43 protein-coding genes and 1 tRNA gene (2 of these 44 cut by a window edge) are annotated in these 57,671 nt (G+C 43.7%); 23 read left to right on the forward strand and 21 right to left on the reverse strand.

Features of this window, described 5'->3' with window-relative positions:
• The 4 genes in view from DWW10_RS19920 to DWW10_RS19935 are tightly spaced (at most 58 nt apart) and all read left to right on the forward strand, a layout consistent with a single transcriptional unit that may run on beyond the window.
• Positions 1-149, forward strand: the end of a protein-coding gene (locus DWW10_RS19920) for a C45 family autoproteolytic acyltransferase/hydrolase (protein WP_022392740.1). 1,519 nt of this gene lie to the left of the window's left edge; 149 of the gene's 1,668 nt are visible here — the last part of the coding sequence; its start codon lies off the left edge, out of view; its stop codon occupies positions 147-149.
• Position 150: 1 nt separating this feature from the next.
• Positions 151-1,446: a flexirubin biosynthesis putative acyl-CoA ligase FlxY gene (gene flxY, locus DWW10_RS19925; RefSeq protein WP_022392741.1), complete on the forward strand. Its 1,296-nt coding sequence runs from the start codon at positions 151-153 to the stop codon at positions 1,444-1,446.
• Between the two features lie 58 nt (positions 1,447-1,504).
• Positions 1,505-2,074 (forward strand): hypothetical protein, encoded by a 570-nt coding sequence (locus DWW10_RS19930; protein ID WP_022392742.1) that lies wholly within the window; start codon positions 1,505-1,507, stop codon positions 2,072-2,074.
• Between the two features lie 28 nt (positions 2,075-2,102).
• A complete protein-coding gene (locus DWW10_RS19935; protein WP_022392743.1) occupies positions 2,103-2,810 on the forward strand; it encodes a hypothetical protein in 708 nt (235 codons plus the stop codon).
• An 82-nt stretch (positions 2,811-2,892) separates the two neighbouring features.
• Here DWW10_RS19935 and DWW10_RS19940 read toward each other — a convergent pair whose 3' ends face one another.
• Positions 2,893-3,270, reverse strand: coding sequence for a MerR family transcriptional regulator (locus DWW10_RS19940; RefSeq protein WP_022392744.1), 378 nt, complete (start codon positions 3,268-3,270; stop codon positions 2,893-2,895).
• Positions 3,271-3,275: 5 nt separating this feature from the next.
• The gene (locus tag DWW10_RS19945) at positions 3,276-4,244 is read right to left on the reverse strand and encodes a M23 family metallopeptidase (protein ID WP_022392745.1); all 969 of its coding nucleotides are present in this window, start codon (positions 4,242-4,244) and stop codon (positions 3,276-3,278) included.
• Between the two features lie 152 nt (positions 4,245-4,396).
• Between DWW10_RS19945 and alaS the strand changes: the two genes are divergently transcribed.
• Positions 4,397-7,015, forward strand: a complete 2,619-nt coding sequence (alaS, locus tag DWW10_RS19950) for an alanine--tRNA ligase (protein WP_022392746.1) — start codon at positions 4,397-4,399, stop codon at positions 7,013-7,015.
• A gap of 413 nt (positions 7,016-7,428) precedes the next feature.
• Here the strand turns inward: alaS and DWW10_RS19955 are convergent, their stop codons facing one another.
• Positions 7,429-8,256 (reverse strand): hypothetical protein, encoded by an 828-nt coding sequence (locus DWW10_RS19955; RefSeq protein ID WP_022392747.1) that lies wholly within the window; start codon positions 8,254-8,256, stop codon positions 7,429-7,431.
• A gap of 92 nt (positions 8,257-8,348) precedes the next feature.
• On the reverse strand, positions 8,349-9,767 hold the full coding sequence (locus DWW10_RS19960; protein ID WP_022392748.1) for an ATP-dependent DNA helicase: 1,419 nt from the start codon (positions 9,765-9,767) through the stop codon (positions 8,349-8,351).
• A gap of 95 nt (positions 9,768-9,862) precedes the next feature.
• Here DWW10_RS19960 and DWW10_RS19965 point away from each other — a divergent pair, with 95 nt between their 5' ends.
• The 3 genes from DWW10_RS19965 to DWW10_RS19975 are packed head-to-tail and all read left to right on the forward strand — an operon-like array spanning position 9,863 to position 11,890.
• Positions 9,863-10,549, forward strand: coding sequence for a hypothetical protein (locus tag DWW10_RS19965; RefSeq protein ID WP_022392749.1), 687 nt, complete (start codon positions 9,863-9,865; stop codon positions 10,547-10,549).
• A 19-nt stretch (positions 10,550-10,568) separates the two neighbouring features.
• Positions 10,569-11,348 carry a DUF3822 family protein gene (locus tag DWW10_RS19970; RefSeq protein ID WP_022392750.1) on the forward strand — a complete coding sequence of 260 codons (780 nt, stop codon included), beginning with the start codon at positions 10,569-10,571 and terminating at the stop codon, positions 11,346-11,348.
• Complete coding sequence (locus tag DWW10_RS19975) at positions 11,339-11,890, forward strand: RsmD family RNA methyltransferase (protein ID WP_022392751.1); 552 nt, start codon at positions 11,339-11,341, stop codon at positions 11,888-11,890. Before DWW10_RS19970 ends, DWW10_RS19975 begins: the two co-directional genes overlap by 10 nt.
• On the opposite strand, the gene cls is transcribed toward DWW10_RS19975, so the two are convergent.
• The 3 genes from cls to DWW10_RS19990 all read right to left on the reverse strand — a co-directional run bounded on the left by cls (position 11,885) and on the right by DWW10_RS19990 (position 16,887).
• On the reverse strand, positions 11,885-13,324 hold the full coding sequence (gene cls, locus DWW10_RS19980; protein WP_022392752.1) for a cardiolipin synthase: 1,440 nt from the start codon (positions 13,322-13,324) through the stop codon (positions 11,885-11,887). The two genes, DWW10_RS19975 and cls, sit on opposite strands and share 6 nt — an antisense overlap.
• A gap of 131 nt (positions 13,325-13,455) precedes the next feature.
• Positions 13,456-16,374, reverse strand: a complete 2,919-nt coding sequence (locus DWW10_RS19985) for a TonB-dependent receptor (RefSeq protein WP_022392753.1) — start codon at positions 16,372-16,374, stop codon at positions 13,456-13,458.
• 99 nt (positions 16,375-16,473) lie between these two features.
• Positions 16,474-16,887 carry a hypothetical protein gene (locus DWW10_RS19990; protein ID WP_022392754.1) on the reverse strand — a complete coding sequence of 138 codons (414 nt, stop codon included), beginning with the start codon at positions 16,885-16,887 and terminating at the stop codon, positions 16,474-16,476.
• Between the two features lie 202 nt (positions 16,888-17,089).
• On the opposite strand from DWW10_RS19990, the gene aroB reads away from it, so the two are divergent.
• The 3 genes from aroB (at position 17,090) to DWW10_RS20005 (ending at position 19,435) form a co-directional block, all read left to right on the forward strand.
• Entirely contained in the window at positions 17,090-18,151 is a 1,062-nt protein-coding gene (gene aroB / locus DWW10_RS19995) for a 3-dehydroquinate synthase (protein ID WP_022392755.1), read from the forward strand.
• A gap of 498 nt (positions 18,152-18,649) precedes the next feature.
• Positions 18,650-19,117 (forward strand): hypothetical protein, encoded by a 468-nt coding sequence (locus DWW10_RS20000; RefSeq protein ID WP_022392756.1) that lies wholly within the window; start codon positions 18,650-18,652, stop codon positions 19,115-19,117.
• A gap of 244 nt (positions 19,118-19,361) precedes the next feature.
• Positions 19,362-19,435 (forward strand) — tRNA-Pro (locus DWW10_RS20005).
• Positions 19,436-19,616: 181 nt separating this feature from the next.
• Here DWW10_RS20005 and DWW10_RS20010 read toward each other — a convergent pair.
• The gene (locus DWW10_RS20010) at positions 19,617-20,015 is read right to left on the reverse strand and encodes a hypothetical protein (protein WP_022392757.1); all 399 of its coding nucleotides are present in this window, start codon (positions 20,013-20,015) and stop codon (positions 19,617-19,619) included.
• A 55-nt stretch (positions 20,016-20,070) separates the two neighbouring features.
• Positions 20,071-20,232, reverse strand: coding sequence for a type II toxin-antitoxin system HicA family toxin (locus DWW10_RS20015; protein ID WP_022392758.1), 162 nt, complete (start codon positions 20,230-20,232; stop codon positions 20,071-20,073).
• Positions 20,233-20,526: 294 nt separating this feature from the next.
• Between DWW10_RS20015 and DWW10_RS20020 the strand changes: the two genes are divergently transcribed.
• Both DWW10_RS20020 and DWW10_RS20025 read left to right on the forward strand, forming a co-directional pair.
• Complete coding sequence (locus tag DWW10_RS20020; RefSeq protein WP_022392759.1) at positions 20,527-23,727, forward strand: S41 family peptidase; 3,201 nt, start codon at positions 20,527-20,529, stop codon at positions 23,725-23,727.
• 81 nt (positions 23,728-23,808) lie between these two features.
• Positions 23,809-25,404 carry an aspartate:alanine exchanger family transporter gene (locus tag DWW10_RS20025; RefSeq protein WP_022392760.1) on the forward strand — a complete coding sequence of 532 codons (1,596 nt, stop codon included), beginning with the start codon at positions 23,809-23,811 and terminating at the stop codon, positions 25,402-25,404.
• A 391-nt stretch (positions 25,405-25,795) separates the two neighbouring features.
• On the opposite strand, the gene DWW10_RS20030 is transcribed toward DWW10_RS20025, so the two are convergent.
• The gene (locus tag DWW10_RS20030) at positions 25,796-27,220 is read right to left on the reverse strand and encodes an LruC domain-containing protein (RefSeq protein WP_022392761.1); all 1,425 of its coding nucleotides are present in this window, start codon (positions 27,218-27,220) and stop codon (positions 25,796-25,798) included.
• A 281-nt stretch (positions 27,221-27,501) separates the two neighbouring features.
• Between DWW10_RS20030 and DWW10_RS20035 the strand changes: the two genes are divergently transcribed.
• Positions 27,502-28,743, forward strand: a complete 1,242-nt coding sequence (locus DWW10_RS20035) for a nitroreductase family protein (protein WP_022392762.1) — start codon at positions 27,502-27,504, stop codon at positions 28,741-28,743.
• 10 nt (positions 28,744-28,753) lie between these two features.
• Here DWW10_RS20035 and DWW10_RS20040 read toward each other — a convergent pair whose 3' ends face one another.
• From DWW10_RS20040 to DWW10_RS20060, 5 genes are all read right to left on the reverse strand, one after another.
• Entirely contained in the window at positions 28,754-29,143 is a 390-nt protein-coding gene (locus DWW10_RS20040) for a DUF2721 domain-containing protein (protein WP_022392763.1), read from the reverse strand.
• Between the two features lie 109 nt (positions 29,144-29,252).
• Positions 29,253-33,575, reverse strand: coding sequence for a hybrid sensor histidine kinase/response regulator transcription factor (locus tag DWW10_RS20045; protein ID WP_022392764.1), 4,323 nt, complete (start codon positions 33,573-33,575; stop codon positions 29,253-29,255).
• 171 nt (positions 33,576-33,746) lie between these two features.
• A complete protein-coding gene (locus tag DWW10_RS20050; protein WP_118421933.1) occupies positions 33,747-36,596 on the reverse strand; it encodes a glycoside hydrolase family 2 protein in 2,850 nt (949 codons plus the stop codon).
• A 1-nt stretch (position 36,597) separates the two neighbouring features.
• Positions 36,598-39,138 (reverse strand): glycosyl hydrolase 115 family protein, encoded by a 2,541-nt coding sequence (locus DWW10_RS20055; protein WP_022392767.1) that lies wholly within the window; start codon positions 39,136-39,138, stop codon positions 36,598-36,600.
• 220 nt (positions 39,139-39,358) lie between these two features.
• Positions 39,359-39,796 carry a cupin domain-containing protein gene (locus tag DWW10_RS20060; protein ID WP_022392768.1) on the reverse strand — a complete coding sequence of 146 codons (438 nt, stop codon included), beginning with the start codon at positions 39,794-39,796 and terminating at the stop codon, positions 39,359-39,361.
• Between the two features lie 233 nt (positions 39,797-40,029).
• Here DWW10_RS20060 and DWW10_RS20065 point away from each other — a divergent pair, with 233 nt between their 5' ends.
• The gene (locus DWW10_RS20065) at positions 40,030-40,422 is read left to right on the forward strand and encodes an A1S_2505 family phage non-structural protein (RefSeq protein WP_118223470.1); all 393 of its coding nucleotides are present in this window, start codon (positions 40,030-40,032) and stop codon (positions 40,420-40,422) included.
• Here DWW10_RS20065 and DWW10_RS20070 read toward each other — a convergent pair.
• From DWW10_RS20070 to DWW10_RS20085, 4 genes are all read right to left on the reverse strand, one after another.
• The gene (locus tag DWW10_RS20070; protein WP_022392770.1) at positions 40,389-41,594 is read right to left on the reverse strand and encodes a multidrug effflux MFS transporter; all 1,206 of its coding nucleotides are present in this window, start codon (positions 41,592-41,594) and stop codon (positions 40,389-40,391) included. The genes DWW10_RS20065 and DWW10_RS20070 overlap by 34 nt on opposite strands.
• A 129-nt stretch (positions 41,595-41,723) precedes the next feature.
• On the reverse strand, positions 41,724-43,319 hold the full coding sequence (locus DWW10_RS20075) for a hypothetical protein (protein ID WP_022392771.1): 1,596 nt from the start codon (positions 43,317-43,319) through the stop codon (positions 41,724-41,726).
• Positions 43,320-43,323: 4 nt separating this feature from the next.
• Entirely contained in the window at positions 43,324-44,358 is a 1,035-nt protein-coding gene (locus DWW10_RS20080; protein ID WP_022392772.1) for an HlyD family secretion protein, read from the reverse strand.
• A gap of 47 nt (positions 44,359-44,405) precedes the next feature.
• Positions 44,406-45,716 carry a TolC family protein gene (locus DWW10_RS20085; protein ID WP_022392773.1) on the reverse strand — a complete coding sequence of 437 codons (1,311 nt, stop codon included), beginning with the start codon at positions 45,714-45,716 and terminating at the stop codon, positions 44,406-44,408.
• Positions 45,717-45,863: 147 nt separating this feature from the next.
• Between DWW10_RS20085 and DWW10_RS20090 the strand changes: the two genes are divergently transcribed.
• The 8 genes from DWW10_RS20090 (at position 45,864) to DWW10_RS20125 (ending at position 55,094) form a co-directional block, all read left to right on the forward strand.
• Complete coding sequence (locus DWW10_RS20090) at positions 45,864-46,784, forward strand: helix-turn-helix domain-containing protein (protein ID WP_118421934.1); 921 nt, start codon at positions 45,864-45,866, stop codon at positions 46,782-46,784.
• 513 nt (positions 46,785-47,297) lie between these two features.
• Positions 47,298-48,548, forward strand: coding sequence for a 3-phosphoshikimate 1-carboxyvinyltransferase (locus tag DWW10_RS20095; RefSeq protein WP_022391948.1), 1,251 nt, complete (start codon positions 47,298-47,300; stop codon positions 48,546-48,548).
• A 3-nt stretch (positions 48,549-48,551) separates the two neighbouring features.
• Positions 48,552-48,968, forward strand: a complete 417-nt coding sequence (locus tag DWW10_RS20100; protein WP_022391949.1) for a hypothetical protein — start codon at positions 48,552-48,554, stop codon at positions 48,966-48,968.
• 1 nt (position 48,969) lies between these two features.
• Positions 48,970-49,797 (forward strand): metal ABC transporter permease, encoded by an 828-nt coding sequence (locus DWW10_RS20105; RefSeq protein ID WP_118421935.1) that lies wholly within the window; start codon positions 48,970-48,972, stop codon positions 49,795-49,797.
• A 15-nt stretch (positions 49,798-49,812) separates the two neighbouring features.
• Positions 49,813-52,845: a type IX secretion system periplasmic lipoprotein PorW/SprE gene (gene porW / locus DWW10_RS20110; RefSeq protein WP_022391950.1), complete on the forward strand. Its 3,033-nt coding sequence runs from the start codon at positions 49,813-49,815 to the stop codon at positions 52,843-52,845.
• 16 nt (positions 52,846-52,861) lie between these two features.
• Entirely contained in the window at positions 52,862-54,421 is a 1,560-nt protein-coding gene (gene porX / locus DWW10_RS20115) for a T9SS response regulator signal transducer PorX (protein ID WP_022391951.1), read from the forward strand.
• Between the two features lie 25 nt (positions 54,422-54,446).
• Positions 54,447-54,872 (forward strand): tRNA (adenosine(37)-N6)-threonylcarbamoyltransferase complex ATPase subunit type 1 TsaE, encoded by a 426-nt coding sequence (tsaE, locus tag DWW10_RS20120; protein WP_021967083.1) that lies wholly within the window; start codon positions 54,447-54,449, stop codon positions 54,870-54,872.
• Positions 54,873-54,878: 6 nt separating this feature from the next.
• Positions 54,879-55,094, forward strand: a complete 216-nt coding sequence (locus DWW10_RS20125) for an immunity 17 family protein (RefSeq protein ID WP_022391952.1) — start codon at positions 54,879-54,881, stop codon at positions 55,092-55,094.
• A 58-nt stretch (positions 55,095-55,152) separates the two neighbouring features.
• Here DWW10_RS20125 and DWW10_RS20130 read toward each other — a convergent pair whose 3' ends face one another.
• Both DWW10_RS20130 and DWW10_RS20135 read right to left on the reverse strand, forming a co-directional pair.
• On the reverse strand, positions 55,153-56,529 hold the full coding sequence (locus DWW10_RS20130; RefSeq protein ID WP_022391953.1) for an efflux transporter outer membrane subunit: 1,377 nt from the start codon (positions 56,527-56,529) through the stop codon (positions 55,153-55,155).
• A 3-nt stretch (positions 56,530-56,532) separates the two neighbouring features.
• Positions 56,533-57,671, reverse strand: partial view of an efflux RND transporter permease subunit gene (locus tag DWW10_RS20135; protein ID WP_022391954.1) — the end only. It continues 1,993 nt past the right edge of the window; the window shows 1,139 of its 3,132 coding nt (coding positions 1,994-3,132); its start codon lies beyond the right edge, outside the window — the gene reads right to left on this strand; the stop codon is at positions 56,533-56,535.

Here is a 57,671-nt window from a genome sequence, read left to right on the forward strand (position 1 = left end):
ATTACGTTTACGAAGTATTGGGAAATTATTATGCTGCAGTACAACAAACTGGTACAGCCATAACCTATTGGCAGAAAGCACTAACAATGCCCATACCCAAACAAGCAGAAAAAGTACGAATCCAACAAAAAATCAATAAAAACCAATAATATGGAAAAGAATCCAGACATACAGTTTCGTTCTCCTGAAGAGATTAAATTGTATCAGGAAGCCAGACTCACCGAAACCTTGGCTTACTTGCAGGCACATTCCCGCTTCTATCAGCAAATGTTCAAAGAACATTCCATAGACATCACCCGAATCAAGAAGATAGAAGACCTCCAACAAATTCCCGTTACCACCAAAACGGACCTGCAACTACATAACAGTGAATTCATCTGTGTAGACCCGGATGATATTATCGACTATGTCACCACTTCCGGAACTTTAGGAGATCCGGTTACTTTTGTACTGACCTCCAAAGACCTGGACCGTCTGGCATACAACGAATATTTGTCTTTCAATACTGCCGGATGCAGCCGACACGATATACTGCAACTGATGACTACCATAGACCGCCGCTTCATGGCAGGGTTGGCCTACTACCTGGGAGCCAGAGAGCTCGGTATGGGAGTAGCCCGTGTAGGCAACGGTATACCGGAACTGCAATGGGATACCATTCATCGTATTCACCCTACCTGCGGCATGGTCGTTCCTTCATTCCTGATTAAATTGATAGAGTTTGCCGAGAAAAATCAGATTGATCATAACACCTGTTCTATGAAGAAGTGTGTATGTATCGGCGAAGCACTGCGTAACCCCGACTTTACATTGAACACCCTTGGACAGCGTATCAGCGAAAAGTGGCCGTCACTCCAACTCTATTCCACTTATGCCTCTACGGAAATGCAATCGTCCTTCACCGAATGTTCTGAATTTCATGGCGGACACCTGCAACCCGAGCTTATCATTGTAGAGTTTCTGGATGACAAGAACCTTCCGGTGAAAGAAGGGGAACCGGGAGAAGTAACCATTACCACCTTAGGGGTGGAAGGTATGCCTTTACTTCGTTTTAAAACCGGAGACATCTGTTACCAATATACGGAACCTTGTGCATGTGGCAGAAATACCATCCGGTTAAGTTCTGTGCTGGGACGAAAAGGCCAAATGATAAAATATAAAGGAACAACCTTGTACCCACCTGCATTATTCGACATATTGGATGATATTCCACGGGTAAAAAACTATGTTGTTGAAGTGTATACCAATAAGTTAGGTACAGACGAGATCTTGATCCGGATTGGCAGTGACGAGAACAGCGAAAGCTTTGCCAAAGAAATTAAAGATTTATTCCGTTCTAAAATACGGGTAGCACCTACTATCCGGTTTGAACCGGCAGAGTATATTGCCCAGATACAAATGCCTCCGATGAGTAGAAAAAGCATTAAATTCTTTGATTTACGATAACTATTATCTAATTTTGACAAATTTATAAACTGAGTACTGATTCTAAATTATTAATTGTATGAAAAAGCTATTCACCCTTCTGTTCCTTGCAACAAGCATGATTTGCTTCGGACAAAACAAGAACTTCCTTAAAGAAGCTGAAAGTATCAATTTCTATGGAGTGGATTATTCGGCGGCCAAAGTATTTGGTGCAGCAGAATCCCCGGCACAATTTAAAGTGGCATTTAATGAAATTAACCAATTATTTATCACCGAAGCCAAAAAATATGATGTTAGCAAGAAGTTAAAAGTAAGAGTCAGTGAAATCTCACTTGACGCAGTCAATCAGGTAAATGGAGCAATCAATCCACAAGAATTGATGACGACTGATACAAGCTATACGTTGAGTGAAGAGCAGATTAAACAAATAGTGAAAGCACTTCCCACGCAAAACAAGCCAGGTATTGGACTGGTTATCATTGCTAAATTATTGAACAAAGCAGAGGCATACGGCTCTTATCAGGTAGTATTCTTCAATACGGATACGAAAGAAATAATACAAGATTGGGCTACAGGTGGTAAAGCAAGAGGTTTTGGATTACGCAATTATTGGGCTGGTTCTATTTATAAAGTTATAAACAATCTATAAAAAAAGAATATACTAAAAACAAAAGACGATGAAAAAATTACTATTATTATTTACCTTATTAGTAGGTATCAGCCTTCACTGTGCAGCACAAAATTACACTGAAGTTGTTTATCTGAAAAACGGAAGTATCATCCGTGGTATTATCATTGAGCAAATACCCAACAGTTCGCTGAAAATACAAACTGCTGATGGAAGTATCTTTGCCTATCCAATGAATGAAGTTGAGAAAATTACGAAAGAAGTAGGTGCATCTAAGAATAGACACCAGGATTTCGGGAAAAAGAGCAGTACCTTGAGAGGTTATAAGGGTTTTGTTGAAACCGGTTATATCTTCGACCTAAGCGATTATGATGCTAACAGATTTACTTTATCAACCACACACGGTTATCAGTTTAATAATTATCTGTTTGTCGGAGGTGGTTTGGGATTGAATTGTTATACAGATGCTGATTTATATTCTGTTCCCATATTTGCCAGCTTCAGAGCCAATTTCACCAAAAACAAGATTACGCCATTTGCTGATATTAAAAGTGGTTACGCCGCTGGTGATGTAGAAGGGGCTTTTGTTACATTTGGTATAGGTGTACGCTTCGCTCTTGCTAAAAAGATGGCACTGAATCTTAAACTGGAATACGCATATCAAGAATATGATTACGAATACTATTATGGCAGCCATTATTACTATGATAATGAGTCTATAAATGGTATCGGAATCAAATTTGGTTTCGAATTCTAAGTAAAGCAGTCTCTATACTAAAAAGCGGATTGAATTCTATGCCATGTAGTTTTCAATCCGCTTTTCATTTATTATGTTTCTTCTATCCCTGCTGAATATCTTTTTTCAGTTCATCCACCTGTTCATAAGTAAATCCGTCAAGGGCTTTCTTCATACTGATCAACTCCTCACGAATCGCTTTCAGGCGATCTACAATTTCAAAGTTACGGAGAGTGGTTTCTTTATTGTCTTTCATTCTCTGGCGGGCACCGGGTAATGTCATTCCCCGTTCCTTCACCAGATGATAGATCAGCTTCACAGTTTCAATATCCTCTTTGCGGTATTGTCGCACCCCACGACTTCCCTTCTTCGGAGAAAGTTGTGGAAACTCTTTCTCCCAGAAACGAAGCAAAGACTCGTTCACATCGAACATCTGAGCTACCTCACTGATGGAATAATATAATTTCAGATCTTTATCCATAGCTGTTAATCAAGAACCTTACCGTGGTTGGCAGCAATTTGTATCATTCGGTCGTAATCCTCAGCACTCAAGTCCATAAAGTAATAGTTGACAGGGTTGACTACCTGACCTTTTACATGAACTTCATAATGCAAGTGAGGCCCTGTACTCTTTCCCGTACTGCCTACCCCGCCAATAACTTCACCGCGTACCACCTTCTTTCCGACCTTAGTACGGAAATCACGCAAATGCGCGTATACGGTCTGATAGCCAAATCCATGATCTACCACAATCCGGTTACCATATCCGGTTTGCCACCCCATCTGTATCACCGTACCATCTCCTGTGGCATAAACATCCGTACCCAAAGGCGCCGAGAAGTCCATACCCGCATGGAATTTGGTAGTTCCGTAGATAGGATCGATACGCGTTCCGTAACCGGAAGCTGTTTTACGAAGGTCTTTATTGGAAACAGGCTGGATAGCGGGGATACAACGCAACATTTCGTCATGACTCTTACACATATCCACCACATCATCGAAAGAACGAGACTGGATATAGAGTTGCTTGCTGAGCATATCCATCTTCTGAGTTGTATTCACTACCAGATCGGAGTTTGCCATATCCATCAGGTGTTCATAACGGTTAGTACCACCATACCCTGCCTGGCGGATAGCCGAAGGTATGGGGTCAGCTGCAAATATAACCCGATACAGGTTATCATCACGCTGCTGCACATCTTGCAACACCCCCATTGCCTCATCCAGACGACGGGAAAGCACATTATACTGCGCTAAAAGTTGGCTATTTTCCTTCCTCAACTCTTTCTCTGAAGGTGAACCGAAGATAATCAGCAGAATTATAAAACTACCTGCCCCTAAGCCCATGCCGATAAACAAACGGCGCAAGAGACTCACCATCCGTTGCCGGACAGTAGGGTAAATACGGTCATAAGTCTGCGTCTGTGGATTATAAATGTAGTAAACTTTGCGCATCTTTTGGAAATATTTCGCTCATTAATACGGCAAAAGTAATAAAAACAAGCTATCTTTGCGCTGTTTTTTCAAGAATATTAATACTAAGTAGCAAGTAGTTAGTAGATAATATCGAATAGAAGATAGTAACAGATTAAGATAAATAGAAGAGTATGTTGACTGCAAATGAAATCCGGAACTCATTCAAGAGTTTCTTCGAGAGCAAAGGCCACCAGATAGTGCCCTCGGCTCCGATGGTAATTAAAGATGACCCGACACTGATGTTTACTAATGCGGGGATGAATCAGTTTAAAGATATTATTTTGGGCAACCACCCTGCGAAATATAAAAGAGTCGCGGACTCGCAGAAATGTCTGCGCGTTAGCGGAAAACATAATGACCTGGAAGAAGTAGGACACGACACGTACCACCACACCATGTTCGAGATGTTGGGTAACTGGTCGTTCGGTGACTATTTTAAGAAAGAGGCTATCGACTGGGCATGGGAATATCTGGTAGATGTTCTGAAGATAGATCCGAAGAACCTTTATGCCACCGTATTCGAAGGCAGCCCTGAAGAAGGATTGGAACGTGACAATGAAGCTGCTTCCTTTTGGGAACAGCACCTTCCGAAAGATCATATCCTCAACGGTAACAAGCATGATAACTTCTGGGAGATGGGCGATACAGGTCCGTGTGGTCCGTGTTCCGAGATACATATAGACTCACGTTCGGAAGAAGAGAAAGCCAAAGTTCCAGGTAGCCAATTGGTGAACAAGGATCATCCGCAGGTTATTGAAATCTGGAATCTTGTATTCATGCAATTCAACCGTAAAGCTGATGGAAGCCTTGAAGGACTTCCCGCCAAAGTGATCGATACAGGTATGGGCTTTGAACGCTTGGTACGCACACTGCAGGGCAAGACTTCAAACTATGATACGGACGTATTCCAGCCGATATTGAAAGCCATCGCTCACATGGCAGACACCACCTATGGCAAAGACAACCAACAGGACATCGCCATGCGTGTGATTGCCGACCACATTCGTACAATCGCTTTCTCTATTACAGACGGTCAGTTGCCTTCGAATGCAAAGGCAGGTTATGTAATCCGCCGTATCCTGCGTCGTGCAGTTCGTTACGGTTATACATTCCTGGGACAGAGACAGGCATTCATGTATAAATTGCTCCCGGTTCTGATTGAGAATATGGGTGGAGCTTATCCTGAACTGGAAGCACAAAAAGAACTGATCAGCAAGGTTATTAAAGAAGAAGAAGACTCCTTCCTCCGCACACTGGAAACCGGTATCCGCTTGCTGGATAAGACGATGACTGACGCCAAAGCTGCCGGAAAGACAGAAATCAGTGGTAAGGATGCCTTTACCTTATATGATACTTTCGGTTTCCCACTCGACCTGACGGAACTGATTCTCCGTGAAAACGGTATGACTGCCGACATCAAGGAGTTCGACGCCGAGATGCAACAGCAGAAGCAACGTGCCCGCAATGCCGCTGCCATAGAAACCGGTGACTGGATTACACTGAAAGAAGGAACTACTGAATTTGTAGGTTACGACTATACGGAATATGAAACAAGTATCCTTCGTTACCGCCAAGTAAAACAGAAAAACCAGACATTGTATCAGATTGTACTGGACTATACCCCGTTCTATGCCGAAAGTGGTGGCCAGGTAGGTGATACAGGTGTATTGGTCAGCGAATTCGAAACGATTGAGGTAGTTGACACAAAGAAGGAAAATAACCTTCCGATACATATCACCAAGAAATTGCCCGCACATCCGGAAGCTCCGATGATGGCTTGCATAGATACCGACAAACGTGCTGCCTGTGCAGCCAATCACTCGGCTACCCACTTGCTGGACTCCGCACTCCGCGAAGTACTGGGCGAGCATGTAGAGCAAAAGGGTTCTTTGGTAACCCCCGACTCACTACGTTTCGACTTCTCTCACTTCCAGAAAGTGACGGACGAAGAAATCCGCCAGGTAGAACATCTGGTGAATGCTAAAATCCGTGCCAACATACCTTTAAAGGAATATCGCAATATTCCTATTGAAGATGCCAAAGAATTGGGTGCTATCGCCTTGTTCGGTGAAAAGTACGGCGACCATGTGCGTGTGATTCAGTTCGGTTCATCCGTTGAGTTCTGTGGGGGTATACACGTTGCCGCTACCGGAAACATCGGTATGATAAAGATCGTATCTGAAAGTTCCGTTGCTGCCGGCGTACGCCGTATCGAAGCTTACACCGGTGCACGCGTAGAGGAATTGATGGACACCATCGAAGATACTCTGAAAGATCTGAAAGCACTCTTCAACAATGCACCCGACTTGGCCGGAACCATCCGCAAATACATTGAAGAGAATGCCGGATTGAAGAAGCAGATGGAAGACTTCATGAGGGAGAAAGAGGCACAGATAAAGGAAAGATTGCTGAAAAACATGCAGGAAATCCACGGCATAAAGGTAATTAAGATTTGTGCTCCGATACCTGCAGAAAGCATTAAGAATATTGCATTCCAACTGCGTGGCGAGATTACAGAAAACCTGTGTTTCGTTGCCGGAACGATCAATGAAGGAAAACCGATGCTGACGGTAATGTTGAGCGACAACCTCGTAGCCGGCGGATTGAAAGCCGGAAACCTGGTGAAAGAAGCTGCCAAACTGATTCAAGGCGGTGGCGGCGGCCAACCTCACTTTGCAACAGCAGGTGGAAAGAACATTGACGGACTGAATGCAGCAATAGAAAAGGTACTGGAACTGGCCGGAATTTAATAATTGACTTGTGAAGGCAGGCGGATTATTATTCGCCTGTGCAAGTAAATAACTGGCAAAAGACTTGACTTTGACATCCAGATGTCGTATCTTTGTCAATGTAATCCTGATTTAGTTTCGGGAAGATATATAGTAGAGAGGAGAAGCGAATGTTTCTCCTCTTTTTTTGTATCTATAAAAGTGAAATGAGTTAAGATAGTATGTTTTACAGGATAACATACCATGTAATGAAGTAAAACAAACGATGTAATCACCCCAAACAAACCATCTGTTTGGGTAAAACACATCATCCGTTTAAGGGTAACACACCATCTGTTTGCAGAAAATAGAAACGGGAAAGCCGAAGCCCTCCCGTCCCGTTAAACAAACATAAATTCTCTCTTGACAAAAAAGGTTAGATTAGTATATCTTTTTCAATTATTCACCACTCCCTCATATGGCTTCAAGCGTTCCACATGATAAACTTTACATCCCGCCGGGACTTCTACCGGACAGATCTCGGTAACATTTTCCCAAAAGTCCATATATTCCATTACAGACGTTCTGGTCAGATCAGGACCATTGAAAGTATAAAGATGCTTTTCGCCATTATACTCAAATAGCAGACCTAAGCGTTCCTTTTCATCTTCAACAACCGGAACTCTTTCATATCGTCCTATAAAAGGAGCAATAGCAGAATCATCCGGACGAACACGCAAGGTTCCTTTTTCCAACATTTCAGATTCATTGTCCGGTATCATCTCATAACGTCCTCCCACCTTTACGGTAAAAAAGTCAGTGAATGCATCCGCTATATTCTTCTGTTGTTCTTCTGTAGCTCCGGGAACCACGATACCATCCTTCACTTTATACCAAACCAATTTCAGGCATTCATCTACCTTCACTCTCAGTAAAGCTGAAGAACCACTACCATCTCTTACCGTAATTCCCGTCTCACCTTCGGCTTTAGGAATAATCTGTATACGTTGGTACCCACTTTCACTTTTTACAAAAGCAGCAGTTACTATCGCATCGTCACCGTTCACTATGGAATAGTTACCGTCTCCACCATCCACACCAACAATAATACCTTCCGGTTTATTCAAATAGAGATTCGCGGAACTAATCAGATTAGAACAAGTCCCAATCTGGTAAATAGGCGCCTCTCCCGTAAAAAACACCATATCACGATAATCATCCTCGCATGCAGTACCTACAAACAAGAGTGAAATCAACATTAAAATAGAATAGATGTGTCTCATTGTTTTAGCTTTTATATCGGATTCGTATAATGAAAATGCAGTAAATAGTTAATTACTGCATGAGAACAGATATTTTTTTTAGCTTCAGCGATTTATAGTATTTGTTCTTTCGGATAATTCACCAGATACAAAGTACCTGTAGCACGGGTAAAAGCCGTATATAGCCAGCGGAAATAATCCGGTGCCAGATACTCATCCGTCATATACCCCTGATCGAGAAATACATTCTTCCATTGCCCGCCCTGCGCTTTGTGGCAAGTAACGGCATAAGCATACTTCACTTGTAAGGCATTATAATGCGGGTCTGCCTTCATCTTTTTCATCCGTTCACGTTTCATGGAAATATCGGCGTAATCTTCGAGTACTGCATAGAAAAGCCGGTCATTGTCTGCCTTTGGCAAAGCTGGCGCATCAGTATGCAAGGTATCCAGCAACAGATTAACTTCCAGTTCAAAGTCCCCGTAATCAGGAAAAGCGAGCAAAACCTCCGCAAAACGGAAACCATATAACTCACGTGTACGGCGTAGGCGGCGAAGAACAGCTATTTCACCATTGGCAATGAAATCCATTTCTTTACTTTTTTCCGTCCAGTAGTAATTATTCTTTGCTACCATCAGCAAGTCACCTGTATTCAATTCATCCTCCCGCCAAAGGATTTGCGCACGTATACCATTATTGTAGATATTCGCCCGCTTATTGGAACGGCATACGACAATGGTCTCATCCATCCCGTCACGGTCGTAACAAGTACTCAGCGTATCTATCAGTTCGTCACCCGGAACTACTTTTATATCAGCAAATCCCGACACCTTTATCTTTGGTAAACTTTCACAGGCATCTTCGGCTATAAGTTGGCGCAACTGGGTAGCATTCCACAAAATACCGGAGTCCTGCACCTGACGTACTACCTGCGTCAAATCTACCTCTATCACTTCCAGTCCATATCCTTTCAGAGCTTCAGCAAATAAGGCAGGGCTCTGCTCCTCACCCACCGGAGGAAGCTGTGCTGTATCGCCCATCAACACCAGGCGGCATCCTGTACCGGAGTAAACAAACTGTATCAGATCGTCCAGCAAACGTCCTGTACCGAACACAGCACCGGATAAGCCCTCGTTCGAAATCATCGAAGCCTCATCCACTATATATAAGGTATGTGTAGTCAAATTATCATTCACCGAGAAGTTACTCACCTCGTTGGAGAAAGATTGCTGACGGTAAATCTTTTTGTGAATAGTAAACGCCGGATGCCCCGCATAAGCAGAAAAGACTTTCGCCGCCCGCCCTGTAGGAGCCAGCAAAATTGACTTCTGTTGCAACTTATCCAATGTCCGTACCAATGCTCCAACCAGCGAAGTTTTTCCCGTACCAGCGTATCCGCGCAGTACAAAAACCGCATCGTTACGGGGAGATAGCAAGAAGGTAGCCAATGATTTTAGTACTATTTCTTGCTCAAAAGTTGGTTCATAAGGAAAATTTTCCTTAATTTGCGTTTCTAAATAGTTATTTATCATTTTTGTAATAGAAAAAAGTTACAGGAACTATCGCCATTAGAATTATTTATTTTATTTTTGCGGTACGAATATAACAACTAAAAAACATATTTATCATGAAAACAGTATTTAATGTCATTTTAGGCTTGTGTGCAGTGGTACTGATCTACATCTGCTATACCAGCATTATGGGTCCTATTAATTTCGAAAAGGCAAGAAAGCACAGAGAGAAGGCAGTTATTGCCCGTTTAATGGACATCCGTAAAGCACAGCAGGAGTACCGTAACTTGAATCACCAACAGTACACAGCAAGTTTCGACACTTTGATCAACTTTGTTAAAAACCAGAAGTTGCCTTTCATCTACAAAGAAGGTGAATTGAATGATAAGCAGTTGGAAGACGGTATGACAGAAAAGAAAGCTATTGCTATTATCAACAAAGCAAAGAAAACAGGAAAATACGATGAAGTAAAGAAGGCAGGTCTTGAAAACTTCAAACGTGATACTTTGTGGGTTGCCGTACTGGATACAGTATTCCCTAAAGGTTTCAATGCTGACTCTATGAGATATGTTCCTTACGGTGGTGGTGCACAGTTCGAAATGGCTATCAGAAATGATACTGCTAAATCAGGTGCTCCTTTCTGTCTGCTCGAAGTTAAGACTCCGTACGAAACTTACCTGAACGGTCTGGACAAGCAAGAAATTGCTAACATGAAAGACGTACAAACCAAATTGGGTAAATATTGCGGTCTGATGATCGGTAGCTTGGAAACAGCTAACAATAACGCAGGTAACTGGGAATAATTCCTATCCTCAACTCTGTATGATAGAAACGATTGACTTTAGTAAATCGGAACAATATACGTTATCCATCCGCCTCAGTGCGGATGGATTTTCTTTTTCTGTATTCAACCCTCTCAATGAAGGTGAACTCTTTTTCCTTGACCGTAAAGTCGAAGAATCACTCTCCCTCACAGCCAACCTGAAACAGACTTTCCGCGAAGTAGAATGGTTAAAACATCCTTACCGCCGGGTAAATATACTCATGGCAGGTAAACGCTTTACCCTTGTACCGTTGGAGTTTTTCGAGGACGAGCAAACGGAAATGCTCTTTTACCATAACCATCCTAAACGGGAAAATGAAGTTATACAATACAACATTCTGCGGAAGAATAATACCGTAGTACTGTTCAGCATGGACAAAAGTGCCCGTTCGTTTCTTTGCGAACAATATCCTGATGTGAGGTTTTATTCACAAGCAAGTTCATTCATTGAACACTTCTCCAGTAAAAGCCGCTTGGGAAACAGTAGGAAAATGTATGTGCACCTGCGGAAAGATGCTGCCGAACTATATTGCTACGACCGCAATCACCTGCTCCTTGCCAACTCTTTTGAGTGCAAACAGACAGCAGACCGTATCTATTACCTATTATATATATGGAAACAGCTTGGTTTCGAACAAGAACGCGACGAACTACATCTTACCGGTGAGTTGTCCGACAAAGAAACTTTGCTCAGTGAACTACGAAAATTCATCCGGCAGGTATTCGTAATGAACCCTGCCACTAACCTCGACCTACAAGCCATAACCCTATGCGAGTAATCAGCGGAATATATAAAAGAAGAAGATTTGACGTACCTCGTACCTTCAAGGCGCGTCCCACAACAGACTTTGCCAAAGAGAATCTGTTTAATGTACTTGCCAACTATCTGGATTTTGAAGATGGTGTATCTGCCCTCGACCTCTTTGCAGGCACAGGCAGCATCAGTATAGAACTGGTATCACGCGGTTGCGATCGTGTAATCAGCGTTGAAAAAGACCGGGATCATCACGCTTTCATTTGCAAAATCATGCAGGAAGTGAAGGATGATACTTGTATCCCCATCCGTGGCGATGTATTCAAGTTCATCAAAGGGGGACGCGAACAGTTCGATTTCATTTTTGCCGATCCTCCGTATGAATTACAAGGGCTGGAAACCCTTCCTAATCTTATCTTTGAAAATAACCTGCTGAAAGAAGGAGGCCTGTTTGTACTGGAACACGGCAAGAAAGACAACTTTGAGAATCATCCGAACTTTGTAGAACGGCGGGTATATGGAAGTGTAAACTTCTCATTCTTCAAACAGCAAGCTTCAGATTTATAACAGTGGTGCCATCAAGCGCACCACGCTCTCGGCAGCTTTCCGCCACCAGGGACGCTTCACCCAGTTTTTAAGGAAGACTTGTACGCAGTCGCGCTGATCCTGAAGGAAAATCTCCCGCATTTGCAATGCCGTTTCCGTATCATAGATAAAGGCATTCACCTCGAAATTATGCTCAAAGCTACGGAAGTCCACATTGGTAGAGCCAACAGTGGAAAGCTCATCATCCGATACCATCAGCTTGGAATGCAAGAAGCCTTTCTTGTAGAAATAGACTTTTACACCTGCCTGCAATACATCCGCCAGATACGAACAGGAACCTAAATGCGTCAGACGGTTATCCGCACGCAGAGGCAACATCAGACGCACATCCACTCCTGCCAATGCTGCAGTTTGCATAGCGGCCAGAATCTGTTCCGTAGGCAGAAAATAAGGAGTCTGTATATAGAAGTATTTCTTTGCACCGGAAATTGCCATACTCAATCCTTGCATAATCTCTTTCCAGGGGCCGATGGGGTCGCTCGTTACAATCTGCACCAAAGAAGTACCGACCGCTTCCATCTTCGGAAAGTAACGGGAAGCACTGATCAAAGTACGGTCAACAAAATACCAGTCGAGCAGAAAAGCAGTCTGCAGACCATGCACCGCTTTACCTTCCAGTAAAAGATGGGTATCGCGCCAGATGCCCCATGAGAAACCACGCATATATCGTTCTGCCAGATTCATTCCACCTACAAATCCCACACGCCCGTCAATCACCACAATCTTACGGTGATTACGGTAGTTCACCTTACTGGTGAACAGCGGAAAACGTACTTTCAGGAAACTACGCACTTCAATGCCTGCCGAGAGCATCTCATCATAGAACCGATTGGGCACATGCCAACACCCTACATCGTCATAGATAAGACGCACTTCAACGCCTGCCCGCGCTTTCTCCACCAATACATCGCGTACCATACGCCCGATAGCATCGTCTTCAAAGATATAAAATTCAATATGAATATGTTGCCGCGCATTCTGCAGCTCCTTCAACAAGGATTGCAGCATGGAGCCGCCATTGGTATAGATTTCGATACGGTTACCGTCGAAAGGGAATGCCTGGGTCGTGTTGCGGAACAGGGAAATAAGCCGACTGTAAGCCATCGGCAAAGTAGTGGCATCCTGCGCCAGATATTCCACCATCGGTTTATTCAGCAGACGATTATAAATCTTCTGCCCTATGATGCGCTCCCGCCTGCGGCTTCGTCCAAAAAAGAAATAGAAGACTAACCCCACAACAGGCAGGAACATCAATACCAGTATCCATGCAAGCGTCTTCACCGGATTACGATTGTCGAGGATAATGACAACAATTGTTCCGATGATAGCGCCAAAGTAAATAATATCAAAGGCGACGGTAGCTACTTGGTTGAGTATATAGTTCCAGTCAATCACAAAAGCAAATATAGAGAAAATAAAAGAATTCCTGTTTATTTAAAAGGAAAATCAAAAAAAGTCCCCTTCCATTTCTTCAACAGAGTAGCAAATGGAAGGGGAAACTTATAACAAAAACTGGTTAGGAAACTTTAGAAATGACGTCCACCGCCAAAGCCACCGGGACGACCACCAGGTCCGCCGGGACCTCCATGACCTCCAAATCCGCCTCTACCCTGCATCTTTTCACGGGCAGCCTTGCTACCGAAGATATTCAGACGATAGATGAAGTGTACCATGCAATAACTGTTGATACCGTTATATTCGGAAACCGAACGGCCATCTGCTGTCAATGAACGGCTGATGTTACTTTGCTGTTTCAAAATGTCATAGAGTTCAAGGCTGACAGTAGCCGCACCTTTCAGGAAGGTTTGCGAAAGCTGTGCATTCCAGATCAATTCATTACGGTTCATACTTGCATCCGTATAACCACGACGGCTCTGATTAGCAATATTGGTAGTGAAAGTCATGTTCCAGGGAGCCATCAACTGAGTATTGGCACCATAAGAGAATGTATAAGGTTCCTGATTATTCTCCGGACGCAGTTTGCTACGCTCAGCAGTATAAGAGATAGAACCATTCAAGCCGAATTCAAACCAATCGTTACGGTAAGCACCATTCAAACGCTCACTCAACGTCAACCCTGTTGTCTTATTCTTATCATCCACTTTGGTATCCTGATTATATAAGAACGCTACATTATTCTGGTAATTGACATTAGTGAATGAGTTGATAGTGTACTTCTTATTCTTCAATGCCGTATTGAAACCAAACATACCGAAAGCACTCCAGTTACCATTGATATTCTTCGGTGTAGTAGTACGCGCACCGGTCTGATCATCATATTCGGTACTGTTACTGATGCTGTTCTGCGTAGCCGAGAAGCTGGCATGAGTCATGATACCCCGCTGGAGTTCTGCATTATACGTATTGTAGAACAAACGCATAGAGTGCGTGAACGAAGGTTTCAAACCCGGATTACCGACACGGATATTCAGCGGATTAGAGTTGTCCACAATCGGCAACAAGTTCTCCATGCTGGGCTGACCGGTACGTCCGCGATAGTTGAAGCGCAATTGGCTTACTTTCGAGAAACGGTAACGGAAATCAATATTCGGAGCAAAGTTGAATACCGAACGCGTCGTATCAATCATATAGTCGCCTTTCTTATAAGACAGTTTGGAGTTCTGCGGTTGGAAAGAAACACCGGCACTCAACTGGTACTTCTCACGGATGAAACGCAAGGATACAGAAGCATCGTGGTTGTAGTATCTGTACTCGGCATACTTACCTAAACTATCTACCGCATGATTCTGATACCCCACTGGCAACGGGTCGCCAATTCCCCACTCCGGATTGATCTTATATAAGTCGAAAGTCGTCTTGTCACTCTCACTGTACTTATACTGGAACTGATAACTGAATTGCAGGAAAGTGGCCCGCGCAATCGGTTCGCTATACGTGATCTGTGCACTATAACTATAATCATTCGTCGGCGTAGTGATATACTGGTTACGGATCAACGTAGAGTCCGGGTTCGTAGGAATCTGGTAATAACGTGTCATCGACTCCGTATACTGGTTATTGTCATTATCTCCATAGCCGAAGCGTCCGCGGAATGTAACATTACGTCCCTTATCATTCAGTTTGCGGTTGATCTGCAAAGTAGCATCCGTTGAAACGCTCTTGCTATCAGAAAGCGAACCCGTGTTTGTAGCATTCACACGAATATCTTTCAACGGGTCTTCGTTATTTATCACATCAAAATCAAGATAGTCATTCGGGTTAGTAACCAGATTGTAAGGATCTGCATTGAAGGTCCCCGACAAGGAACTGGAAGAATTATCCGTCTTTCCATAAGAGAAGTTCGGACGGAAGATGATATTCGTCATTGAATCCGGCTTCCACTCCAAACGGAAATCAGCATTAAATGTCGAATTCTTGTTCCTGTTGAGAGAGTTTGAATTGGAATATGAATTGCCATTCTGTAAGAAACGCTCGGATGAGTTGACATTGGCAATGTCAGCATCATTGTAGTTGTAACGGGCACTACCGCCTAACTCCAATTTGGCAGTTTCGGTAGCAAAGTTAAGTCCCAGTTCCTTGGGAGCATTCAAACCATTGTTACGACGCCAACGCGGCCCACCGCCACCACCGGAAAAGCCCTGATTATTCACATTGTTGGCAGAGGCAATAAAAGAAACTTGTGTCTTATCTACGAAGCGGTTCAACATCAAACGTCCTGCATAGCGATCTTCAGTACCTACGGCAGCATCGGCATTACCGAACCAACCCTGATTCATACCTTTCTTAACGGTCAGGTCGAGCACGGTTTCTTCTTCACCGTCATCAATACCTGTGATACGTGCCAGGTCCGATTTCTTATCATAAGTTTTCAACCGGTCAATCATGTCCACCGGCAAGTTCTTCAAACCCGTCTTCACGTCTCCGCCGAAGAATTCCTTTCCGTCTACCATGATCTTCTTCAGATCCTTACCATTGATTTTCACGTTACCATCGTCATCAATCTCGGCACCGGGAAGTTTCTTCACCAACTCTTCCAGCATGGCACCTTCGGGTGTACGATAAGCAGATGAATTATACACTAATGTATCTTCCACTACCTGTACTTGCGGAGCTTCCGCGGTGATCACCGCTTCTGCCAGCATCACGGCATCCGTCTTCAGAGCCAGTGTACCTACATTCTTATTTGGGGTTTGAGCCGACAGTTGCAAAGGAAGCACTGTGGGCTGGAAACCGATATAGGAAACTTTCAATACATACTTCCCAGCCTTTACTTTGGGCAGGGTAAAATACCCCTGTGCAGTAGTGGCGATACCCGCCGCAAATGCGCTGTCAGGTAACGAAAGCAACTGTACTGTGGCTTGTACTGCGGGCTCTTTCGTGTCATCCTCGATGACACGCCCCGCTACGGTAATGTTCTTAGTTTGTGAGAAAGCGGAAAGTGCGGTTGTCAGCAATAACACTATTCCGATGATTACTTTTTTCATGCGCCTGTTTTTTATGAAACAAAATGTCTGTTTTTACACTGTTTCATTTGACAAGCTTTCAATGGAAAAGTTTAATGAGGTTTAAATAAAATATTCTAATTATCGACGATCTCGCTTAAACAACCGATCAACCGTCGCTTTTTTTATACCAAATTCCAAGCAAAGAACATTCAATATAAGGAAGATCAAAAAGGAGGAAGTATCCACACTCATGATGTCACCTTTCCATACCCGATAGAGCATACCGCCAAAGATAAACAACACCGTCAGGAATATGGCATTACGGGTAGCCTGATTGCGTATCTGTTCGGTTTCCTTGCTTTCATTCTTTGTAAAAGCAAACAGAATCATCAGCGCACCGAGCATCATCAATAATTTGGAGCACTCTTTATAAAACAAAAGGTTACCATCCGTCATTTTCCCTACCATCAACATCAGGAAGGGGAGAAACAATGCCAATGCTATCACAGAATATCCTAACGGGCGGCAATATACCGGTAATAATGCTTTCATTTTTTATAAATTATAAGTTATGAAGTCTAAAATATCTATCCGAGTGATGTAAGTTTTATGATTTGCAAAGATACTCCTTTCGCAGAGAAATCCCATCTTTAAAGAAGATAAGCTGCATCTCAGCATAACTTTTTCATGTCGGTATGGAAGTTCTGCACTCGATTTGCATTATCTTTGCAGAGCAAAAAAAGACAAATACATCATGAGTAAACAAGAAGTAATCCTCTGCGAAGAACTGGAAAGCAGCTTAACAACTGCCATTGGGAACTGCCCCCATGACAAGCTCTTTATCCTGACTGACGAGCATACACACCGCCTTTGCTTGCCACAACTCAACAACATTCCGGCATTGAAAGAAGCAACGGAAATCATTATCGGTGCCGAAGATGTACACAAGAACCTCGAAACCTTGGCTTCCGTCTGGCAAGCCCTGAGTGAAAAGGGAGCTACGCGCCATTCATTGCTTATCAATCTGGGAGGTGGCATGGTGACCGACCTGGGTGGCTTCGCCGCCTCTACATTTAAGCGGGGCATTGCTTATATCAATATCCCTACTACCCTGCTGGCTATGGTAGATGCTTCCGTAGGAGGCAAGACAGGTATCAACTTCAACGGGTTGAAGAATGAAATCGGCGTCTTCGCCCCTGCCGCCAGCGTACTCCTTGAAACTGAATTCTTGCGCAGCCTCGACGCCCATAACTTCTTCTCCGGCTATGCCGAAATGTTGAAGCACGGACTAATCAGCACTCCGGAACATCTGGCGGAATTATTGGCTTTTGACACGGACAAAATAGATTATGCAGTCCTGAAGTCAATGGTAGGTCGCTCCGTACAAGTAAAAGAAGACATCGTGGAACAAGATCCGCTGGAACATGGCATCCGCAAGGCCCTGAACCTGGGACATACCGTAGGACATGCTTTCGAAAGCCTTGCCCTTGCCGAAGGACACCCTGTGCTGCACGGCTATGCCGTTGCCTGGGGAATTGTTTGCGAACTATATCTTTCTTATATAAAAGTAGGTTTTCCGAAAGACAAAATGCGCCAGACCATTCAGTTTGTGAAAGAGAACTATGGTGGTTTTGCCTTTAACTGTAAGCAGTACGACCAGCTTTATGAACTGATGAAGCACGATAAGAAGAATACCGCCGGTGTCATAAACTTTACGTTATTGAAAGAGGTCGGAGACATTTGTCTGAACCAGACGGCTGATAAAGATACGATATTCGAAATGTTCGATTTCTATAGAGAGTGCATGGGGGTATAACGCCTTCTACTGTATCCCCTCTCCTTACGGAAATTCATTTTGCAGTTCCAGCATTAAGATGCCGGTTTTTGCCAGTTAATTGGCAACGCTGTGCCACCGTGCTGGCAAATGTTTGCCACCGCGATGGCACAGTTTTGCCAGCAGGGTGGCAAGATTCAGGCTACATACGAAACTTAAATTAGATAATAGTAAATCAGACGACAAGTATATTTTTCTTCTCATTTTAGACTGCCTCTTCATTTTTTATCGTACTTTTGCGGTGTCGAACCATTATTAACTCACAGCAGGGAAACCTGCCAAGAAATCGTGGCGGGCATTTTATGCCCGTTCACGCCACTCCTATATGGCGGTCCCTGTACCCCCATGGGGAGTGTTAATGCACCTCCAAATACTAGCTGTGGGTTTAGTGTTCGACAATGGGACAGGCAGGGATTGCTCTTTTAGTTTCTTTACCTCTCCCATGAATCGAATTATTCACCTTTTAAAACTTAATGATTTATGGAAAACAACACTCAGTCGGTAACCGCTCAGGAATTACCCAACACAGCAATGTTCCCACGCGCACACTTCCCATCAGAGGAAGCCATGAAAGCGTACTATTTACAATTGATTGACATCATGAATATAGCGTATATGGCAGAGCCTTCGGAATATATAAGCCTCCAATGCCTGCACCGTAAATTAAAACAATATGTCCATGTTTTACGACTGATAGGCACGCACGAATGGGGAAAAGGTATCGCCGAATTACAAGATGCCAGCGGGATCTATATGTTAAAAAGTACCCTCCCACACAATACTCTCCTACAAGCTAATCGGGAAATAGGCCGGCATTTGCAATTCATTACACAACTGGCAAGCAACGTAGGTTTTCTGAAACAGCTGGAAGGCATCTTATGTTACCATCTTCAAAACGTAGAAGGATTATTGAAGAAGTTGAAAGAAGAATCGATAACTGCTCTGTAGAATGATAATAGGACGAGGGGTAAAATTGGAATTTTACTCCTCGTCCTATTATTTATAGAAACAAGAATTACAAGCAAATAACAGGCTACAGCATTACTTATACTAATTCTAAAATAGAGCAAACTTTATACCATAACAAATTAAGAATAAGAAAGATGTATTATTCAGTCGGATTATAGTGACATAAAAATCAATAGAAATGTTTGCTATTTAAAAATAAAGCACTACTTTTGCATCCGCAATTCGGGATGTAGCTCAGCCCGGTAGAGTACGCGTCTGGGGGGCGTGTGGTCGCAAGTTCGAATCTTGTCATCCCGACTACCGATAAAGCATTGATAATCGCAAGGTTATTGATGCTTTTTGCTTTTTTACGAATTTCCACCTAATGGTGGTTGACGCTAAAAGTTCTCGTACACATTCACTTTTAAACACATAAAAAGAGGTCTCCACAATGGAAGACCTCTGAAAAAAACTCCAAAAGGTGGTGTCAAACAACAAATCAGAGTGTTACCGATAATAATTCTTTCGCAAATGAATGAAGTCCGCTGCAAATGCGTTCCGCCTGCTGTCTACGAGGTATAGAACGACGATTCAAGTAATTGGAAAGCTGCTTTTGATTGATACCTGTAATCTTCTCCATACCAGCTAAAGAAAGGAACTTTGAATAATATTCCAAGAAACTCGCTACGTCCAACTTAAATTCAATTTCGTACTCGCCTTTGATTTGTTCCGGCCATTGTTCTACAGGTAAATTCTTCTTAATCAATCTAATTGCCTCATGAATATCATCCTTTACAGCCTGTATGCTATCACCCGCGCCATAGATACCGTCACAATTGTCCGAATATCCGTCGTAAAAATCCTTGCTTTTCTCAATCACTACAATAATTTTTTCCATAATCCTACCCTTTCTTTTTTAGAAAGTACGGGAATCAAAGCCCATACTTCTTGATTCATTTATTAGCCAACCCCTTACCCATTTCTTTAGCCCCATGATAAGGAACAGGCTCCGTTAATTCACCTTTTTCATTCTTATAAAAGTAATGGCTTCCTTCTGCATGGTCGAACTTCCATCCTTTCTTAATGAACATCCGGTGTAATTCTGTACTTTTCATAATCTTATGATTTGTTGTTTGACTTCACAAAGATAGCAGAATTACCACTATCCGCAAGCAAAACAATAGCAATATTACCATCATTTAACCCCTTCGGTAGAGTTTCCAGATGCTCAAGCATTCGCTCTTTCATAGCATAAATGGTTGGTATATCGTGAGGATTCAAAGGATAAAGATCGACTAGCCATACCTGCAAATATACCAGCAGTAAAAATAAATCAAAATTTCAGACTATCCTTTTTCGTTTTTACGGACTAATACCTATATTTGCATAAAAACACATTTAATATACTTATGAAGAAACTTATTGCTTACATTGCCCTTAGTTTCGCGGCAATAACCAGCTATGCAACCACTCCCCTCTGGATGCGTGACGTACAGATCTCACCTGACGGAACAGAAATCGTATTTTGTTATAAGGGAGACATCTACAAAGTGCCTGCCAAAGGCGGAACAGCTACACAACTCACTACGCAAGACTCTTACGAATGTACTCCGATATGGTCACCGGATGGCAAACAGATAGCCTTTGCAAGCGACAGGAACGGGAATTTCGATATCTTCATCATGCCGGCAAATGGGGGAACAGCCCAGCGACTGACTACTCATTCAGCTACTGAACTACCCTCCGCTTTTACCCCGGACGGCAAATATATTTTATTCTCAGCATCTATTCAGGACCCGGCAAGCAGCGCCCTCTTTCCTTCAGCCGCCATGACTGAACTCTACAAAGTTCCTTCAGTCGGCGGACGCACCGAACAAGTACTGGGCACTCCTGCCGAAGCGGTATGTTTCGATAAGTCCGGTAACCGCTTTTTCTATCAGGACCGCAAGGGAGGTGAAAACGAATGGAGAAAGCACCATACTTCTTCCATCACCCGCGATGTATGGATGTACGATACCAAAACAGGTTCACACACCAACCTTACCCAGCACGCAGGTGAAGACCGCAATCCGATAGTATCACCGGATGGACAAACCGTCTACTTCCTGAGCGAACGTAATGGCAGCTCATTCAACGTATATTCTTTCCCGGTTTCGCAACCCCAATCGATAAAAACAATTACCAGCTTTAAAACCCATCCCGTACGTTTCCTTTCAATGAGTAACAACGGCACCTTGTGCTATGGATATGATGGTGAGATTTATACCCAGCAGGAAGGCTCGAATCCCCGGAAGATAAATGTAGAAATCATTCGTGACGACCAGCCACAAATAGCTTATCTGAAATATCCGGATAGAGCAACCTCCGCCACAGTTTCACCGGACGGCAAGCAGATTGCTTTCACTGTACGCGGTGAAGTATTCGTAACATCGACAGACTATACCACCACCAAACAGATTACACATACGGCAGCAGAGGAAGATGGTCTCTCGTTTGCCCCGGACAACCGGACGCTGGCCTATGCCAGTGAACGCAGTGGTAACTGGCAAATTTATCTGGCTAAAATAGTTCGAGAAGAAGATCCGAATTTTCCGAATGCAACTTTAATAAAGGAAGAGGTATTATTGCCTTCTACCACCGTAGAACGTTCGCACCCGCAATTCTCACCCGATGGTAAGGAACTGGCCTTCATTGAAGACCGCAACCGCCTGATGGTACTCAACCTGGAAACCAAGAAAGTACGCCGGATCACCGACGGTTCTACCTGGTACAGCACAGGCGGAGGGTTCGACTATGCATGGTCTCCGGACAGCAAGTGGTTCACATTGGAATTTATCGGAAACAAGCATGATCCATATTCGGATATAGGTCTGGTCAGTGCACAAGGCAATGGCGAGATCATCAACCTGACCAATAGCGGATACAGCAGCGGTTCACCCAGTTTTGCGCTCGATGGCAATGCCATTCTTTTCACTACCGAACGCTACGGTATGCGTGCACATGCTTCATGGGGTTCGCTGGACGATGCTATGTTAGTATTCCTGAATCAGGATGCATACGACAAATTCAGCCTGAGCAAAGAAGACTACGAACTATATAAAGAAGCAAACTCCGACCGGAAAAAGGTTGCCGCAAAGGACAGTAGTAAGGTAAAGGATGTCGTGGTGGAATTGAAAAACATAGAAGACCGCATCGTGCGCCTGACACCAAACTCATCGAATATGGGAAGTACTCTCATCTCCAAAGACGGAAAAACTCTCTATTATCTGGCCAGTACCGAAAGCGGTCGTAACTTATGGAAGATGGATCTGAACAAAAAAGAGACCAAGTTGCTCCATAAAGTAGATGCCGGCTGGACCTCTCTGGAAATGGATAAAGAAGGAAAGACTCTCTTCATTCTGAACGGTAAGAATATGCAGAAAATGAACATGGCTTCCAATGACCTGAAACCCATTAAATATCTTGCCCAAGTAAAACTGGATCTGGCCGCCGAACGCGAATACATGTTCGACCATGTATACAAGCAACAGCAGAAGCGTTTCTATAATACCAACATGCACGGGGTCAATTGGGACGCCATGACGGCTGCTTATCGCAAGTTCCTGCCACACATTGATAATAACTATGACTTCGCCGAACTATTGAGTGAATGGCTGGGCGAATTGAACGTCTCCCATACCGGAGGCCGTTTCTATCCGGACGGACAAAGTGAACCGACAGCCAGTCTGGGACTACTTTTTGACTGGAATTACCAGGATAAAGGAATGCTCATCGCTGAAGTGATAGAAAAGGGGCCGTTCGACAAGGCCACTACAAAGGTGAAAGCCGGTGTCGTTATTGAAAAGATCGACGGTAAAGAGATCACTCCCGAAGCCGATTATTATGTGCTTCTCAATGACAAGGTAAAAAAGAAAACACTTGTTTCATTGTACGATCCCAAAACGAAAGAACGTTGGGAAGAGGTAGTAATCCCTATCAGAGACAGTGAACTCAGTACATTACTTTACGAACGCTGGGTTAAGCAACGTGCAGCAGACGTTGAGAAATGGTCGAACGGTAAACTGGGATACGTGCACATCAAATCAATGGGTGATGACAGCTTCCGTTCCATCTACTCGGACATTTTAGGAAAATACAACAACTGTGAAGGTATTGTCATCGACACCCGTTTCAACGGAGGTGGTCGTCTGCATGAAGATATAGAGATACTGTTCAGTGGCAAGAAATACTTCACACAGGTGGTTCGCGGCCGTGAAGCCTGCGATATGCCGAGCCGCCGCTGGAACAAGCCTTCCATCATGCTGACGTGCGAGGCCAACTATTCCAATGCACACGGTACACCGTGGGTATACAGCCATCAGCAACTGGGCAAGCTGGTAGGTATGCCTGTGCCGGGCACTATGACCAGCGTATCATGGGAGCGCTTGCAAGATCCGACACTGGTATTCGGCATTCCTGTGATTGGTTACCGCCTGCCCGATGGCAGTTATCTGGAGAATACGCAGTTGGAACCGGATGTAAAAGTAGCCAATTCGCCCGAAACAATCGTGAAAGGTGAAGATACACAATTGAAAGTAGCAGTAGAAGAATTATTGAAAGAACTGCAATAGATAGGGATTATTAAGGAGCCAGACTATGAATTTGGCTCCTTTTTCCGTACCTTTGCGGCAAAATCAACAAATTCTAAATTCATGTTTGCTGACTTACTCAATTCCTCCTATTTCGCCCTCTTCCTCATCGTCGCATTGGGCTTCATGCTGGGAAAAATCAAAATCAAAGGTTTATCGCTGGATGTTTCCGCAGTTATTTTCATTGCTCTTCTCTTTGGACACTTCGGTGTAGTTATTCCTAAAGAATTAGGAAACTTCGGATTGGTACTTTTCATCTTTACTATCGGTATTCAAGCCGGTCCCGGTTTCTTCGACTCGTTCCGAAGTAAAGGTAAGACCCTAATCATAATCACCATGCTGATTATTTGCTCGGCTTCCCTTACTGCTGTTGGGCTTAAATACCTTTTCGACATCGATACCCCCAGTGTAGTAGGCTTAATAGCCGGAGCACTGACCAGTACACCAGGGCTTGCCGTAGCCATCGACAGTACAAATTCTCCGTTGGCATCCATTTCCTACGGTATCGCTTATCCGTTTGGAGTTATCGGTGTGATCCTGTTTGTAAAGTTGCTTCCCCGTATTATGCGCATTGACTTGGATAAGGAAGCACGCCGACTGGAAAAAGAACGTCGCGGACAGTTTCCCGAATTGACAACCTGTATTTATCGCGTCACAAACCCTGCCGTATTCAACCGTAGCCTGATGCAAATCAATGCACGTGCCATGACAGGGGCTGTTATTTCACGTCATAAACACGATGATGTTATTTCCATCCCTACAGCTCAGACGGTGTTACATGAAGACGATTACATACAGGCAGTAGGTAGTGAAGAAGCTCTGAACCAACTTTCGGTCTTAGTTGGAGAACGCGAAGAAGGTGAATTGCCTTTGGTAGATACTCAGGAAATAGAATCCTTATTACTGACCAAAAAGGATATGATTAATAAACAGTTGGGGGATTTGAACCTGATGAAAAACTTCGGATGTACGGTAACACGTGTCCGTCGAAGCGGTATCGACCTGTCTCCGTCACCGGATTTAACTCTGAAATTCGGCGATAAACTGATGGTGGTAGGAGAAAAAGAAGGGCTTAAAGGATTGGCCCGCTTACTGGGAAACAATGCTAAAAAGCTATCTGATACAGACTTCTTCCCTATTGCAATGGGTATTGTTTTGGGAGTACTGTTCGGCAAACTGAATATTACTTTCCCCGGTGGTTTATCTTTCTCTCCGGGATTAACGGGCGGTATTTTGATTGTAGCTCTGTTCTTAAGTGCAATTGGTAAGACAGGACCTATTCTGTGGTCTATGTCCGGACCTGCTAACCAATTATTGCGTCAGTTGGGATTGTTGCTTTTCCTTGCCGAAGTCGGCACCTCGGCTGGTACCAATCTTGTAGCAACTTTCCAGGAAAGCGGCTGGCTGCTATTTGGAGTAGGTGCTGCTATTACGCTGGTACCTATGTTAGTAGCTGTGTTTGTTGGGGTGTTTGTCTTCAAAATCAGTATACTCGACTTATTGGGAACCATCACCGGTGGTATGACCAGTACTCCGGGACTTGCAGCGGCAGACTCTATGACTGACAGTAACATTCCGAGTGTAGCTTATGCCACGGTTTATCCTATTGCAATGGTATTCCTTATACTGTTTATCCAGATTATTGCAACTATGGTTTAAGTCCAACAAATATAGACTTGATTAAATGATTTCATTTCAATATAAAAGGTGAAATCATTTTTTATTTTTATACCGATTGTTTGTCTTGATTTATCAACGTCAAAAGAGGTTTTTGTAACTAATTGGTTATCAGCAACCTTATAATAACCTTATCTCAGTATAGGACTGAGGTACCCTAAGTATGATACTGAGATACCCTAAGTATACGACTGAAGTACCCTCAATATACGACTATGCCTCGAATATTAAATTATTGTAAGGAATTAGTATTATATCAAGCATTTATATACTAAAACTACGATTCGAGTTGGATGCACAAAAAATAGGTTTCTGCCATTCATCAAGTCCGGACAGAAACCTATTTACTTCAACTAAAGGAACTTTTTCTATTTTACTCCATGTAGACCATATCGTCCTTTCTCTCACCTTTATACCAATCAGTATATGATTTGCATCCACTATCAGCCCACTTCGTATACATAGGATAAGCCTCATCAATCCGGATATTCTCCAAGCACCATTTGAAATCAACTGATGGAATTTCAAGTACATTCGGGAAATCAGCACTATGTACATTATAAGAATTAAGATCAAAAGTAGCCTTTCCGTTATTCAGCATCGGAATGTATTCACTAGCTTTCGGTAAGGTTATCTGAATGACCTCAGTTTCCACCCTTGAAGAACCTTTACGCACATTCATATAACCAGTCAGATTTTCAACATAGATCTTACCATTGATTCCAAAACTATTATTGAAATTTGCTCCTGTTGCCATAACCTGAATATAGGCCAACACCTCATTCTTAATATTGGCGGACTCCTCAATACGGAACCTCACTACAACATCGTTAAAGTCATAGTCTCCCTGGCTGGGATAGTTGTCCTCAAACAACCACATTCCTTGCCATACAATCTTAGACGGATCCAGTTCCGGAACCGGAATTTCAATTTCAGGTTTCAAAGTCGGAGTCGATTCGATCAGACACAGCAGGTCGTTGTAATCCTGATCAAACCATCCACTTGGAATTTGATCTTCCATACCCAATGTCTGATACTCCTTACCACCAAACACCAGTGTTCTGATAACTCCTGACGTCAGCAATATATCGTTATGCCCCAGATTAAATCTCGGAGTTGAATACCGATAAAGACCTGACGAATACGAGCAGGCAAAGCCTATCTTGCAATTGGTAAATTTACCAAGCGCTATCTTTGAACCAATCGTTTGGGTTCCATCAAATACAAGTTTCATATCCAGATCTCGATAGTCATTGACCTCATCTGTATAGGTATAATAGTACAAACTGTTATTGAGATGAGCACCACCATTACCCACATAAGTAATCCAGACTTCAGTCTCCTCACTTCCAACTATCAAATCGGAACACTCAGTATAGCAATCACTTGGCGTATTCCTAATCCCTTCCGGATAAAAATTATTGATAGCTGTAATCAACGCATCACTCAGCTCGCTCTCAGCTCTCGTAACACCTTTATTTACAACAATATCCCCCTTCGAATAGGTGGACATCTGACCATTCATCAACAGATATAACTTATCTGTAGCTTTAGGAATTCTGACAGTTTCCGTAAACGGAGCATAGCCAATCAAAATTGGTTCTCCTACCAGATGACCATCCACATAAGGATCACCGACATAGAGCAGGCAGCGAGTATTTTCCGTAGTATTAACACTCACGCTAATTTCATCAACCAAAGAGAAGTCTTTGCCAGCCTCCGGTTCCTGATAAGAATTCTTCACTTCGCATGACAGCAACGCAAAAATACCTACAAATAACAATAATAACTTCTTCATACTTTATTTATAAAACGAACATATTTAGCACATTATTCCTACGCAAACATACAGTATTTACAACTAATAAACAAATTAAAGACTAATAAAATCAAATAAATGAAATCATCCTAAAAGCACATCATATAATGCAAAGCTCACACAAAACAGAAATATATCAACATTAACTATCTATTACTTTTATGATAAATAAAGCAAAACCACCCACTACTTTTAGCAAGTACTTGCTATTTTCAACAAAATTCCCCTAAATTTGCATACGATATAAATACCAACTAAATATGAAAACATTGAAAGTCCAAACCATCATAAGCCTGACAACTTGCTTTTTCCTGATTCTGGCAGTTACTATTTGTAAGGGAAACAAGTTCGGGAGCATTCTCTCCGATGAGAAAAATGCAACAGAAAACTCTACAGGAGCTTCCGATATATTACGGCATACGGATGAAGGAGTACAGATAATATCTACCCGGCAAATAACGAAAGATATCAACGGATATGGAGGAAATGTCCCTCTTGAAATCTATATGCAGGATAACCGCATTACAAAAGTGGTGGCATTGGAAAACTCTGAAACACCCAGCTACTTTGCCAAGGTACGAAACAGTGACCTGCTGCAACAATGGAATAATCTATCACCGGAAGAAGCAATCAATAAAGAAGTAGACGGAATATCCGGAGCTACAGAGTCTTCGGTAGCTATTATCCAATCCATCCACAGGGCAATGGAATATGCAAAGGAACATTCGGCCGACAAGCCTGCAACTGCTTTCAGTTTTGACTGGATACTTTTCCTGGGTTTACTGGCAGGTATTGCACTGTGCACCCTGATTATTGTATATTTCTCCAGAAAGCCTAAAGGACAAATGACACAATATGTACTGAACACTTTCAGTCTTGCCTTGGTTATAGTAGTAACTGCATTATCTATTCAACCGAGACCAAATCAACCTAATAAGATGGAGGAACCTATTATGAAACAAGATGATAAACTTTCCGTTCTTGAAGCCATACATGCAAGAACCAGTATCCGCTCTTATCAACCACAAGAAGTAGAGGATGAAAAAATAGAGCAGCTGTTAAGAGCTGCCATGGCTGCTCCCACAGCAACCAATAAACAACCTTGGGCTTTCATTGTCATCAGGGATAAAGAGATTCTAAACGAATTGAGTTCTACCCTTCCTTATACCAAAATGGCAAAGGATGCTCCACTGGCCATCGTAGTATGTGGAGATTTAAATAAAGCTATCAGTGGTGCAGGTATGGAGTACTGGGTACAAGATGCTTCGGCTGCAACAGAAAACTTACTGCTGGCTGCACAAGGTTTAGGATTAGGGGCCGTATGGTCAGGAGTTTACCCTATGGAAGAACGGGTAAAAGAAGTACAGAAAATACTCCTATTACCTAAAGATATCATTCCTCTGAACGTAATTCCAATCGGTTATCCGACCGAGAATCCACTTCCGAAAGATAAATGGAAACCGGAAAATATTCATTATAACCGCTGGACAGAGAGCAAATAAAAAGAAGCAATTATTCATCCATATCATCCAGATGTATTTCCAAAGCCTTCACCGAAATATAAATCTCGTATACAGAAATAGCCAGAGAAATAATCAATAGCACCATTGCCAATCCAAAAATATAGATGGATACAAGATAGAGCTGTATATAAATAAAGAACATACTTACAACACACAGCAACAAACTGCCTGTTCCCGTCACCTGCATGGCACGTGTCAGATACAGGCGTTTACGAAGATTTGCGATCTGTGCGGCGGTTACTGACGAATGATTTCCCCGATACTGTTCCTTCAATGTACGTACCAATTGGGCATACGACATGAACCGATTGGTATAAGCCAGCATAATCAATGAAATTGCCGAAAACAGCAAAGCGGGAGTCGTTAAATCTATTTCCATATTTTCTATTTCCTTAAAAGAGTTCAGTTGAAAGCAAAACTACAAAAAAACTTTGTTTTTCTATCCTTATAGAATAGAAAAGGATAGAATTCACTAAAACTTACTTTTACTACTCCTTTCCATCATCTCCCGACTTCTCACCTGAAAGGAGGTCATCTTCAGCCGAAGTATTTTTATTAATGCCCCGTTGATAAAAAGAAGGCGCTATCCCGAACTGTGCCTTGAAACATTTGCTGAAATAAAAAGGATCATTAATTCCTACCTGATAGGCAACTTCTGCCACAGTCAGATTGTCAGGGGAAAGCAACAGTTCTGCAGCTTTTTTCATTCGAAGCATTCGCAAATACTCATTGGGTGGATAGCCTGTCAGACCACGCAATTTTCGATAAAGCATACTCCGCCCTAATTTCATTAATGATGCAAATTCATCCACAGTAAACTCCGGACGAGAAAGATTTTGTTCTAAGATAGCAGATACGCGGTCGACAAACTCTTTATCCCGATCAGTAGTGTAAACCTCCGGACGAATAATTCCAGGTTCACTGGAATACTTTTCACGCAACTTATCACGTTGTTCTATTAACTTACAGACCTGCGCCAACAACAGTTTGATGCTGAAAGGTTTAACAATATAAGCATCGGCTCCGGACTCAACCCCTTCCAGATGTTTCTCCGGAGAATTAAGAGCTGTCAACAAGATTATAGGGGTGTGACTGGTACTAAAGTCTGACTTCAATTCTTTTGTCACTTCAAAACCTGTCATTCCCGGCATCAGCACATCGCATATTATCAGATCGGCATCATACGAACAAGCTTTCTTGAAACCTTCTTTTCCATCCGAAGCTACTTCCACCTCAAAATAGGCACCGACTTCCTCTTTCAGAAACTGACGGATATCATCATCATCTTCAATAATCAGAATCTTTCGTTTATTCTCTACCTGAATAGAAGAAGTGTCTGCAACCGATTCTTCACTCATTTCATCCAGATGGGAGGCATATTTCCTGCTTTCATTCAGCAATTCCCCCGGTATCAGAAAGTCCTTCTCATCGTAAACATTCTGGTCTATGGGAAGATAAACTGTAAATACAGAACCACCACCCGTATTCTCCGTATATTCTATACTTCCTTTGTGTACCAACACTAACTCGTGCGTCAGGTGCAAACCTACTCCAATACTATTGCCGGAGAAACTACTTTGCATGAAGCGCTTAAACAGTTCTTCTTTCTTTTCCTTTGGAATCCCCACACCTGTATCTGAAACTTGAATCTGCAAGCGTTTTTTTTCTTCATCCACCACGATGGAAAACAAAACACACCCTCCCGAAGGAGTATACTTAAATGCATTAGATAACAAATTATAAGTTACCTTATCCAGATTTCCCTTATCTATAAACATTTTATATACAGGCACTGAAGGAAGGAAGCGGAAATCCATCTTCTTTTGGTCGGCCACATCACCAAAGCTAAGGAATATCTCGTACAAGAAGGCTATCACATCTGTCTCTTCCAGTGATAATGCCAATTTATCATTCTGCATCTTCCGGAATTCCAGTAATTGATTGATAAGCCTTAACATCCGGTTCGTACTTTTCTCCATCGTCCGCAGAGGATGCACCAATTCCTGAGGCATACCGGCAAAACGCTGCATCTTTTCCAATGCACCCTGAATCAAAGTAAGCGGAGTACGAAACTCATGTGAGATATTAGTGAAAAAGACTAATTTATACTCAGCCAGTTGTTTTTCCACATGAATACGATTACGTAAGTTGTTTATATTACGAATTATGCGAAAAGTGAAATAAAGAGCAAACAGAATGAGCAATACATAACAGAAGAAAGCCCAATTAGTCTTCCAAAAAGGTGGCAGCACCGTAATCTTCAGCAAAGCTTCTTCAGTATTCCAGACTCCTGTTTCATTACGCGACTTCACATGAAGCACATAATCACCAGGTTCCAGATATTTATAAGATGCAACATTCATGGATGAAGGTGTACTCCATTCCTTATCATAATTTTCAAGCCAATACATGTACTGCGTTTGCCCACTATCCGAATAGTCGAAAGTGGAGAAGTGTATAAGGAATGAACTTTGAAAATATTTCAGTAAAATCTCCTCCGAATAAGCCAGAGATTGTTGCAAGGGAGAATCTTTTCCTCCGGGGACAGCCTGAATTCCATTGATGTATAAATCGGTAAAAGCCACCTGCGATAAAGGTGTACTACCATGTACCTTCTGTGGGTCTATGATAGTCAAACCATAATTGGTTCCGAATATCAAGTCTCCATCTTCTCTTATATAAGCACAATTCTCACTGTACACATTGCTTAGGGGATGAGAAGAAAAATAATAATTCTCAAAAGAGTATGTATCCGGAGTAAACCGGGACATTCCATACTCAGTAGCTACCCACAATTTACCACTCTTATCTTCGAGGATAGACTGCACGGAATTGTTCACAAGTCCTTCTATGGTTCCATAGTGGGTATAATCTAAACGAGCATATCCATCTCCCGGCTGACACAAGACCAATCCCATACCCGACGTCCCGGCCCACATTCGTCCTTTACTATCATGAAAAAAACATTTGATGTCATTACTGCAAAAATTCCCATGGGCATGGCTGAAAAGATGATAACGATCGGGGGCAGTAAGCAATGAATCAGGATGAAAGATGCAGACACCACCACTGGTCCCCATCCAAATCATACCTTCCTTATCTTCCTGAAAGGTGCGGACTTGATTAACACCATGCATATCCCGAAAGAAATGCCGAAATGTATACTTCCCATTCCCGGCAGGCAGAGCCAGATCGAGCCCACCTCCGAAAGTTCCAATCCACATACGTCCCTTTAAGTCGCGGTGAATAGCAAAGATATGGTCACTGGACAGAGAACCCGGATCAGTATCCTCATGTTTATACCAGTTCTCTCCCACTTTCAGACCTTCACCCCGAGTTCCCAGCCACATCTGTCCTTCAATATCCTGGGCAATAGCATAAATATTTGAATGAAAATTTGCTTCTCCCAACTTCCGGTGTAAAGAGGTATCATAGGTATAAAGCCCACCTTTACGGGTAGTAACTCCAATATGGCCGTCTGATGTCTGAGTGATCATTCGAATGGCATTAGAGCGGTCCAGCAGTCCGTTTCCGCCAGGATAAACACGAGTGGTTCCTTCATTCAGAACTGAGATACGGGATATTCCGGAAAACTCCGTGCTCACCCAGATTCCTCCTGTGCGATCTTCCATCACATACATCAGGAAATCAGAGTGAATACAACTCTTTTCGGTAATGTCAGCGGTGAAATGATGCAATTTGTTTTCGCCCACATCGTAAGCAAACAAACCATTTCCATATGTAGAAATCCAGATAATGTTTCTGGAGTCATGAACAATATGATAACGCTCGAAATCAATGTAATCCATCTTGTCTTCAGGGATGAAGCGAAATTCCTTTATTTTGCCAGTGGAGGCAAGGATATAATACACACAACCGGTATGATTGTAGATCCAATAATTGCCACGATTGTCACAAATCAATTCTCCCCGTTTCAGGTTCAGGCGCGAGTCAGCAGAATACTTCTGCGTTTCAAAGTCGTACATGTAAACGCCTTCAGTAGTAAGAACTATCCATTGGTTATGCAGACAGAAACTTCCTGTAGGAATGGCTTTTCCGACAGGTGGAACTGCAAGCCGAAACACTGTATTTTCTTGTTCTTGGAAACGATATATATCAGCCTGAGCCGTCAGGAAATAAACGTGATCTCCATGTGAGAAGGAAGAATAGAAGTTTTGCGACTCATCGACAAGGTGCACTTCTCCATCGACGACTAATGCCAATCCGCGTTGGGTACCTATCCAAATGCGCCCGGCAGCATCTTCCTGAACGAAAGTCACATGATTGTCGGGAAGACTTCCGGTTTCTTTTCGGAAAACAGTAGAAGCCATTTCTCTGCCAGGAAGATGAACAATACGCCGGCAACCATTCGTGGGATGCCATAACCAGACATCTCCATTGGTAGCCAAAAATAGTTTGGAATAGCTTTCACTCAATTCTCCTACACCTGTATAATCAACAAAACGTGCTCGCTGCAAATCGTAACAACTATATAGTCGAGAGGAAGTGCCTACCCATAGAAAGCCATGTTGATCTTCGGTGATATTGTAAATCCGATTGTCGGCAAGAGAGATATCTTTGCCATCATCGGGTTGAAAAGTAATAAAAGAATTACCATCATAACGGCTCAAGCCATTCAGTGAACCTATCCATAAGAAACCTTTGCTATCCTGATAGAGAGTACGGACAGTATTACCAGGCAAACCGTCTCTGGTTTTCATCTGTCGGGAGTGCAATTCAATGCCGCCATGCGCATACAGGGAAAAGGCAAAGGAGGATATAATAAGAAATAGGGTAAACCTTTGTTTCATAATACGATGCAAGATTAATATGACTATTTAGCAAAAGTAACAAGTTTGCAGGAATATCGGAAAAGTTTCCTCAAATATCTACAAACACAATCTTCGCCTGCAGAAACAGAAATCTGTTCCTATAGACGAAGATTATAAAACTTTTAAATAATCTGATATGATATCCGTAATTTACCTCATAAGGTCAGAACGAAAATCAAACCATAATTTCATGCGCAAACCATCATCTCCCGACTTAATGCGAACAGTGCTGGGTTGGCTATGTGGCCCATGTTCTGGGATGGTTTTAAAAGAACGCATGGCCGGAATATCATACAAGAAAGAGAGATCACCTGCTGGAAATTCTTTCATTGTGTCCTCTCCATTACGGCGGTGCTTCGGTTCTTCAGGAGTAAAGACACGGAAGTATAAACCATCTGTTTCAGAGTAAACAGTGAAAGGAACACGATCCGACTCCAACGTTGCCCAATACAGATTTCCATGATATCCCTTAAATTCGGGATAGACAAAACTTTCAAAACTCTCCCCGGTAATGGTATTGTTATATGCTTTCTCCCAAATGTTATAGTTGGTTCCCTTGATACGATTCTTCCAGACACGATAAGGGCCGCGTCCCATCCAGCGCATAGCTTTCACTTCCTGTTCCGGGAAAGAGAAGGTAAGACCGAGATTATTTACCTTCTCATCAAAGAAAGCACCTTTGTAACCGCCACCATTCGTCCGGTTCAGCATCACTGCATCCATACCCAGCAAACCATCGGCAGTCATGCGCCAAACAATCGAATCGATGGCTCCCGTATATCGGACGACGCAAAGAGCATCATTACCTTCCATGCGAGTACGGATATCTTTGAAGTCTGCCTTTATACCTACAGGCAATGGCCCGTTACTGAGAGGTATCATCTGCCCATTTCGATTAACTTCAGCCAATGAACCATCTTCACCGTTAAAAGTAACGGTAATACCATTAGCCGAAAGAACAACTTGGTCTCCGGCTTCCTTTAATACTGCCCGGGTATCTGCTGCACCGTACGACATACGTTGAGTAGCGAAGTACTCTTTGGCAAACTTCACGGGCCATGTCCAATTGCAAATGGAGTGCCCGTTCTTGTCATAAGCTTCCAGTTCGAGGATATCTCCTTGGAAAAAGTTGACAGGGAGATCCATATGCGCCCTTCCTGTCTCTCCCGGTTCAATCGCAGGTAGACGAACCAGCCCCTCCTTCATTAAAATACATTCATTCCCTTTCATCGGGGAAGGTGCAGAATACAGGCGATATTTCATGCTACATTCATCCAGGTTAGTAAACAGATAAGTATTACTCACCAGAAAATCGCCCTTGAAAGAAGGAGTGATGTGAAGCGGAGCAAACTGAATGGGAGCCCAGACTTCACGAATCGTATAAAAGCTTCCTTCCTTCTCCCGGTGAGGTCCTACAATACCGTCCGGACCATTCGGTCCGTCAGAATCCAGAATGCCTCCTTTGTCTGCACGCATGACTGCTTCATCAACAAATGCCCATATAAAACCACCCGCAAACATCGGATTCGATTTATAGTTATTCCAGTAATCTTCCAAGCCTGCACCAGCTCCCTTATCATACTGGGCATGCAAGAACTCAGTCGGCATAAACACATTATATCCATTAGCGAGGCGGGCCGGACCTGTCTGATACGCCGGATAATGATGGGTATCCAGTCCGTTAAAGTCTGCCCATGGATGAATAACATGACGCTTTTGCGGATCATAATCGGCAAAACGAGTATCCAGTGTCTTATTCCAGCCACCCTCATTACCATTACTCCACATAAAAATACAAGGATGATTTACGTCATTCGCCAGCATCTCCCGAAGCAAATTCTCACCTGCTTCATCGTCATACCGTCCATGCCATCCGGTAAACTCTGCAAGATAAAATATTCCGAGAGAATCACACACATCCAGGAAATGTTTATCGGGTGGATAGTGCGAACGTACAGCATTCATATTCATTTCTTTTATCAACAAAGCATCCTTCACACTGATCTCCCGGTTCGTAGTCCGACCACCCTCAGGATGGAAACTATGACGATTCACACCTTTCATCAACACTTTTGTGCCATTTACATAAATGCCATCTTTAGGACGGAACTCAACTGTACGGAAACCTATACGTTCCTCATGAATATGCGCAACTTGCTTCTGCGGATCAAGCAGTTCCAATCGTAAAGTATACAAATTGGGATTCTCACAATCCCAGGTACGGATACCTTGCCAGCGGGTTTCAATGGTCTGTTTATCTTCCGTCTGTAAATCTATGACTTGCCGTCCGATACTTTGAGTGCCGCCTACAGGTGTCAATATCACTGCTACCGAATAACCCGGCTTCAGTCCTTGTGTGTGTAACTCCGCAAACAAGTCACCATCGGCCGTAGCATTCACTGCAATGCGTTCAATATGCGTTTCAGGAACTGCTTTCAGATAAACCGGACGATAAATACCACCGAACAACCACCAGTCTGCCCTACGCTCGGCAGCATTAACAGATTCATTGGTCGATTCTTTCCAGACTTTTACTTCCAATTCATTATTCTTTCCATAGTTCAATTTGTCGGTAATATCATAACTGAAAGTATAGAAACCACCCTGATGCATTTCTCCGGCAGACATGCCATTCATCTTCACTTCCGTATCCGTCATGACACCTTCAAAAACGATACTGATCCGCTTCCCCTGCCACTCCGCAGGAACTTTAAACTTATGCTTGTATAGGCCGGTCTCGTCACTTGGCTTGGCTTCTTTATCCAGATAGAAGCGTCCGAAAGTATATTCACCGAATCCTTGCAATTCCCATTGTGAAGGAACCTCAATCTTACGCCACTTCCCACTGTTCATCCCACCGGAACAATAGAAGTCCCATTTCACCGTATTTCCAAGCCCTGTTCCTGAAAGATACAAGAACTCTGTATCCTGTGCCATAGCCACCGTAGCACACAGGCAACCCAGTACGGCGACCCATTGTTTTATTTTCTTTCTGATCATATCATTTTTGATTTTCTCCTTCGATAGGAAATACATAGAACTTACGTCCCAGCTTAAAGTCAAGCATCCATTGGTCTACCACCACATGCTTATCCAAAGCAGTAATCGTAAGGCTATGCCTGCCTTTCTTTACTGTATGTTTCGTTTCACCAACTGCTTGTCCACGCAGCACATTACGTTTCCAGATTTCTGTCCGTCCTTTCTCGCGGAAAGAATAAACTTGCGGTTCTCCACCATCTATGCTGACACTAAAGCGAATATCACCTTTATCATTGGGATGTGAAGGGATAACAGCCGTACGCAAAAGTGCCTCCCCTTCCCAGGGAGAGTCAAATTCAAAAGTCAGCGAGCCACCCTCGGGTAGTGCTACAGCATTCATACTGTGCCCCAATGCCTGGATCGGAGCACTACCCTCTGAAGCTTTCGTATAATTGCAGGCATTGGCTACAATGCATTTATCCGCTTCCAGATTATGTATAACCCGAGGTTTAGCATCCGCCAGATAATCCTCCATCTCCTTTTCTGTAAGTCCTACTGGAAGTGTAGGAGGATAAAAGACATACAAGTCACGTGGATCATAGCACATGGAGTGTTTCCACTTACCTTTTGCCATCTGATTATTATAATAATCTGTCAGTTCCCTGATTTCCTGATAAGCCTTCATACTTCTGGCACAAGCAGTCAGCATAGCCTTATCACGTCCCCAAAGAGATTCATCACATTGTCCCATAGAATAAGAACGCGCACGCTGTGCTTCCAGCATTTTGGTACTCATGGCAGCAGCTGAAAAGACCTGATACTTGATATGAGAGAAGAAAGCATCTTTGCGGTCAGGCGTAATGAGGGACTCCACTTCTGCTATTTTCTTCTTAACAGCTTCATAAGCATCCAAATAGCGATCCAGTTCACCTCCGAATTCTGTCAAACTAAACTCCGTATCAATGACTTGCGAGCGTCCACGAGGATATCTCGACTTATCCAGTTCCACTTGTGTCCATCCCATATGTTCCGGTTTACGGATGCCACACAAACGGTAATACTCCAGCATGGCAGGCAACAGTTGTTTACCAGCCTGTTCTCCGAATTCACGGCAAAGCCAATTTTCAAGATGCCGGTTCACAGTCGAGGGAGTGATGGAATTTATATCCCAGGCCATATCCAGAAAAAATTCAAGATCGTAGGCTGCCGGCTTCAGGTCATGTACATTCACAATCCAAACGTGGCGGGCATTATGGTCATAAGCCTGCTTCATCTCATTATAAATAAGTCCAGGCTGAGTAGTACAAAGCCACATATAATCATGAGGGCGCCCCCAATAGCTCAAATGATAGTAAACACCACTACCACCAATACGTTTCTGTTGTTCCTGGTCGCTAAGACGAGTCATATAGCCATAGTTATCGTCGCACCACATCAAAGTAACATCTTCCGGAATTTCCAGACCATTCTCCATTATATCGAGCACTTCCTTATATGGTACAAATACCTGAGGAATTTTAGTGACATCCCGGTTGACATACTTAGCCAGCAGTTTACGTTGATCATCAAGGACTTGTTGCAAAGCCTGTGTTTTTTCTTCCATTGTATTCACTCCTTCCATATGACCATCGTGAATACCTCTCATACCAATGGTATACATATTCTCATAAGGATATGCTTCCTTTAAACGTTCTATCCAATAAGCCTGCACTGAATCGCGGTTAGTGATATAATTATAGTCTCCGCGACGTTTAGTATCCCATTCTCCCACATTATTACGCATCAGAGGTTCACAATGCGAAGTACCAATAGCGATACCACAGCTATCAGCCACTTCTTTTACTCCGGGAACAAAGTAGAAAGGAGTAGTGATGCCATGCATACCGGGCCAGATGGCATTAGCACGCAGGCGAAGCAAAAGTTTGAATATTTCCTTATAAGTACGTGTCCCAATGCGTCCTTTGATTTCATTAGGTTCGAAGTTTTTCCAACTCCAAGGTTGGAGACTCCAGTCTTCATCATTCAGGAAGATGCCACGATACTCCACAGAAGGGCTTTGAAAAGTCTTAAATTCAGTAGAGACAGCCAGACGGTTCTGTTTCTCCGGAGTAACATCTGCCCACCATACCCAGGGAGATACACCTGCCAAACGGGAAAGTTCCAAGATACCATAGGCAGTACCTCGACCATTATTACCTACTACAAACAATTGTTTACCATCCGAAGCACCTGCCACAGCCATGTAAAAGCCATCGCGCTTCAAAGCAAGTTCATTTACCGGGATGCCCAAGGCCTGCAATTCTTTTTTAATCTTTTGTTTTGCCTTATCCAATTGGATAATACGAATGACTGCTTTACTTACAGAAGTCTTTTGTGGCAGAAAGCCCGTCACTTGTTTCATATCTCCGGCAAACATATCAAGTGCAATGGCTACAACCGGAGATACTTCCTGAGGCACGGTATACATTACAGCCTGCTTCCCATTGTACCAAACAAAATCGTTGCCGCGTACAATCTGACTACATAGAAAAAGGATAACGAATAGAATTGAGCGTACAAACATAGTAATAGTTAGATTTTAAATTCGCGGCTAAAATAGGCTCTTTTTCTATGGGATTAAATAGACAGACGTGTACAATCATAGATTATTTATGCAAATACCCTCCAGAATTGCATCCATCTTCTGTAATTGCTCATATCTTACATGCAATTACACAATTTTCCATTTTGTGTTTATTAAAAACAGCTATTCCCTCCGGCTGAGAGGGAATAGTCATCTAAAATTACTTCTTATCATAAATTCCATTAGAGAATTTTCCATAAGCCATCACCTGGTTCGTATCAGGGAGGTGTACAATCTCCGGAAGATTGTTCGTGTCGAAATCAATATAAACCAGCTTTTCCGTATCCGATCCGTTGCGAATAACATGCGCACCTTCCGGTCCCACAGGAAAAGTAATTGCATCACCGGCTTTCACCGTTACATCTCCATTGATGGTACGAACGATACCTGTACCGCTGATAATATAGAATACCTCTTCATCCGTTTCATGATAATGGTATCCATAAGCAAAACTACCCGGTTCCACTTCTACAAAGTTCACACGGCACTGGTTCACATCCGCCTGCGCAACAATCGGTTTCACTGTAAATTCATTACCGTCCTGGCTAAATTTCTGACCTTCTGCGGTCCTGTAATTCTTTACTGCAAGTTCTTTCATTGTCTTTTTGTTTTTAAATTGTTTATAAGATAGTTGCATTCATCAGTTTTTTCACTAACTTCGCAAATGTAGTCAATGACTTTCCGACAGTGCAAAGCTATTCACTATTTTACTTATAAACAAGAAGTTACAAACAAGTAAGATAGTTACCTAAAGGTTACTTTTGCTGAAAAGCAAGAGTTTAAAAATGAAGAAAAGGAGAAAATAATTAATTATAACCTAATCACATGAGTATGAAAACAAGAATTACCTCTAATCGTATCACAGAACTACACCCGGACGAGATATTCGTTTTCGGTAGTAACCTGGAAGGTGCACATGGTGGCGGAGCCGCTTATCTGGCATGGAAAAAATGGGGAGCCATCTGGGGACAAGGAACCGGATTGCAAGGACAAACCTATGGTATTCCGACTATGCACGGAGGACCGGGAGCCATCAAACCTTATGTAGATGAATTTATCCGCTTTGCTAAAGAACACTCACAATACACTTTCCTTGTTACAGAAATAGGATGCGGCATTGCCGGTTTTGCCCCGAAAGAAATTGCTCCTCTATTTAAAGAAGCTGCAAACGTGCCCAATATCCACCTGCCTCAGCGTTTCTGGGATGTACTGAATGCAAAATAAAGTCTTGCCCGCCTTCTGCCCAAAGCCAGTAAAATACTGGAAAGGGAACAAAGAGAGCAGATGACAAATATTACCCCCGTGGAAACCAGAATGTTTCCAATACCTACTAAAGGAGAGACAATGCCACCAAACGAAAAGCAGACAGCCCCCAACAATGCTGAGGCTGTCCCGGCATTGTCGCGCTCACATTCCATAGCTAACGCAGTAGATGTAGTGAACGTCATTCCCATCATAAAGAGAACTGCCAGCAACAGGAGTTCATAAATCCAGAAACTGCAACCTAAAGCCAATGCGGCACATTCGAGCAAAGAGAAAATAAGCATACCCATACAGCCGATCAGTGTTCCGTTTGCTGGCCGGCGAAACTTTACAGAGAATGCTGCCGCCCCACCGATAGCAATAGCATTAATACTGAAACAAACGCTGAAAGCAAAAGGGGAATAACCATAGTGCTGCTGTATAATAAAGGGGGAAGATGCAATATAGGCAAACAACACTCCCTGTGCAAAAGCCAGTTGCAACACATAGCAAACAAACTGCTTATTCTTAAGTACTACCTTGAAACTGTGAAAGGTATCCGCCCACTTCGTAGCCAGACGGTTTTCTTTAGGAAGCGACTCCCGGAAACGGATGCATCCTGCCAAGAGCAATACTCCCAGTACAAGTAAAATACCGAAAATGCCCTGCCAACCGATAGCTTCCGTAAAGACTCCCCCGATAATAGGAGCTACCACGGGAGCAATACCATTGATAGCACCAATAATCGCCAACATCTTTGCCAGATCCCTACCTGAAAAATTATCCGTAGCAATGGAACGGGCTATAACGATGCCACCCGCTCCGGCAATGCCTTGTATCAAACGGAAAGCAACGAATTGCTGGATGCTCTGCGCAAACAAGCAGCACACTGTTGATGCGATAAACAGCCACATGGCAACCTGCAATGGTATGCGCCTGCCATAACGGTCGCTCAAAGGTCCGAAGAATATCTGGCCGACAGCCAGTCCGATCATACTGGTAGTTAATCCCAGCTGGACCATTGAAGAATTCGTGTTGAAGTATTCTCCCATAACCGGAAGACTTGGCAAATACATATCCGTAACAAAAGGCCCGAAGGCCGTCAGCATGCCCAATAAAATAAGAATGAACAGTTTTGAATTATCTTTTCCCATATAAACTTAACTTATATATTTCGTGGAATATACGTCCACTTTCGGACTGCAAAAATAAGAATAATCCATTTTATTCTCCCTACCTATTTTATTCAAAGCTATCCAATACAAGAACAAAAAAAATTCAACTTAGCCTGTGGCTTCCAATTTCTTGTCCATGCGCAACTCATGCTTCACAAAACGGCGAATAGAGCGGTAAGTAGGATGCAGTACTTTATACGGACGAATGTCACTTTCGTAAACCAGGAACACCAACAGACAAAACAAAGCTAACAGAATAAGCCAACCGTACAGTTCTTTCATTGAAACCATCAGGGCCTGTTGTTGTACAGCACCATATAGCTCTCCTACAGATATCCGGCTGATAAAAGGGTTCACATGATCTAATCCGGCGCCCAGCAGCATGGCATTCTTCTTCATAGCCCCATTCAGAGCATGTCCTAAAATGGCCGTACCCAAAGCTCCACCAAATCCGGCACTGACAAACGACTGCACAGACACCGCCTGGAAGAAATGCTGGAAGGGAACACGAGACAGCACTGTAAGGAAGCAAATAGCTATCATCACATACCCGAAGCTACGCAGAAACAGCGGTATAAACAATGTCTCCTTCGGCAAAGCATACTCAATGCCGAAATAGAAATACATCAGATACCCGGTAATGGAAGAAAATGCAATCACCGTCATTGTCTTATAACGCCATTTACGACGGGAGAAAGTGAAGAGGGTAAAGCCTGCTCCCACAACAATCCCCAGCAGAACCACCCAGTTGAGTGAAATTACATTCAAGGCATCATACCCCAATATACCTTCCATATAAATGTGTTCGAACAGATGTGATGGTGCCAACAAAATATCTATTACTATATATAGTATAAAGGGAAGCCAGACAGAGCGATACGTCCACGTCTTCAAAGCAATAAACGGATGGCGGATGAAAGATGCACGCCACAGGTTCAATACAAGAATCAGCGTACCGATGATAGTTGCCGCCCGTATTTGGAAAGACTGATACCAATCATAATGTTCCCCATACACGCAGACAAAAAGGATACACAACAGCACAAGCCCCCACATCAAAGCCCCCAACCAATCGATACCGAACAACGGTAATTTCGGTAAGGAGCGATAACTACGGAATAACCACAATGTAACCAGCATCACCAATAGCAATAAACCAATAATCAACCAGTGCATATACTCCCACTTCGCCCAGAAGGCCGTATAGATTGTTACCAATCCCGATAGCTGAATACAACTCTGCACCAACAGGTAGATAAAACAGAAAAATACCGATAAATCCCGTTTGGGAGTAAGCCATAATTGAATGGTAGAATTACATTCGAACGTGGCCCACATGCGGAAGATGCCTGCAAAGAAACAGGTGATTACTAGCACGGGAATACTATGTATATGCATACATATCAGATTAGAAATAATCAGGGCAATGCTGCACGTCATCAACGAAGCCTTCGAAGTAAAACGGAACTTTAGGCGGAACATGATGGCAAATGTCAACCCCATGCCCACCATAGAAGCATAACCCGCCATCATAATGTCCTCCTGCATTAATGCCGTAGAGCCAACCATCTCACTGACTGCCGCCAGATAGAGACCACCGGAGAACTGGAAGACAATGACAAAGGCAATGATAATCCAGGGGCGCAGTTTAGGAGGTACAAAATCACGGATAGCCGGAATGGAAAAAGGTCCTGTTTCGTGCATAATATCAATAGTTTACTACACACTCCACATTCATACCGGCACGCAGGCGCTCCATATCTTCCGGACGGTTACCGGTAGAGAACTCAATGCGGATAGGAATACGTTGTTCCACCTTTACGAAGTTCCCTGCAGAATTATCCTGCGGTAGAAGAGAAAAACTGGCACCCGTAGCACGGGAAATAGATTTCACAATACCCTTAAAAATAATTCCGGGTACGGCATCCACTTCTATTTCTACCGGCTGACCCTCCCGGATATAGGTAGTCTGAGTTTCTTTGTAATTGGCTACTACCCACCTTTCATTTTCGTCAACAACGTCAACCACAGTCTGTCCGGGTTGTATCAACTGCCCTTCCTGAATTTCTTTCCGCCCGGTAGTTCCGTCGCAGGGAGCAAGGATAACGGTATAAGAAAGATTCAGGCGCGCCAGTTCCAAAGCAGCCTGCGCCAGTTTGATACCTGCATCTGTTTGTTCCAGACGGTGAGTCTGCTCCTGCTTTACTAAAGTTGTAGATTGGCGCTGACGAAGCAGAAGTTCATAACGTGCCTTGGATGCTTCGTAATCTGTCTGCACAGCATCGTACTGTTGTTTGGTGACAGCATCCTGTGCCAAAAGGTTTTTATATCGGTGGTATTCGCGCTCGGCATTGTCCAGGCGAACTTTAGCTTCCTGTAAACCTGCATCGGATACAGCAATATTATTCTGAGTGGTATGTACCGTGGTGGCCACTGCATTCTTTCCCGAAATAGCATTCTGAAAATCAGCCTCAGCCTGTGCCAGACGGAAACGGAACTCGGAATCTTCAATCAATGCCAGGGTGTCACCTTTGCGCACTTCCTGGTATTCATCGAAATAGATCTTCTTGATAAAGCCTTGCACGCGGCTATTGACGGGGACAATCAGCTGTTTTACCTGTGCATTGTCAGTATAAGCTACACTGCCGAGGTGAACGAAATGAGAGCATACCCACACCAGCCCGGCAATAAGTAAGAGACTAACTACTACGTTATAAATCAGTTTTTTCTTTTTGCGTTCCATATCTTATTTTATTCATTAGTTTTCATTCATATATAATTGCCGACAATTTACAGACATCCCGCTGTCTTCTTCAGCTTATAGAGGTTGAAAAGTATATTAATCTGTGCATTCACCAATTGCAACTCCGCATTCAACTTAGAATTACTGGCATCCAGCATATCAGTAATCAATGCCAGATCATTCAAGTAGCGGTTATTTACCACACTGTAATTTTGTGCAGCCAGTTCCAGACTCTTCTCTTGCGTATCACAAATGGTAAAAGCCTCATAAAAACGGATGTATGCCGCTTTCACTTCTGTCCGTACATTCTCCTGTAACAACAAATCATTCTCCTGTGCACGCTGGGTAGACAGGCGTGCCAGACGGATTTTCTTCCCGGATTTAAAGGTGGAAGCTATATCGAACTTCAATCCTATGCCCACATACCAGTAATTCAGATTCTTGTTAATAGGCGGTACTTCAATCGTAATGGGGCCGTCCAGTTTATCACCGGCAAAGAGAGCTACGGATGGTAAGCGTTCCGCCTTCGCAATCCGTTCATTATATTCTGACTGCTTGATATTCAGTTTCATCTGTTGCAGCACAGGAGAGCTCAATACTGCCGTCTCCTGCCAATGGGCCTCTTCTGAAGGTTTGGGAAGTCGCCCCAGCAAAGTAGTATCTACAGCAATCACCGTTTCTTCGGGTAGGCCGAGTACGGTGGTCAACTGATTATTTAAAATGAGGATACTATTCTCAATCTGCGTCAATGCCAGTTCCAGAGATTTCAATTGTAATTCATAACGAGTGATATCATTTTTCAAAGCCAGTCCCTGCGACTGCTTGGCATTGATATCTTCCACCAGTTTCCGGGTTTGCTCTATATTCTTCCGATATACTTCTGCCTGATTCTGTAGTTTGTACATCTCCAGATAATTTCCTACCAGCAGGAAGCGGATATCCTGCCTGTTCTTCTCTTTATCCAATTCTGCCAGTTGCTGCTGCAATTTAGCAATGGCAATCCGGCTTGTGATGGCTCCACCTGCATAGATGACCTGCGAAGCCTCTATTGCAAAGTTATTGCCGAAGTGCGGCATAGCAGCATTCTCACCGTTTGTAAAATCACGGTCTGCCAACCAGGCATCACCCAGATAGCTTGCCGAAACGGATACATCAATCGAAGGAAGTTGCGCATTTTTAGCCACCTTCACCGCCTGCCCGGCTTCCTCTTCTGCTAAACGGAATGTACGGATACTGCGGCTATTGGCATCCGCCATCTCAAACATCTCTTCAATTGTCATCTTCTGAAAGGTTTGTGCAGATGCAACAGATATGTTCAGCGCCCAAACAAAGACAAATAATTCTTTTAATCTTTTCATAATGCCTATTAAATTGTTACCTCAAAAACGGCTGCAAAGGTCGGATTAATTCTTTGCTAAAGAGAAATCCGAAATTTGGCAAAGTTGGTTTAATTTGGAGATTCCAAAGGATTCCGCTACCTTTGTGCTGCAATAAAATCACGTCCAATGACTTCTTCCATACGTATAAAAAACATCTGTGAACTCCCTATCATCAGTGGTAGCAGGAATGATACACGAAAGAAAATCAGTTGTATCACCATTGGCCAACGGGAAGCAGAAGAACAATTTTCATCAGACATTCACTTGGATGCCTTTATTGTCTTATTGGTTTTATCCGGAAAAGGACATACGGTAATCAACTACAAGACGTATGATATTCAAGCGGATACCCTCCTACTTCTGTCTTCTGCCCATTTGTTCCATTTTGGAGAATGCAGTGATGATTTCCAGTGCCAGTGCCTCTTTGTCAGCAAAGCTTTTACAGATGAGATGGATTCCACCGATATGATTTACCGACGGACTAAATATGGCGTACGATTATACAACGAACCGGTAGTTCCCTTGGAGCACTCACATGCCGGCTTATTAGCCGAAAGACTGATCAGCATCAATAAGAACATAGACCGGACAGAGCATTTCTATCACAAAGAAGTTATCCTGAACCGCTTGTTCGCCTTTTATCTCGATTTAAGCGATATCCTTGAACGAACTAATCTACCACATACGAATGGTTGCCTGACCCGTTATGAAAGTATCATCAAATCATTCATCGAGTTACTGGCAACTCATTATCGCAAAGAGCATAAAGTGGATTTTTACGCCGCCCAACTGAACTTATCCGCCCATCACCTGACGCAGATCGTGAAACTCGTAACAGGTCAAAGTGTGAGTGACTTCATTTTTGAAATGTTATTCAGTGAAGCCCGTAACTTGTTAACCCACTCCAAACTTTCCGTACAAGAAATCGCTGCCACCCTCAACTTCTCCGACCAGTCTTCTTTTGGGAAGTTCTTTAAGCGGAAAGCAGGTATATCGCCAGTTGATTTCAGGAAAGATGCACTGTTTGTAGAGGAGAGAACAGAATAACATTGCATATTATTTACAAATAGTAAATGTTTAAAGAAAAGTAGTATACTGAACCTAATTCAGTCGTATAGTGAATGCCATTCAGTCGTATACTGAATAGGGTTCTGTCGTATACTGAATAGGGGACAGAAATATCATATTGATAATCAGAAAGTTACAAAGCGTCTCACTGTCATCAATAAAACTCAACAAAATTATCAAAACATCATTATGTTTATGGAAAAGTAATGAATGAATAGATACGCGGACGACACGGACAAGACGGACGAACGCGGATGAAAAATTACTTGCACACCGAAGGGCAATCTTACTCCGCGTTCGTCCGCCTTGTCCGTGTCGTCCGCGTATCCATTTAATTCATAACCCGTCCGAAAGAAAGGAATTTCAGTGCAGTTACCCTGAAAATTCGGTACGGTTGCCCTGAAGTCATGTAAATCAAGTTTCTTTATTCAGATATTTATCGTACTTTTGTAGCCTGTAAACCAGCTATTACGTTTAAGAAGGAATACAACTATGCGCTATAAACTTTCGGCACCTGCCACCTTGCATACCACTATCCAGCTCCCGGCTTCCAAGAGTATCAGCAACCGGGCTTTGATATTACATGCTTTAGCACAAGGACATATCACGCCTACCAATCTGAGCGATTGTGACGACACCTGCGTCATGATAAAAGCCCTGGACGGAAATCCCGAGCATATCGATATTCTTGCTGCCGGAACCGCCATGCGTTTTCTCACGGCTTATCTGAGTGTAACACCCGGCACACGCATCATTACAGGTACTGAGCGGATGCAACAACGCCCCATACGTATTCTGGTGGACGCCTTGCGCGAGTTGGGAGCACAAATAGAATATGCCGGAAACGAAGGTTTCCCTCCCTTGCGTATCACAGGCACAATATTGACAGGCGAAGAAATCAGCCTTGCCGGAAATGTAAGTTCACAATACATATCCGCTTTACTGATGATCGGCCCTATTCTGAAAAACGGATTAAGGCTGAATCTGACAGGAGAAATCATTTCACGTCCTTATATCAATCTGACTCTGCAATTGATGAAAGAATTCGGTGCAGACGCTGCATGGAGTTCCGAAAGCAGTATTACCGTCCGTCCGGGCCAGTACAACGACATACCTTTCACGGTAGAAAGTGACTGGAGCGGTGCTTCCTACTGGTATCAAATGGTTGCCCTAAGCCAGGACAGCAAAGAAGAACCTGCAAAGACAGAAGTAGAGCTGCTGGGACTTTTCCCACGCAGTTATCAGGGCGACAGCCGGGGAACAGAGATATTTACCAAACTCGGCGTACAGACTACATATACTGACCGGGGAGTGGTATTAACCAAGATAGGAACTCCCGTTGCCCGCTTAAAGGAAGATTTAGTGGACATACCCGATCTGGCGCAAACTTTTGTTGTGACTTGTTGTTTAATGAACATACCTTTCCGCTTCAGCGGATTACAAAGTTTGAAGATAAAGGAAACTGATCGTATTCAGGCACTTATCACAGAATTACATAAGTTGGGATATGTGGTGAAGTCGGAACAGGACAGTATATTAATCTGGAACGGTGAACGTTGTGAACCGGAAGCCAGTCCCGTGATTGCAACTTACGAAGACCACCGGATGGCGATGGCTTTTGCCCCTGCCTCCCTATTGGTACCATCGGTACAGATTGCTGAGCCACAAGTGGTTTCCAAATCTTATCCGGGATATTGGGAAGATTTGAAACAAGCAGGGTTTAGAATTGAAATTGAGGAATAAGCTATGTTGATATTAATTATAAGTCTTATTGTACTGGTCTGTATCGCCCTTATGGCAGGATACATCCGTAACCAGCGTCTGCAAAAAAAGATAGAACGCGGAGAACTGGATGCCATGCCCGAAGTGAAAGAGGCTGATGCGGAATGTTGTGGACAGCATGAAGTATGCGAGCGGGACAGTCTGTTGGCTGCTGTCAGCAAAAAGATAGAGTACTATGATGATGAAGAATTAGACAAGTACATTGGCATTGCTCCCGAAGACTACACTCCCGAACAGGAAGATGAGTTCAGGGACGTATTCTATACAATGCAGGATACCGACGTTGCCGGGTGGGTGCGCAGCCTGCAATTACGGGGAATAGCACTACCGGACAATATCAAGGATGAAATATTTCTGATTATAGGAGAAAGGAGATCTTAAAGTGGAGCTACTACAATACACCTTCTTTCAACATGCCCTCATCGGCAGTTTACTGGCAAGCATTGTTTGCGGGCTTATCGGTACGTATATCGTGACGAGACGGCTGGTATTCATCAGTGGCGGACTGACGCATGCTTCTTTCGGAGGCATCGGTCTGGGATTATATACAGGCGTTTCTCCCATACTGGCTGCTGGTGTGTTTGCTGTGCTGTCGGCTTTTGGAGTGGAATGGCTTAGCAAACGCAATGATATGCGTGAAGATTCAGCTATCGCTGTATTCTGGACGCTGGGTATGGCACTGGGTATCATGTTTACTTTCCTTTCACCCGGGTTTGCACCCGACCTTTCGGCTTACCTATTTGGCAATATACTGACGATTACATTAGGAGACATCGCCCTGCTGGCGGGACTTGCAGTACTATTAGCCATCTTCTTTGTCCTATATTTGCGCCCGATCATCTATGTTGCTTTCGACCGGGAGTTTGCCCGTTCACAAGGTATTCCCGTACAGATATTCGAATATGTACTGATGATGTTCATTGCATTGACCATTGTTGCATGCCTGCGTATGGTAGGCATCGTGCTGGTTATTTCCCTGCTCACCATCCCGCAAATGACGGCGAATCTGTTTACACATCGTTTCCACCGTATTATCTGGTTGTCTATTGGCATCGGTTATCTCAGTTGCCTGGGCGGATTAATGATATCTTATTATCTGAACGTTCCTTCCGGGGCGGCTATCATCTTCTTTTCCATCATTATATATGTAGTATGTAAGCTGGGAAAGAGTTTTTATTTATCTTTACGGCAGAAAACGCAGAACCCGTAAAACCTACTGGTATAGTTGAAACGCAAAGCAATCCTCCTCGTTGGCATCTTAGTTACTTTGATGCTCGTTGCCGGATGTTCCACCCGAAAGAACACAGCCGGTACACGCTTCTACCATGCCCTGACCACCCGCTATAACGTATACTTCAACGGAAACGAAGCTTACAAAGCCGGATTGCAGGCACAGCAACAAGGGAACAAAGATAACTACATGGAGATGCTCCCCCTCTATCCCATAGGCAATAAAGAAACTACAGGCATCGGCACTTCCGACTATGAGCGTGCCATTGAGAAAGCACAAAAAGCCATTCGCCAGCATTCCATCAAACGACGCCCTATCCGTAAACCGGGACGGGCTTATACGGATGAATACAAGAAGTGGCTGGCACGCCGGGAGTTCAATCCTTTCATTAATCGTGCCTGGATGCTATTGGGCAAAGCTCAATATCAGAAGGGAGACTTCCCGGAAGCAGCCGCAACCTTCTCTTATATTACACGACTCTATGACGGACAGACGAATATCACTTCCGAAGCCTTAATCTGGTTGTCCCGTTGCTACTCTGCGCTGGGATGGCAATATGATGCGGAAGATGCTTTAAGCAGGGTGAATAATGACAGCTTGCCACCGGCGCTGGCTGTTCCATATGCTTCGGCCACAGGAAATTTCTTATTAGGTAGCCAACGATACAGAGAAGCAATCCCCCATCTCGAAAAGACAGCCAGGAAAGAAAAGAACAAGCAGCAGAAAGCACGATGTTACTATCTCCTGGGGCAGACTTATCAAACGCTGCAACAACCGGAACAGGCTTATCAGGCGTACAGCAAGGTAATCCGCCTCAATCCACCGTACGAACTTGCGTTAAGTGCCCGTATCCGTCAGACGGAAGTGATGCCCACCGCCAATAGTCGTAAGATTACCGGAAAGTTATTGCGCCTCAGCAAGGATGAGAAAAACAAAGAATACCTCGATCAGATTTATTATGCATTGGGAAATGTATACCTTGCCGAAAAAGATACGGTACAAGCTCTTGCCGCCTATCACAAAGGAATAGAGAAGAGCACTCGGAACGGTGTGGAGAAAGGAGTTCTTCAACTTACACTGGGCAATTTGTACTGGCAGCAAGCGCGTTATGCCGAAGCACAAAAAGCCTATGCCGAAGCGATAGGATTAATAGACAAAGCCCATCGGGAATATGCCACTATCACCAGTCGTTCAGAGATCCTGGACGAACTGGTACCACATACCAATGCCATACAGCTACAAGATAGCTTACAACATCTTGCCAGACTGCCGGAAGCAGAGCGAATGGCAGCCGTAGAGAAAATCATAGCACAAATGATAGCCCGGGAAGAAGCTGAACGCAAAGCTGCAGAAGAAGCTGAACGGGAGGCAAACCGCCAAAAAATGAGGGAAGAAGCTGAAAGTCAATCACCTGCCACTTCAATTATCAGCAGACCGGGACAGGAAAATACAGTCACTACCCCACAGACCCTCCAACCTACAATAGGAGGAAAGCAAGACTGGTATTTCTATAACCCTCAATTGGTAGAGCAAGGAAAAGCTGAATTCCAACGCTTGTGGGGACGCAGAAAGCTGGAAGATAACTGGCGAAGGAAAAATAAAACAGTAGTTGCACTGGATGATTTTGAAGCGATAGATTACAGCGAACCGGAGGAAGGTGTTGCTAAAGGAGACACAATCCATGGCAATCGGGAAAATGAAACTATGGATTCTTCCATTCCTCGGAAAGAAGAAAGCGAAAAGAACACTGCCGACAGCATTGCCGGTGATACTCACCGCCCGGAATACTACCTGGCACAAATTCCGTTGACAGAAGAAGCTATGCAAGCCTCAAACATACTGTTATCAGAAGCCTTATATGGTGCCGGAATGATTTTCAAGGATCTTATGCAGGATTTCAAACGGGCAGAAGCTGCGTTTGAACGACTGGTACGCCAGTTCCCTGACTTTACACAAGCGGATGAAGCATATTATCAGTTATTCCTGACCGAACTGGCTCTAAATTATTATGGAGAACTTCCTGCCCTGCAACGTGCAGAGAAATATAAGGCCGAACTTATCGCCCGGTTCCCCAAAAGCCGCTATGCCAAGACACTGGCCGACCCGGACTTTGCAGAAAATGCCGTATATGGCAAACAACGTGAGGACTCCCTCTATGCCCGTGCTTACAAACATTTCCAACTGGGCGATACAACCACCGTGCGTGCAGCCGAACATCTTTCTGCCGAGATATACCCTCTGGGGCAGCATCGTCCCAAATTTATGTTCCTCAATGCCGTCACCCGGCTACAGGGAGGAGAAACCGATCAGTTCCTTGCTATCCTGAAGGAACTTGTACAGCAATATCCACAAAATGAAATCACTGATCTGGCTGCCCATATTCTGAAAGGGGTACAGGAAGGACGTCTGCTGGCTCGCGACAGTCATACATTTGGCTCCATCTGGCAACGACGGAATGCCGAGCTTGCCGAGGCTGGCAAGTTAACGGGCGATAGTCTGAGTGGCAGCGCTATTCTTCCTCCGGACAGCGCATTCAGTACAGAGCGCAATACACCGTTCCTCTTTATCCTGGCTTACGAAGAAGGAAAGGTAAATGAGAACATGCTACTGTTTGAAGTGGCACGCTATAACTTCTCCACTTTCCTGGTGAAGAACTTCGACCTTGCGTTTGCTCACGAACGGGGCATCGGCATGCTGCAAATCCGGCCATTCAGTAACTACGATGAGGCACAACAATACTTCCGCCGTCTTTATGCCAATCCCGAAATGGCTACACGACTTAGTGGTATGCGTGCCATACTCATATCAGAAGCCAACTACGAACAACTGATTAAACAGTATAGCTTCGACGATTACGATACCTTCTACCGTGCACACTTCTCTTCCATACCTGAACCTGAGTTAAAAGGTTACACGCTGGATGAGCCACTACTGAACCTGCCAACAGAGGAAGAAGAACGGCAGAAAGAAGAAAATCTGCCTACGGAAGAGGATGACCCGGAAAATGGTGTTATCTTTGAGGACTGAAAAAGTGAGTAGTGTTATGAAGAAAGATAAACTCCTTTGGGTAGACGATGAGATCAGCTTGCTGCGACCGCACATCCTGTTTCTGGAAGGCAAAGGTTACGAAGTAGACACCGTAACCAACGGACAGGATGCACTGGACCGTTGCCGTGCTACAACCTATGACCTGATCTTTCTGGATGAAAACATGCCTGGGCTGAGCGGCCTGCAAACACTGGCTTTGATAAAAGATATCTGCCCCACCGTCCCTGTGGTCATGATCACCAAGAGTGAAGAGGAAAATATCATGGACATGGCTATCGGCCAGAAAATTGCAGATTACCTGATCAAGCCCGTCAATCCCAATCAAATATTATTATCGCTAAAGAAGAACCTGCACCGCCGGGATATTGTCAGCGAAGCCGCACAAACCGGTTATCAGCAGAGCTTTGGTAAGATAGGCATGCAGATTAATGACTCACTAACGGCAGCCGACTGGATGGAGTTATATCGCCGCCTTGTTTATTGGGAACTGGAACTGGAAGCTACAGACAGCCCCATGAGCGAAATGCTTGCCATGCAGAAAACAGAAGCCAACAGTGCTTTTGCGAAATTCATCAAAAGGAACTATGCAGATTGGGTATCAGCTAAAGATGCGCCTGCCGATCGTCCTCTGATGAGTCCGGATCTTTTCAAGCGTATTCTTTTCCCGGCACTGGACAAAGGCGAGAAGGTTTTCTTCATCGTGCTCGATAATTTCCGTTACGACCAGTGGCGCGTACTTGCCGACGAATTATCCGGTCTGTTCAATATAGACGAGCAACTCTATTTCAGCATTCTGCCCACTGCCACACAATATGCCCGTAACGCTATTTTTTCCGGTCTGATGCCTGACCAAATAGCTAAATTATTTCCGAAACTGTGGGTAGATGAAGACGAAGAAGAAAACAAAAACCTGAACGAGGCTCCACTGATACGTACAATCATTGAGCGTTATCGCCGCAACGATACATTCTCTTATCATAAAATCAATGATGCAGCCGGTGCAGAACGTTTACTGGCACAACTCCCTGCCCTGGCACAGAATGACTTAAACGTTGCCGTGTTCAATTTCATCGATATGTTGAGCCATAGTCGTACAGAGAGTAAAATGATACGTGAACTCGCTTCTACTGAAGCTGCCTATCGCAGCATTACCCTTTCATGGTTCCGCCATTCACCCTTGAGCGATCTTCTGAAAGCACTTGCATCCCGTCAATATCGTGTCATTATCACGACCGACCACGGCAGTATCCGCGTAGATAACCCTGTAAAAGTACAGAGCAACAGTAAAGAAATCAATGCCAACCTGCGCTATAAGCTATCACGCAATATGGCATACAACCCCAAACAGGTATTCGAAATCACCCGCCCAGCCGAGATACACCTTCCCTCACCCAATGTGAGTACGCGCTATATCTTTGCCACAGGACGCGATTTCTTTGCCTACCCCAATAACTACAACCATTATGTCAGTTACTACACCAATACCTTCCAGCACGGAGGTATTTCGATGGAGGAAATGATAATCCCGCTCATCACACTGAGCGGACGAAGCTGAAAGTAAATTGTAAATTCAATCTAATATGGAAATTAAAATTCAATCTCTGGACCATATCCATGAAGCCGCCCGCGAGTTTATCGCTGCTATGGGCGACAACACTGTTTTTGCTCTCTATGGAAAGATGGGAGCCGGTAAAACTACTTTTGTCAAAGCACTTTGTCAGGAACTGGGTGTTGAAGATGTCGTTACATCACCCACTTTTGCCGTTATCAACGAGTATCGTTCGGACATAGCGGGAGAACTCATTTACCATTTCGACTTCTATCGTATCAAGAAGCTGGAAGAAGTATATGATATGGGTTATGAGGATTATTTCTACAGTGGGGCACTCTGTTTCATTGAATGGCCGGAGTTGGTAGAAGAACTGTTGCCGGGCAATACAGTGAAAGTAACCATCGAAGAACTGGAAGATGGTTCACGCAAGTTGACAATGGAAAACTTAGGTTAATATCTTATGAGTCAATACATCGTACAAGGCATCTTTGCAGTAGCCGGCATTATTTCATTACTGGCAGCAATATTGGACTGGGAGTGGTTCTTCACTGCCCGCAATACACAATTCGCTGTAAAAAGTGTGGGAAGAAAACGTGCCCGGTTATTCTATGGTGTACTGGGAGTTATTCTTATCGGAATGTCAATGTTCTTCTTTCTGAATACACCGCCGGTATAACTTTTTAGGCGCGGATTACTCGTAATCCGCGCCTAAAAAATAAAAACAGGTTAAGCCTCTATTGCCATCCTCCGCCAAGTGCTTTATATAACCGCACCAACGTTATCTGCTTATCCCGTATCGCATTGCTTAAACCTATCTGTGCATCAAAATATCCACGTTGTGCATCCAGCACATCCAAATATCCGATCACTCCGTTAATATACTGTAACTGAGCCAACTCTACATTACTCCGTGCCGCTTGTTCCAGTTGTAGACGCGATTCATAAATCTCTTTGATTTTACTGAAATCCACAATGGCATTCCGCGCATCCTTAAATGCTATCAATACTGATTTCTCATAAGAATACACCTCTTGTTCATAAGCTGCTTTCTTTGCTTTTAACATTGCGCGGTTCTTTCCCATAGCAAACAAGGGCGTCAGTAATGATCCGCTCAAAAAATGATATGGTGATTTCAGGAAATCCGAGAACTCAGCACTCTCCAAACCATAATGCGCTGTCAAAGCCAAACGAGGAAACATATTGGTATATGCAAGCCCCACTGATGCATTGGCTGCAATCAACTTTTGTTCCGCCTGACGTACGTCCGGACGACGTTCCAATAATGTGGAAGGAAGTCCAACAGGCAGGCTTTCCGGTAATTTCACTTCTTCCGGCAATACAGAACGTGCAATCTTCTGCGGATAATCACCAGCCAGGAATGCTATATCATTCTCTTTTATGGAAATCTTTCGCTCCAGATCCGGTACCAAGGTCGCAGTACGTGCCAATTCCACCTGTGCCTGTTGATAAGAAGTCTCCGAAGTCAGTCCGCCTTCAAAACGAAGCTTTGCCAAACGAACTCCCTCTTTACGGGCATTCAGTGTCTGCCGCACAATAGCCAATTCATTATCCAAGGCTACCAATTCAAAATACGCCTGAGCCACTTCTGCCACCAGACTCATTTTCAGTGCCCGTTGTGCTTCTATCGAACCCAGGAAATCTGCCATACTCTTATCTTTTGCCCAACGCAGGTTTCCCCAAAGGTCCACTTCCCATGAGACTATTGCTTTGGCTTCATAACTCCGGTCCGAATCGTAATTATCTCCGCCATAGTTTTCCGCCTCCTTGTCTGCATACAGCTTTCCACTGACTTGTGGGAAAAGATTAGCAAAGTCAATGCGTTTCATTGCTGCCAACTCCTTTACCCGTGCAGCAGCAATTTTCATATCTTTATTATATTCAAGAGTACGCTCAATAAGTGCTTGCAGCGTGGTATCAGTATAGAGTTCCCACCATTGCCGATCGGCAATAGAAAGTGTGTCCTGTTCTGTAGAGTCAAGTTGCTGCGGCAAATTCAACTCCGGACGTGCATAGTGTTTACCCAACTGGCAGGAACTGAACGCCAGTACCACCAACGCCATCATACCATATATTGTATATTTTCTTTTCATAACTTATCGTTTAAATCGCTTCGTAACTTTATTAATATTCGCGCTTTTCGCTTTTGCCTTCGCCTTATAAATCAGTACGAAGAAGAACGGGACTAAAAGAATACCTACCGTTACAGCCAGAATCATTCCGAAGAATACGCCTGTACCAATAGCCTGACGGCTTGCCGAACCCGGTCCACTGGCAATCACCATCGGCAGCATACCGAGGATAAATGCCAAAGATGTCATCAAGATAGGGCGGAAACGCAACTGTGATGCATGCAAGGCTGCTTTAACTACATTCGCACCATGATCTACCTGTTCCTTAGCAAATTCTACAATCAAGATTGCATTCTTTGCCGCCAGTCCGACTAACATAACCAGCCCGATCTGGAAATAGACATCATTCTCCAAGCCGCAAGCCCATACTCCGAGATAAGCTCCCAATGCGGCAATCGGCAATGAAAGTAATACCGCAATCGGCACTGTCCAACTTTCGTAAAGGGCAGCCAGGAAGAGGAATACAAACAGGAATACCAGTGCCAACACCATTGCCGTCTGTCCGCCGGCCTGCTTCTCCTGATATGAAAGTCCACTCCATTCCACACCTATGTTCTCCGGCAAATGCTCACGGGCAATCTGCTCAATAATCTCCATTGCCTGACCGGAACTATAGCCGTCGGCTGCTCCACCACGGATCACAGCACTGTTGAACATATTGAAACGCTTGATGCTACCCGGCCCCGTGGTATATGAGGTAGTTCCGAGGGAAGTTAGCGGTATCATCACATTATCCGCCCCACGTACAAAGAACAGGTTGATATTTTCCTTATGTTCCCTGTAAGGTGCTTCTGCCTGGATATATACACGATAGATACGGTTAAACATATTGAAGTCGTTTACATATACCGAACCAGTATAAGCTTTCATGGTTGAAAACACATCTGCCAGCGGCACACCTGCCAGTTTCACCTTATCACGGTCTACATCGAAATAGAGTTGCGGAATATCTGCCTGCAAAGATGATGATAACCCGGATAATTCCTTGCGTTGTGAAGCGTAATACATCAACGTATCTGTCGCTTGTACCAGATTATCAAAAGTAGCGTCTCCACGTGCTTCGAGTTGCATTTCGAAACCACCCGAACTTCCCAGTCCCGGGA

The organism is Bacteroides intestinalis, assembly GCF_003464595.1.
In the GTDB taxonomy this organism is placed as follows: Bacteria; Bacteroidota; Bacteroidia; order Bacteroidales; family Bacteroidaceae; genus Bacteroides; species Bacteroides intestinalis_A.

Bases quoted from the DNA above. Each gene is read 5' to 3' on its own strand.
- flxY (WP_022392741.1), top strand. From the start codon at position 151: ATGGAAAAGAATCCAGACATACAGTTTCGTTCTCCTGAAGAGATTAAA.
- DWW10_RS19930 (WP_022392742.1), top strand. From the start codon at position 1,505: ATGAAAAAGCTATTCACCCTTCTGTTCCTTGCAACAAGCATGATTTGC.
- DWW10_RS19935 (WP_022392743.1), top strand. From the start codon at position 2,103: ATGAAAAAATTACTATTATTATTTACCTTATTAGTAGGTATCAGCCTT.
- DWW10_RS19940 (WP_022392744.1), bottom strand. From the start codon at position 3,270: ATGGATAAAGATCTGAAATTATATTATTCCATCAGTGAGGTAGCTCAG.
- DWW10_RS19945 (WP_022392745.1), bottom strand. From the start codon at position 4,244: ATGCGCAAAGTTTACTACATTTATAATCCACAGACGCAGACTTATGAC.
- alaS (WP_022392746.1), top strand. From the start codon at position 4,397: ATGTTGACTGCAAATGAAATCCGGAACTCATTCAAGAGTTTCTTCGAG.
- DWW10_RS19955 (WP_022392747.1), bottom strand. From the start codon at position 8,256: ATGAGACACATCTATTCTATTTTAATGTTGATTTCACTCTTGTTTGTA.
- DWW10_RS19960 (WP_022392748.1), bottom strand. From the start codon at position 9,767: ATGATAAATAACTATTTAGAAACGCAAATTAAGGAAAATTTTCCTTAT.
- DWW10_RS19965 (WP_022392749.1), top strand. From the start codon at position 9,863: ATGAAAACAGTATTTAATGTCATTTTAGGCTTGTGTGCAGTGGTACTG.
- DWW10_RS19970 (WP_022392750.1), top strand. From the start codon at position 10,569: ATGATAGAAACGATTGACTTTAGTAAATCGGAACAATATACGTTATCC.
- DWW10_RS19975 (WP_022392751.1), top strand. From the start codon at position 11,339: ATGCGAGTAATCAGCGGAATATATAAAAGAAGAAGATTTGACGTACCT.
- DWW10_RS19985 (WP_022392753.1), bottom strand. From the start codon at position 16,374: ATGAAAAAAGTAATCATCGGAATAGTGTTATTGCTGACAACCGCACTT.
- DWW10_RS19990 (WP_022392754.1), bottom strand. From the start codon at position 16,887: ATGAAAGCATTATTACCGGTATATTGCCGCCCGTTAGGATATTCTGTG.
- aroB (WP_022392755.1), top strand. From the start codon at position 17,090: ATGAGTAAACAAGAAGTAATCCTCTGCGAAGAACTGGAAAGCAGCTTA.
- DWW10_RS20000 (WP_022392756.1), top strand. From the start codon at position 18,650: ATGGAAAACAACACTCAGTCGGTAACCGCTCAGGAATTACCCAACACA.
- DWW10_RS20010 (WP_022392757.1), bottom strand. From the start codon at position 20,015: ATGGAAAAAATTATTGTAGTGATTGAGAAAAGCAAGGATTTTTACGAC.
- DWW10_RS20015 (WP_022392758.1), bottom strand. From the start codon at position 20,232: ATGAAAAGTACAGAATTACACCGGATGTTCATTAAGAAAGGATGGAAG.
- DWW10_RS20020 (WP_022392759.1), top strand. From the start codon at position 20,527: ATGAAGAAACTTATTGCTTACATTGCCCTTAGTTTCGCGGCAATAACC.
- DWW10_RS20025 (WP_022392760.1), top strand. From the start codon at position 23,809: ATGTTTGCTGACTTACTCAATTCCTCCTATTTCGCCCTCTTCCTCATC.
- DWW10_RS20030 (WP_022392761.1), bottom strand. From the start codon at position 27,220: ATGAAGAAGTTATTATTGTTATTTGTAGGTATTTTTGCGTTGCTGTCA.
- DWW10_RS20035 (WP_022392762.1), top strand. From the start codon at position 27,502: ATGAAAACATTGAAAGTCCAAACCATCATAAGCCTGACAACTTGCTTT.
- DWW10_RS20040 (WP_022392763.1), bottom strand. From the start codon at position 29,143: ATGGAAATAGATTTAACGACTCCCGCTTTGCTGTTTTCGGCAATTTCA.
- DWW10_RS20045 (WP_022392764.1), bottom strand. From the start codon at position 33,575: ATGAAACAAAGGTTTACCCTATTTCTTATTATATCCTCCTTTGCCTTT.
- DWW10_RS20050 (WP_118421933.1), bottom strand. From the start codon at position 36,596: ATGATCAGAAAGAAAATAAAACAATGGGTCGCCGTACTGGGTTGCCTG.
- DWW10_RS20055 (WP_022392767.1), bottom strand. From the start codon at position 39,138: ATGTTTGTACGCTCAATTCTATTCGTTATCCTTTTTCTATGTAGTCAG.
- DWW10_RS20060 (WP_022392768.1), bottom strand. From the start codon at position 39,796: ATGAAAGAACTTGCAGTAAAGAATTACAGGACCGCAGAAGGTCAGAAA.
- DWW10_RS20065 (WP_118223470.1), top strand. From the start codon at position 40,030: ATGAAAACAAGAATTACCTCTAATCGTATCACAGAACTACACCCGGAC.
- DWW10_RS20070 (WP_022392770.1), bottom strand. From the start codon at position 41,594: ATGGGAAAAGATAATTCAAAACTGTTCATTCTTATTTTATTGGGCATG.
- DWW10_RS20075 (WP_022392771.1), bottom strand. From the start codon at position 43,319: ATGCACGAAACAGGACCTTTTTCCATTCCGGCTATCCGTGATTTTGTA.
- DWW10_RS20080 (WP_022392772.1), bottom strand. From the start codon at position 44,358: ATGGAACGCAAAAAGAAAAAACTGATTTATAACGTAGTAGTTAGTCTC.
- DWW10_RS20085 (WP_022392773.1), bottom strand. From the start codon at position 45,716: ATGAAAAGATTAAAAGAATTATTTGTCTTTGTTTGGGCGCTGAACATA.
- DWW10_RS20090 (WP_118421934.1), top strand. From the start codon at position 45,864: ATGACTTCTTCCATACGTATAAAAAACATCTGTGAACTCCCTATCATC.
- DWW10_RS20095 (WP_022391948.1), top strand. From the start codon at position 47,298: ATGCGCTATAAACTTTCGGCACCTGCCACCTTGCATACCACTATCCAG.
- DWW10_RS20100 (WP_022391949.1), top strand. From the start codon at position 48,552: ATGTTGATATTAATTATAAGTCTTATTGTACTGGTCTGTATCGCCCTT.
- porX (WP_022391951.1), top strand. From the start codon at position 52,862: ATGAAGAAAGATAAACTCCTTTGGGTAGACGATGAGATCAGCTTGCTG.
- tsaE (WP_021967083.1), top strand. From the start codon at position 54,447: ATGGAAATTAAAATTCAATCTCTGGACCATATCCATGAAGCCGCCCGC.
- DWW10_RS20125 (WP_022391952.1), top strand. From the start codon at position 54,879: ATGAGTCAATACATCGTACAAGGCATCTTTGCAGTAGCCGGCATTATT.
- DWW10_RS20130 (WP_022391953.1), bottom strand. From the start codon at position 56,529: ATGAAAAGAAAATATACAATATATGGTATGATGGCGTTGGTGGTACTG.